Raw genomic sequence first — 44454 nt, 5'->3', positions numbered from 1 at the left:
GCCGCGCCGGATGTGTACGTTTTCAAGTTTCAACATTTCAGACGGCCTATCGTTTCGTTAATACAATCCAGAAGAAGAACGGCACGCCGACAAACGACGTAACAATCCCCACCGGAAACAGCGCGCCGGGGATAATCACCTTGGACAACACGCTGGCGACCGACAAAAACGCCGCCCCCGCCAGCATCGCGCCGGGCAGGAAGAAACGTTGGTCTTCGCCCAAAAGAATCCGCGCCACATGCGGCGCTACCAGTCCGATAAAGCCGATGACGCCGACGAAACTGATGGCCGTCGCCGTCATCACCGCCACCAACACCAGCGTTTTCAGGCGCAAAAGTTGCAGATTGATGCCCAGCCCGACGGCGCGCTCTTCGCCCAAACGCAGCGCGGTCAGCTTCCACACATCGCGCGAAAGCAGAAACACGCATACCGCTGTAACCGCCGCCGTGACGATGACCGTCTCCCAAGTCGCTTTGGTCAAACTGCCGAACAGCCAAAATAGAATCTGCTGCGAAATCTCAGGCGCGGCGATAAACTGAATCAGCGACAGAATCGACTGAAACAGAAACAACAGCGCAATTCCCACCAACACCAGCATTGCCGAGTTGAAGCGGCGCGCCGAGGCAAACAGAAACAAGATGCCCGAAGCCAGCATGGTCATCACAAACGCGCCGATGGGGACGGCGACCGTTTCAGGCAGTCCGAAACCGCCGAACGCAATCACCACCGACGCGCCCAAACCTGCCGCCGCCGCCAAGCCCAGCGTATAAGGGCTGGCCATCGGGTTATTCAAGAGCGTCTGAATCTCCGCACCGCCGACACCCAAAGCCGCACCGACCACCAGCGCCATCACCGCAATCGGCAGGCGCAAATCCATCACAATCAGGCGGTTCATTTCATCGACTTCGGGTTTGCCCAGCAAAACATTGACCACTTCGCCGACAGGCAGCGTGTCCGTCATCGCCGGGCCGGTGGCGATGTCGAATAAGAAGCTGACTGCCGCGATGATTAAAAACATCAACACAATCAACCAACGCTTGCCTTCCAACTTGCGCTGGTTTTTCACAATCTCGGCGACAACCGAATCATTCATGTTTCAAACCTTTAAAAAAGAATGTTGATAAAGGGGAGAACGGGTTTGCCTTTTTCTTCCGCAAAAATTTCAGACGGCCTTCCGATTTAAAAGGCCGTCTGAAAATCTAAACTACCTTATTGTCCTTTCGGATAGAGGTAGAACGTGCCGCTCGGTACGACGGGCAGGTTTTGGCGGTAGAAGTCCAGATAGGTCTTCTCAGGGTTGAAATCCTTAAACAACTGCGGATAAATCGCTTTGGCCATAAACTGAATTGACGCGCTGTCGGACAGCGTGCGCGAATTGGCGTGGTAGGCGGCGTAGAGGCGGTTGTTTTTAATCGCAGGCAGGTTAGCCCAGCCGGCGCGTTTGGCAAAACCGGCCAAGCGTTTTTCCGCTTCGGCTTTCGGAATGTCCCAGCCCATCACCATGGCGGCAGGGTTTTTCTTCAATTCAGTTTCGCGGCCGGTAATCACGATCACATCGGGTTTGGCAGCCAATACTTTTTCAGGGTTGATCGGGCCGTAGAATTCAACCGAAGAAGCGGCGATATTGTTGCCGCCGACCAGTGTCGCCATCGAACCCCACATGCTCTTGCCGAAGGTAACGCTGTGTTCGGCAGGGCCTTTGTTGCCGAACTCGACATAGACTTTAGGCTTGGGCAGGTTGGCCTTTTGCACGCGCGCTTGGATGGTGTCGGCAACGCGTTTGTAATCCGCCGCCAGTTTGTCGGCTTTTTGCTGCTGGCCGGTCAATGTGCCGATGAGTTTGGTCGATTGAACGTGTTTGGCCACTGTTTGCGCGTTGTAGTCCAACACGACGATGGGGATGCCGGCTTTGTTGATGCGGTCGAGATCGGAACCCAAAGCCTTGTATTGCCATTCGGCCAAAACCAGCAAATCGGGTTTCAATGCCAATACTTTCTCAATCGAGAAAGTGCCGACTTCCACTTCGCCCACGTCGGCAAGCTGGTTCAACTTAGGCACGGCTTTGCTGAATGCCGCCCAGCTCGGCGGCGCCCAGTCGGCCCAAACTGCTTTGGAAAAACCGACAACGTTGTCCAGCGCGGTTTTGCCGCCGATGGCCATGTAGTCTTGGTAGTAGAAGCCTAAAACCACACGTTTGGCTGGCAGGTCGACGGTTACCTTACGGCCGACGGTATCGGTCAGCTGAACGGGTTTGGCAAAAGCGGATACGGAGCCGACGGATAAAGCGACGGTGGCAATCAAGGCAGAAAGTTGCGTAAATCTCATGAATCATTCCTTTAGAATATGATGATAATTACTATCTTTTAGTAAATTTACAAGGTATTGGGTATTTTTTCAAGTTAAACGAAAGGATAGACATGTTTCGGAATAAAAAGTTGCATCATTAAACGAAGGAATAGTGTTGATATAAGGATTGAGTGTACTGAAGACCTAGTTAAAAGGACGAGTATGGTGTGCCTAAATCCATAGTGGGCAGTAGCTGAAATGGATAGGCAAAGGGTTTTTTATTGCAAAAATAAAAGGTATCCGGTTGAAAACAAGGCCGTCTGAAACCTTGTAATCGGGGTTCAGACGGCCTTTGGTGTGGGGATAAAAGTTTTATTTCACTTGCGCCCTATATTTTTCAGACGGCCTGTAAGCAGTGTTTGGGAAAAGTGAAAAAGGTTGGTTTTTGAAATGGCGAAATAGGGAAAGGCTTGAGGGGAATCGGGTGTCAACCCAAAATGGGGAAAAATAAAAAGGGCGTGTATCGAAACACGCCCTTTTTAGAGATTCAGACGGCCTGTGATTCCGCCTGTTCGCTTTGGTTGAGGATTTTAATCAGTTTCTCGGCTTTTTCCGGGTCTTCGCAGCGCAGGATTTTGGCGGCATCGTTTTCAAGATGGCCGGTGTGGCTGTGCAGGATGATGTTTTTAACCGAAAGCAGGTTGTTGGGGTTCATGGAGAATCGGCGCAAGCCCATGCCGAGCAATAGGCGGGTAAAGACGGTATCGCCGGCCATTTCGCCGCAGATGGAGACGCCTTTTTCCATGCGGTTGGCGGTGCGGATGATGTGTTGCAGCGTTTTGAGGACGGCAGGGTGGCCGGGTTGGTAGAGGTGGCTGACGCTGTCGTCGCCGCGGTCGACCGACAGGAGGTATTGAATCAGGTCGTTGGTGCCGATGGAAACGAAGTCGACGAGCTTGAGGATGCTGCCGACGGTCATGGCGGCGGACGGGATTTCGATCATGCAGCCGATGCTGACCGGGCCGAAGGTTTCGCCGCGTTCGGTCAACTGGCGTTGGGCTGTGTCCAGGTGGATAAGGCATTGGCGCACTTCGGAAATGGATGTAATCATCGGCCACATCATGCGCACGGGGCCGTGGGCGGCGGCGCGGAGGATGGCGCGCATTTGGGTGCGGAACATGACCGGCTCGGCGAGACACAAACGGATGCCGGTCAGTCCGAGCGCGGGGTTGAGGCTGCCGTTGGGCGTGCTGTTTTGGCCGAACCAGCGCGGATTCTTATCGACACCCAAATCGACGGTGCGGATGGTGATGTTTTTGCCTTTGAGTTTTTTGACGATGCCGGCATAGACTTCGTATTGTTCGTCTTCGGTCGGCATGTTGTCGCGGTTGAGGTAGAGGAATTCGCTGCGGAACAGGCCGACGCCGTCTGCGCCGAAGTTGTGCAGGGCTTTGATGTCTTCGGCGGATTCGATGTTGGCGAGCAACTCAATGTTGATGCCGTCGGCCGTGGTGGCAGCGGTTTTTTTGATTTTGTTGAGTTCGCGCTTGTGGCTGCGGTATTCGCGGGCGAGGCGGCGGTATTCGTTGAGGACGACTTCGTCGGGATCGATGATGAGGACGCCGTTGATGCCGTCGACGATGACGATTTCGTTTTCGGTGATGAGTTTGCGGGCGTTGTGCAGGCCGATGACGGACGGGATGTCGAGGCTGCGGCCTAAGATGGCGGTGTGGCTGGTCGGGCCGCCGGCATCGGTTACGAAGGCGGTGATGTGCTGCTCTTTGAATAGTACGGTATCGGCAGGCGAGAGGTCGTGCGCGATGAGGACGGTGTCGTCAAACAGGTTGCCGGCGAGGTTGATTTCGTTGCTTTGGCCGACAAGGTTGTTGTGGATGCGGCGGACGACTTGGAGCATGTCCTGTTTGCGTTCGCGCAGGTAGTCGTCGTCGATGCTGTCGAACTGGGCGGCGAGCTTGTCGCTTTGTTGTTTCAATGCCCATTCGGCGTTGATTTTCTGCTCGCGCAAAATGTCGATGGGTTCGCGCGAGAGGGTAACGTCGGTCAGCAGCATGAGATGCAGGGAAATGAACGCGCCCAATTCGGTCGGGGCGTTTTCGGGAATCGCGCTGCGCAATTGTTCCAATTCTTTGCGCGTGGCTTTGATGGCGTTGTCAAAACGGGCGACTTCGGCCTCGAGCTTGTCGGGATCGATGTCGTATTGGGGAACTTCCGCCGCGCCGCGCGTGATGAGGTGGGCGTGGCCGATGGCAATGCCTTTGCCCGCGGCCACACCGTGTAGGACGATGCTCATTATTCGCCCTCGCCGAAGTAGTCGTTAATGAGGTCGGTCAATGCCTGCATGGCGGCGGCTTCGTCTGCGCCGTCTGTTTCCAGCTCAATCACGGTGCCTTTGGCGGCGGCCAGCATCATCAGGCCCATGATGCTTTTGCCGTTGACGCGGTTGCCGTTTTTAGTAACCCAGACTTCGCTTTGGAATTGGGAGGCGGTTTGGGTGAATTTGCTGGAGGCGCGTGCGTGCAGGCCGAGTTTGTTGATGATTTCGATTTCTTGTTTGAGCATGGATGTCCCCTAAATGTTTGTAAAGTAAATGTTTTCGGACGGCCTTAGCCGTTTTCTTTGCACACCAGGTCTTCGGGTGCGGATGTAATGGCGAAAATGCCCCGGATGGCGGCTTCTTTGACGGTTTCGGTGAAGTCGGAGAGGTTTTCGGCTTGTGATGAGTATTGGATGGCTTTAATCATCATCGGGGCGTTGAGGCCGGTCAGGATGGCGGATTTGTTTTCGCGCACCAGCCGGCGTGCGGCGTTGCACGGGGTGGCGCCGAAGATGTCGGTCATGATCAGTACGCCGCGGTTGTCGGGAAATTCCTGCAAGGCGGCGATGGCGTTATTGATGATGTCGTTTTGGTCTTCATTGGGCTGAACGCCGAGAATACGGACGTTTTCGGGAAAGCCGTTGGGGAAGAAATGGTGGGTCAGCCCTTGGTAGGCTTCGCCTATGGTTTCGTGCGTGATGATAAGCAGGCCGATCATGATGTGTTCCTAGTGTTGGTTTGAGGCCGTCTGAAAACCTTTCAGACGGCCTTGGTTTTATTTGTTGTTTAAGGCGTAGATTTCGCCGAGGTTGCGCCAGCAGCCGGCGGCGTCCATGCCGTAGCCGAAGACGTAGCGGTTGGGCACGTCCAAACCGATATAGTCGGCTTTGGTCGGTTTTTCTTTGTCGATCAGTTTGTTGGCAAATACGGCCGCACGGCAGCTTGCCGCGCCCATTTCCAACAGTTTTTCCTGAATGGCGGCCATGGTGTGGCCTTCGTCCAAGATGTCGTCCAAAACGACGACATGACGGCCTTTGATTTGCTCGGGGTCGGGCATGCGTTTCCAGTTGAACGCGCCGCCCGCGAGTTTGTCGCCGTAGCGGGAAACGTGGACGTAGTCAAAGTCCAGAGGGAAGCGCAACAGCGGCAGCAGCTGTCCTGTAAACACCACCGCGCCACCCATGACAGGCAGCAGCAGGGGGTATTTGTCGGCCAAGTCGCGGGTAATGTCGTCGGCAACTTTTTGCAAGGCCGCGCGGCATTGTTCTTGGTCAAACAGCAAGTCGGCATTGTCCAGCATGGCTTGGGTTTCAAGGCGTTTGGTTTCTAAGTCGGTCATGATAGGTCGTGTTGGGTACGGTTAAAAACAAATTATATAGCGGATTCAATCAATTTTCGATACAGGCCGCAATGGCGCATGGGAAGGGAGGAAATTGAAACCGAACGCGTTCAGACGGCCTTTTGTCCTTCCGCTTCGTCCACCAGCAAAAATGCCGTCAAAGCCAAAGCAGTCAATACCGCCGTCAACACCATCGCCCGTCCGTAATTGTCCGCACCGGCGCGCCCGAGATAATCGTAAATCAAGGTGGTCAGCGTCTGCCATTCGGGGCGCGACAGGAACAATGTGGCTGCAAATTCGCCGATACACGTTGCCGAAGCCAAGGTCAGGCCGCGCCGCAAAGCTGGTTTTAATAAAGGTGCGGTTACATAACAGGCCGTCTGAAAACCGTTTGCGCCCATGGTGCGCGCCGCCGCAGCATAATCTTTGGGCAAACCGTCCCACGCGGCCAATACGTCTTTGGCCACAAACGGATACGCCAACAGCGCATAAGTCGCCGTCAGCAGCCACAGCGAAGCCGTCCATTGCGGATAGAGCAGCAAAACACCAAACGCGATGCACACGGGCGACACCATAAACGGCAAAAACATCAGCGCGCGCAACCACGCCATTTGCCGTGCCGCCGCCGCATACAGCACGCCCAAAACCGTCGCTGCCGCCACGGCTGCCGCAGAAAAACGGACGGTGTTCCACGCAGCCGCCCACGTTTGCGCTTCCAGCAAAACCGCCCACGAAGAGCCTGCCGCTGCCGCCTTGAGCCACACCGCCGCCAAAGGCAGCAGGCAGCACAGCACCAACATGGCCAATACCGTTGCCGTCAGCCATTTTTCCCAAGCCCGTACCGGCGCGCGCGGAGGCAAAGGCGAGACTGATTTATCCACCGCCACACGCTTGCTCCAATACGCATACAAACCGCCTGCCGCCGCCGTAGCCGCCAGCACCAACCACACCAACACCGACACACGCGCCATGTCCAACTCATACGCCACCAGCCGGTAGATTTCCACTTCTACCGTTGCAAAACGCTCGCCGCCGAGCAGCAAGGCCAGCCCGAAGCCTGAAAAACAATATAAAAACACCAGGCACGCGCCGCCGGCGACCCATGCACGCACCACCGGCCATTCGACCCAGACAAACCGCCGCCACGCGTCTGCGCCCAACGATTGCGCCGAGAGCAACCGCGCCTGCGGCACACGCACAAATCCCTGATACGCCGAGCGCACCAAAACCGGCAGGTTGAAAAACACATTGCCGTAAATCAGCAGCCACGGCGTGTCCTGCCAACCTGCCGCCAGTATGCCGTGTGCGCCAAACAAGGCCAGCACGCCCATGCCCGCCACCAAAGTCGGCATCACGAAAGGCAGCATCAGCAGACGCAAAACCATACGCCGTCCGGCAAAATCCATCCGCGCCAGCACCCATGCCGCAGGCACGCCCAAAGCTGTAACCAAGACGCAGGTCAAAACTGCCTGCGCCACCGTCCAGCCCAAGCGCAGGCGCATATAGTCGTCTGCCACCACTTCCGCCCAAGCACCCTCGCCGTCGTAAAACGCCAGCGACAGCAAAGGCGCGGCCACCATGACCGCCAAGAAACCCAAAGGCAGCAGCAACAGCGCACACCGCCGAATCCAAACCTGCATCGATGCGTACCCGAGAATAAAAACGCCTATTTTAGCCCGAGTTCGGCGCAGAAGGTGGTATTCCTGCCCTTGTTTTCAGACGGCCTGGGCAGCCTGACGGATAAAACTGATGTTTATTCAAAATTTTCAAACATTTACGAAATGTCTTCAAAAAGGCAATATAATTGGTTGGGCATTTTTGATACAATCCGCCGCTTCAAAAAATCAAATAAATCAAAAATAAGGAAACATTATGACCACTACACGCCCCCAAACCTATGATACCGTCTCGCGCGCATTGCACTGGCTGACCGTACTCGGTTTCATCGGCATCCTGACCACCATCTCCATCTGGACCATTTATGACGGCGAAGAATGGGTCGGCGCACTCTTCGGCGTACACAAATCCATCGGTTTCATCACGCTGCTGGTGATTATCGTGCGCATTGTTTGGGCCTTGCTCAATGCATCCAAACGTCCTGCCGCCGACAGCTTTGCCGCCAAAGCCGGCCACCTTGCCCTTTACGTCCTCATGCTTGCCGTTCCCGTTATCGGCATGATCCGCCAATACGGTAGCGGCCGCGGCCCGTTGAAAGTATTCGGCGTCCAAGTGATGCAGGGTTCGCCTGAAAAAATCGAATGGATGGCCAACCTCGGCAACATGGCGCACGGCAAACTCGGCTGGCTGCTCTTCGCGCTGGTCGCCGGCCACATCGCCATGGTCGTCGTCCACCGCATTCAAGGCCACGACGTTTTGTACCGCATGATCGGCCGTCGTTCTTAATTTGAAACGGTAAACAGACAAGGCCGTCTGAAAACAGTTTGACCAAGCAAAAACTGTTTTCAGACGGCCTTTTTGTATTTGTGTTAATCTGCAAAAATAGAGCAGGCATTTTGCCTGACGTTGTCTAAATACTGTAAACCATACCGAGAAACACCATGACTGCTCCCATCCTCGCCATCACTTCCGGCGAACCGGCCGGCATCGGCCCCGACATCTGCCTTGATTTGGCTTTCGCCGACCTTCCTTGCCGCCCCGTTGTTTTGTGCGATAAAAACCTGTTGGCGCAAAGGGCCGAACAGCTCGGCAAATCCGTTATCCTGCGCGATTTCCAAGCCCAAGCGGCCGATCCGTTGCCCAAGGGCGAACTCGAAGTCCTGCATATTCCTTTAGCTGCCGAATGTCGGGCGGGCGAACTCAATCCTGCCAATGCCGCGTATGTGCTCCGGCTGCTGGATACGGCGTATCAGGGCATTTCAGACGGCCTGTTTGCCGGTATGGTGACCGCGCCGCTGCATAAAGGCATCATCAACGATGCCCACGCAGGCAACGGCTTTTTCAGCGGCCATACCGAATACCTCGCCGAAAAAAGCCATACCGAACAAGTCGTCATGATGTTGACCGGCGGCGGCCTGCGTGTGGCATTGGTGACCACCCATCTGTCGCTGAAAGACATTTCCGCCGCCATCACGAAGCCTTTAATCGAGTCGGTTGTCCGCATTCTTGAACACGACCTGCGCCATAAGTTCGGCATAGCCAAACCGGTTATCCTTGTTACCGGCCTCAATCCCCACGCCGGCGAAGGCGGTCATTTGGGACACGAAGAAATCGACACCATTATTCCGGCGCTTCATGCCCTGCAGGCCGAAGGCATAGACGCGCGCGGCCCTTATCCGGCCGATACCGTGTTCCAACCCTTCCTGCTTAAAGATGCCGATGCCGTCCTCGCCATGTATCACGACCAAGGGTTGCCTGTGCTCAAATACGCCGGTTTCGGCGAAGGCGTGAACATTACCCTCGGCCTGCCCTTTATCCGCACCTCCGTCGATCATGGCACGGCCTTGAATTTGGCAGGCACGGGCAAAGCCGATTCCGGCAGCCTGATGACCGCTGTCCGCGCCGCGCTCGATATGGCGCACAATATGCAGAAACAGGCCGTCTGAAGCGTGGAGGTTTGATTGTTTGTCGGCGTAAAGTGTTCCTGTAAGAGCATCATCAGGAAATATTTGCCTGTTGGTTGATAAAGACGATGAGTGTTTGGACAATAATCAGCGTTTTATTGTAAAAACCATATATAACAAGGCCGTCTGAAACCCAGATGTTTAGGGTTTCAGACGGCCTTTGAGTTTTTTGGTTTACCAAATTTCAGACAAAGTTTCTTTGACTTTGGCCTTCACTTCCGCACCGAAGCGGCGGCTGAGCATTTTGCTGAAATCGTCTTGCGGCGTGTAGTTGACCAGCTCGGGGGCTTTGACGACATCGCGGGCAACGCTGTAAATGCTGCCGAAGTCGTCAATCAGGCCAACCTGTTTGGCTTCTTTGCCAGTATAGATGCGGCCGCTGAAAACGTCGGGATACTGTTTGTCTTTCAACCTTGCGCCGCGGCCGAGTTTGACGGCTTTGATGAATTCTTGGTGGATATCGCCCAACATGGTTTCCCAAATTTGGGTTTGTGCCGGCGTTTCAGGCGTGAAAGGGTCGCCCATGCCTTTGTTGCTGCCGGCGGTTTTCAGACGGCGTTTGACACCGGCTTTGTCCATCAGGCCGGTAAAGTCGAAACCGCCGCCGATCACACCGATGCTGCCGACGATGCTGGAAGGGTCGGCATAAATTTTGTCGGCTGCGGCGGCAATGTAATAGCAGCCGGAAGCGCACATGTCTTCGGCAACGAGGTAAACGGGGATGTCTTTGTGTTCGGCTTTGAGGCGGCGGACTTCGTTAAAGGCTATGCTGGACACGACAGGCGAACCGCCGGGGCTGTTGGCGCGGATGATGATGGCTTTGGCGTTGCCGTTTTCGTAGGCGGCTTCCATGCTGTCGCGCAGGATTTGGACTTGGTCGTCGATGTCGTTGCCGATTTCGCCGGTCAGGTCGATAACGGCGGTGTGTTCGCTGCGGGCTTGGACCGATGTGGTTTTTCCTTCTTCTTCCGCAAGGCCGAAAATCAGGCTGAGGAAGATGAGGACGGCGACGCCGCGCCAGATATTGCGCCAAATGCGGGCGCGGCGTTGTTCTTGGTAGGCGGCGAGGAGAACTTCACGCAGGGTGTTGCGCTCCCAGTTGTCGATGGGGGTGGAGGCTGAAGAGGGTGTGTTTTGGGCATCGCCTTCACGGTGGATTCGGTATTGCATGATGTGATGTGCTTTCGTGCAGGCCGTCTGAATGTTCAGACGGCCTTATCGGTTTTAGTTGATGGAATAGCCGCGCAGGTATTGCGTGCGTTCGCGGGTCATGCGGGTTTCACACTGCAGGCGCAGGTATTCTGCTTGTGCGGCGTTGTCTGCGGACGCGGCGGCTTGTTGGCAGTTGAGTTTTTTGCTTTGAATCCAGGCGCGTTGTTCGCCGAGGATTTGTTGTTTGACGTCGCTGTCCATGCCGCCCCAGAGGTCGTTGATCTCGCCGTCCGCCTGACGGTTTTGCGCGCGCGCGTTGTCAAGTTCGCTTTGGCTGAGGCCGGGCGGCTCGTTGCGTTGGGTTTCATGGTCGGGGCGCAGGACTTCGTAATCTGAATCGTCGCCGTCATCGGTCAGGCCGGCAGCCTGGCTGGCGGCGTTGTTTTCAAGGATGTCTTGCGGATTGAGGGTGGGCGGTTCTTCCGTGTTTTGGTTTTGCAGCAGTTTGATGGCCTGCTCTTTGGACACGGGTTTGCCGTCTATCATGACGATGCTTTTCACGCCGTAGGGCAGCAGGGTGGCGGAAAGGGTTTGGGCGGTGGAACTCAGGGTATTGTCTTCGAAAACCGGTTTGCCGTCTTTGTCGGGGGTGTAGAGCAGAGTGGTGCTGAACGTGTTGTTTTCAAAGGTCAGGTTGCTGCCCATCAGTTTTTGTTCGAGCATGTCGGCCAACGGGGTGCTGCCGTAAATCAGCGGGCTGTTGTCTATGGCCGTTTTGAGGATGGTGTCGGGAATACGGATTTTGAGGTTGGCGCGGCAGATGGCTTTGCCGTCGTCTTCGGTTTCTTTGGGGTCTTCAAGCAGGGTTTCTAATTCGAGGCCGGCGGCGATGATTTTGTCGGCATCGACGAATTGGCGGTTGTCATTGCGGGCGAAGGAGCGCGCTTGTTGTTTGAGGGTGTCTTCGATGGTGGTACGGATGTTTTGCAGTGTGGCCGGTTGGGCGCAATCAAGTGCGGCTTTGGGCTCTTCTTTGCTGCATGCGGCAAGCAGAATTGTGCTTAAAATCAATACGGAAGCGGTTTTTTTGTACATGTGTACTCCTGAAGGTGACGGCCTTTCAGACGGCCTGACGTGCCTATCATAGCAAAAGCACTTGCAGCAAGTAAATGCGGCAAGTGCTTTTCTATGTCGGACGTATCAGCCTTTGATGACGCTGACGAAGCCGGAGAGGATGGCGGCGTTGAGCAGGTCAACGAAGAACGCGCCCACCATAGGCACAATCAAGAAGGCTTTGTGCGAAGGGCCGAAAGTTTGGGTAATGGACTGCATGTTGGCAACGGCAGTCGGGGTAGCACCCAAACCGAAACCGCAGTGGCCGGCTGCCAAGACGGCGGAGTCGTAGTCGCGGCCCATGAAGACGTAGGTAACGAAGGTTGCGTACAGAATCATCACGACGGTTTGTACGGCCAGGATGATGGTTACCGGGCCTGCCAGACCGGTCAATTCCCACAGTTTCAGGTTCAGAAGGGCCATGGCGAGGAAGAGCGACAGGGAGGCGTTACCGAATACGTCGATGGCGCGGTCGAACATATTGACTTTGAAGGTTGCAGTCAGGACGTTGCGGATGACCACGCCGGCAAACAGACACCATACGAATTTAGGCAGGTCGAAGAAGGCTTTGTCGTAGCCGTCGACGATTTCGGCAAAAGCCAAACATGCGGCAAACATCGCGAGTGTTTCGACAGCGGAGTCAGCCGTAATCAGACGGGTACGTTGTGCTTTTTCGAAGACGTCGTCGGTTTGGTCGTTGTCAACTGGTTTTTTGTTTGTTTCCAGAGGTTTGCGACCCATTTTGTTGATCAGGCGACGGGCAACGGGACCGCCGATCAGGCCGCCGAATACCAAGCCGAAGGTGGCGGAAGCCATACCCAAGCCGGTTGCGCCGGTCAGGCCGAATTTGCTTTCAAAGTCAGGACCCCATGCGCCGGCGGTACCGTGACCACCAGTCAGGGTAATCGAACCGGTAATCAGGCCAATCAGTGGATCCAGATTCAATGCTGTTGCCAAACCGACACCGACGAAGTTTTGGACGATGATGAATGCACCCACCACGGCGGTAAAGATAACCAAAGGCAAACCGCCTGCTTTCAAACGGGAGAAGTCGGCGCTCAAACCGATGGATGTAAAGAAGATAAGCATGAACGCATCTTGCAGCGGTTTTTCAAATTTGAAGCTGACGCCGTAGGCTTCGTGCATGGCGAACAGGACGATAGCGGCAACCAGACCGCCGGCGACCGGCTCGGGAATATTGAAGTCTCGTAAGAATTTGATTTTTTGAACCAGAAATTTACCAACCAGCAACACGAGCGTGGCGGCAATCAGTGTGTAATAACTGTTGAATTCCCATTCCATGTTGTTTCACCTCCTAGAAATGTTTTTCCGAGTATCCGTTTCTTTCCGGATGTAGTGTGTTTCAACGCTTGGCGTTATCCGCCGAGTGTCATGGTATTGATGCGCGGACAAGGTGTTTCCGGAAAGAAATGAAAACGATGGCTTGTCCGTGAAAAATAACTGGCAAATATTAGGGGAATAGTTAAAGATTGTCAAAAAATGCGTGTGTAAATCTTTTCAGACGGCCTTTTCCCCGATGGCATGATGCGCTTCGCGGCGCCATTGTTCTAAGAGGGATGTTAATAACCCGGCCGAGGTATGCCCGTTGCCGATGGCGGCCTGCAGCCAGTAGCAGGCAGTCGGAACATGGCAGCTTACACCTTGCCCGTGATAGTAGAAACAGGCGAGGTGGTATTGGGCGGAAGGGTGGTTTTGTTCGGCAGCGATGGCGTACCAGTGGGCGGCTGCACGAGGGTCTTGCGCCGTACCGAGGCCGTAATGGTAGATGCGGCCTAAGGCCGCCGCCGCATTTTTATGATGGAACTCGGCCGCTTCCATGTAATTTTTGCGCGCGGCATTGTAGTCGGCAGGACGGCCGATGGCGCGGGCTTGTGCTTCCGCCAAACGGTATGCAGTCTCGGTTTGTTGCTGTTGCAGGGCGGCTGTTTTGATTTGTTCGTATTGTTGCGGATGGTACAGCGCGGCATCGCTGATGAGTTTTTGTGCGGCGGCGGCAGAACCCAGCGCGGCGGCACGGTGGTAGTAATCATGTGCGACATGGTTGTCGGCTTTGATGCCGAGGCCGTAGCGGTAGAGGTCGCCCATGATTTTCAAGGCTTCGGGATGGTTTTTCTCGGCGGCGGCTTTGGCGTAGCGTGCCGCTTGGAACGGGTCTCGTTCGGAAAGTTCGCCGGTCAGGGCGTATTGGGCCAGCTTGGCTTGAGCTTCCGCTTGTTCCTTGTCGGCGGCACGACGATACCATTCCAAGGCTTCGGGTCGGCGTTGGGCGGCAAGAAGGTCGGCCAGCAGGGTTTGTGCGGCGATGTGGCCGGCTTGCGCGGCTTGTTCGAGGTATTGTTCGGCTTGTGCGTGGTCGGGGCTGATACCTGTGCCGTAGAAGTAGATTTGACCGAGTTGCCAACAGGCGGCAGTCACGCCGAGGGCGGCCGCTTTTTCGTATTGTTCGACGGCTGTCGCAAAGTCGCCTTGGCGTTGATGATGGCGTGCCAGATGGTAATACGCGGGCGCGGCATATCGGGCGGCGGAAAGCTCCGCCCAGTAGAGTGATTGTGGATCGTTGCGTTGCGCGTGGTAACGCATGAGGATTAATTGGGCTTCTGGGTGCCCCTGCTCACCCAGCCAGGCGTATTCGTTAAGAAGCTGTCCGGTCGGGGTGCCGTTGTGTTCGCGCTGTTGCAGCAGGGAGAAGAGTGCTTTGGGATGGCGTTGGACCGCGGCGGCTTCCAACCATGAAAGTGCCTGCTCCGGTTGGCCGTTTTGCAGCAGATGGTTGCCCAATACGAAAGCAGCTTCCGCATAACCCTGCTCTGCCGCCTGTTGCAACAGGGGCAGGGCTTGGGCGGTATGGGATTGTTCCAAAAGGGCGGCGGCTTGCCGGTAGAGGATTTCAGGAGCGGCGGTCATGGTTTGCGGGTGGATAAAGTGGAAGACGGGTGCTGCGGCATATAGGCGGCAATGCCGGTCGATGGCTTTGTAAAAAAATAGGGCTCGGCACAGTTTTGCAGTTGCCTTAGCGGCCTGCCTTTAAAGATGTTTGGCTTGTTGTATTATTTTCCTGGGAAAACATCTCTATTCAGTGCGTTACAAAGCTTTCGGCTTGAGTCGGCATGCGTTCATGACAGCTCGGTCATTATACTGTTTTTGTAATTTATTGTTAATGATAAATGCGGTTTTTTATGGTTTGTTTACCATGACGGCGGCTGGGATGTTGATTGTTTCAGGCCGTCTGAAATGTTTTTCAGACGGCCTGAATTATTTTTGCTAAGTCAGGTTGTCGGAGTGGAAGAGTCGGAGGTTTTTTTGTTGGGGAAAAACACCTGACTGTAGAAGTTGCCGTTAATTTGGGTTACGTTGAGGTGGTACATACGGTAGGCATGGAACAGGTCGCTGTCAGGCGGCGTCGGATGATTCCAAAATTCTGCCAAGGTATTTTGGTCGGTTATGCCGGGAATGTCGTAATGGGCGCGGCCGAGGACTTTGACTGGCATGTTGTGGATCAAGCCGGACAGGCCGCTGGTGCTGTTGATGGTAACCATGCCGAGGCCGTGACGTAGGAAAACGGGCAGGGGGACATCATGGACGTAAGTGATACGGCCTTTGAGTTTGGGGTGTTTTTTGATAAAGCGTTTGATGTCGCGCGAGTAGTCGATAAAGCCGCGGTCCATCGGATGATGCTTGATGATGAGGTTGGTATCGGCAGGCGCGTGTGCGGCAAAGGAGGCCAAAACATGGAGCAGGAAGCTGCGGACGCTGGAAAAGTCGCAATGGATGCGGACTTGGCTGTCGTTGAATACCTGCAAGGGAACAATAAAAAACTTGCCGTATTTGCCCGCCTCCACGCGTTTGGCGATTTGGATGTCTTCAATATAGTAGTTCAAACGCTTGAGGATGGAGATTGACCACAGTTTGAGGTAATGGCCGGCATTGGATGCGCGGTGGTGGATGTAGTTCGGGTACTTGTTCGGATTGCGGAACAATTCGATATAGTAACGGACGGCATTTTTGGCCATAGGCGTAAACCCGCCGCGTACCGGTGTCGGCGCTTTGTATTCTTGCCGGGCCAGTTTGGGGAATTGTTCCAGAAAAAAGTCGGCACGGCGTGGCAACGGAGAAAATGCGTTGACGCCGTCTTTTTCTAAGGTGATGTAGTAGGGGCGGAAATAGCCTTCTTCAAACGCCCAGAAACTGGCTTGGTTTTCGTTTGCAATGCGTTTTGCGATGACGTGATAAGGGCGTGTGTCGCCAAAGCAGACAACCGCCTGGATGTGATGTTGAACGATGTATTCTTGCAAAAACTCAGGAAAGGCATCGTAGCTGTCGTTAAAAACAACGGTATGAGCTTGAGTGGGCAGATAAAAATAGTCGTCGCCTGCATTAAAGTTGAATTTATGCGCGGTTTTGCCGTTTGCGGTCAGCCAGCCGGCGAGGCGCTGAAAAAAATCGCCGACAGGGCCTTGAAGCAGCAGGATGTTTTCTGCGCTTTCAAGTAAGTTTTGCAGGTTGTTTTGGAGGACGGGCTGTTTCATGTCGCAATGTGATTTTGTTTTTTGTGTAATAGTTTTGGGTTGAATTTTTAAGCATACGCCAAGCGTATTAACGATGCAAAAGCAATGATGCCGCAATTGAAGCCGGTTTATGACGTATTGTTAATTTTGATGGCATTTATTTAAAAGATCGATATAGTTGTTTGATTTTACCTAATTTTTTGGAAAAGTACCCGCGATGTAATCCGTTGTTGTTTTTTTGCATATTTTTTTGTCGTATCAGGATTTGGGCTGCGATTTCCGCATTGATGGCCTGATGGGTTTCGGGGTGGATGTAGTCGGGATAGTGGATGAGCGTGCCTGCAATCAGCTGCCAAAGCTCAAGCCTGCGGCTGCGGCGCGGAATGGGAAGCAGATCTTGGGTAAGCCCCCAGCCTGCGTAAAAAGGCAGGCCGTAGCAGCTGACTTTTTTGCCGCGCAACAAGGCTTCAAAACCGGTCAGCGAAGTCATGGTGTGAACTTCGTCTGCGTGTTGGAGACAAGTCAGGATGTCGGCCTGTTCGGCGGTTTGGTCGGCATATCGTGCCGTATCTTCAGGGGAGATATGGCCGATACGGTTACCGCTGACTACATCGGGATGCGGTTTGTAGATGATATAGGCGTCGGGGTTTCGTTCGCGTACGGTACGGAGCAAATCCAGATTGCGGTAGATTTTGGGCGAACCGTAGCGGATAGACGCATCGTCTTCAACCTGGCCGGGAACGAGGATTACGGTTTTGTCGGTTGATGGGGCGGTAAAGTTCGAGCTGCCGACGTTGTATTTGCTGATGTGGTTTTCGGTCAGCATTTTTTGCAGCTTCAAGGCCGTCTGAAAGTCTTGATTGTCGAAGTCTTGGTTTTGCAGGATATGTTCAAGACGGGACGGGGTTTCGGCGTTGAAATAAATGCCCATATCGTCGGTAACGAGCGACAGCGGCGGGACTAAATTAGAACCGAGTCCGACCGAACGGATAAAGCCGTCTTCCATACGCAGCAGGGGGATGTGGCGTTGTTCGGCAAAACGGACGATGGCCTCTTTGCCGTTGCCCCAGGCAAGGATGCGTGCATCGTCGGACAGTTTAACCCCGGCCAGTTTTTGGGTGGAGGAAATAAATTTCAGACGGCATGAGGGTACGTTAAAGAACGGTTTGGCAACCGCGCGTTTCCACAAAGACATGCCGACGCAATACAATTCGCCACGCAATTTGTCGTTTTTGCGTTTGACCGTCGCCAGATAGTCGATGACATCAAAGAGGCTGCCTGCTTCGCCGGTATTGGGGTTGAGGTAGCGGCTGTATTGCAGATAGGCTGCGGCGAAGAGCTGTAGCAAGTTGCGGGGGGCGCGACGTTGGGTTTGAACAAGGCGGTTGATTTCAGGATGGCGGTCGTCGCTTACGCCCCATCCGGCATACCACGGCAGGCCGAAGGTGGTCAGCGGTTTGCCGCATAAAAGCGCCTCAAAACCCATTTGCGAGGTAACGCAATAAACTTTATCGACGTTTTGCAACAAAGAAATCGGATTGATGTCTTCTGCCAAAAGATGGACGCGGTGTTGCTGCACCAGTTGGGTCAGATAGCCTTGTTTTTTGCCGCACAAAACATCGGGATGGGTTTTAACCCAGATATCGGCTTGCGGGTTTTCATTCAAGGCCGTCTGAAACATCAGTTCAAACGTAGAGGCGTCTGCGCCGCCATACTGGATGGCCATATCGCCGAAGGTTTGGTCGATGATGAGGACGGTTTCAGGTTTGGATGGGGAACGTAAAGGATGATTGTCTGAAAGTTCGGGCGCGTGGTTGTATTTGGATAGGTGGTGTCGCAGGATGAAATCCATCGCCTGCCGCGCCTGAGCCAAGGTTTCAGACGGCATGGTATCGGCAGCGAGAATCAGTTGTTCCAAACGCGAAGGACGGGTGGTGTCGTAGTAGATGCCGAGGTCGTCATAGACTATGGAGTAGGGCGGATAACCGGAGACGCCCAGTCCGACTGAACGTAAAAAGCCGTCTTCAAGATTGAGCAGGGGCAATCTTAAGATATGTGCTAATTTTCTGCGTTTGGGATGTTTCTTGCCCCAAAATAATGCGGTCTTATCCGTTGAAATTTTATCTAAAAATTTGGTTAGCAAGAGACGTTGTCTAAATAGGCCGAATGTTGAAAAAATCATTTTAAATTATTATGTTATCTATCAAATATCATTAATGTAAGAATTTATTCTGCCTCTATTTCAAAGTAAGTGTCCATAAAATTTCGGAAATGTAGGGCATAGTTTTTATCCGCATTATTACTGCTTGAATCGTTAATGCAGAAGGAGTGGGGCATATGAAGGTATTTCTTCTTGAATAACAATTTCTTATATTGAGTCTGGGCGTGTGAACTGCGTATATTGAAATAGTAGCAAATTTCACGTTTCGGTGTGGCATATCCGTCAAGATACATCAACCAGGGTACCAAGAAACTGGCCATATTAAGTTCAGAATTATGGCGCACCTTGTTATTTAGAAAAGAATTTATTTCATCTTCAAATAATGACCATGCTTTTTGAAAGGATGTTTTCCGTAGTGGAACGTAAGTATGTACCAACGGTGTATTGATATTAATTGTCGGATAATGTCTTTTTAAGAGCTTTAATGCGTGTTCTGATGCGGTCAATGTTGGTGTGATTAGACCCCGTTGACGCATTTTTTGAAAACTTTTATTGGCAACAAATAGGGAAGCCAAGCCATTATTTTCAAAAAAGTGGTTAGGTGTCAGTGGTCTTGCAACGAAAACATCATCATTGAAATAAATAAAATGTTCACTTAAATCTGGAATTTTATATAAGTTTGCTTCAATGACGTGGGAATTGAACGTTGGTAAGTATTTGGCATCAATAATTTGCGAATGATTGATTAATTTAATTTTAGAATGGGTGTTTTCATCTAACCATTTAGGTTTTTGATCCGCCGTTACGATAAAAATATTGCGGACCCACGGCATAAACTTCTGTACGGCCTGTACTGAATAAAAAAGTTCATTATGGTTGGAAAAGCGGGCAGGGTCGGTCGCATACAGGCCGATATCTTTCTGATCAATGGGCTGCAGGGTACGGTAATACTGTTCTTGCCATGCTTTATCGGTATTGTCGACCCAAGTAAAAACAACATCGATGGGAAAGTTTGGCAAAACATTTTCTGTGAGTGATGCAAGATTAGCATCTGCATTGATCAGAGTAAATTCTTCAGTTTCAGGAATAGGCTGTTCTACATTATAAGGAGGAAAGCGTTTATTTAGAAAATCCCTAAAGAAAATATGGGGCTCTCTAAAAAATTTTCTAATTTTATTTAAATTCATTTGAAACTTTCTAATACTACAAAATAGAAACATTTGATTCTGTTATGTTTTGAAGTCATTCAAACGTGACGGCTTCGGCCAATACTTTGCCTGCCAAGTCTTTAGGCGACAGGTTCGGCTCGCCTTGCAGCGGCCAGTCGATGCCGACGGTCGGATCATTCCAAATCAGCGAGTGTTCGGCTTTTGGGTTGTAATAGTCTGTGCATTTATAGACGAACTCGGCTTCGTCGCTCAGTACATAGAAGCCGTGAGCGAAACCTTCGGGTACCCACAGTTGGCGTTTGTTTTCTGCGGACAAGATCTCGCCTACCCATTTGCCGAACGTGGGAGAGTCTTTACGCATATCGACGGCTACGTCGAATACTTCGCCGACAATCACGCGCACGAGTTTGCCTTGTGTGTTTTCAGTTTGATAGTGCAGGCCGCGCAATACGCCTTTGCTGGATTTGGAGTGGTTTTCCTGCACGAAGGTGCGGTCGCAGACTTGGGTTTTGAACCACTCGTCGCGGAAGGTTTCCATAAAAAAGCCGCGCGCGTCGCCGAAGATTTGGGGCTCAAGCAGTTTTACGTCAGGAATGGCAGTATCAATGATGTTCATCGTTTTATCTTTCATCTAAAGGCCGTCTGAAAAGTTTCAGACGGCCTCAAACATTATTTTTTCAACAGGCGCAGCAAATATTGGCCGTATTGGTTTTTCGCCATCAGGCGCGCCAGCTCTTCCAGTTTTTCATCAGAAAGCCAACCGTTGCGCCAAGCGATTTCTTCCAGGCAGGCGATTTGCAGGTCTTGGATGTTTTGCACGGTTTGGACGAATGAAGCGGCTTCGTGCAGGCTCTCGTGGGTGCCGGTGTCCAGCCATGCGAAACCGCGTCCCAAAAGTTGCACCGACAATGAACCGTCTTCCAAATACATTTGGTTGAGGTCGGAAATTTCCAATTCGCCGCGGGCGGACGGTTTGATTTGTTTGGCGAACTCGACGACGCGTTGATCGTAGAAGTACAAGCCGGTTACCGCCCAATCGGATTTGGGCTGTTGCGGTTTCTCTTCGATAGACAGGGCGTTGAAGTTTTCGTCAAATTCGACGACGCCGAAACGCTCGGGGTCTTTGACCTGATAACCAAATACGGTTGCGCCGTGGGTCTTGGCGGCGGCCTGTTTCAATGTTTGCGTAAACGATTGGCCGTAGAAAATATTGTCGCCCAAAACCAAGCAGACATTATCGTTACCGATAAATTCTTCACCGATGATAAATGCCTGTGCCAAACCGTCCGGACTGGGTTGTACGGCATAACTGATGGAAATGCCGAAATCGCTGCCGTCGCCGAGCAGGCGTTTGAAAGAGGCGTTGTCTTCGGGTGTGGTAATCACCAAAATATCGCGGATTCCTGCCAGCATCAATACGGACAGGGGATAGTAAATCATGGGTTTGTCGTACACGGGTAGCAGCTGTTTGGATACGCCGCGCGTGATGGGGTAGAGGCGTGTGCCGCTGCCGCCGGCAAGGATGATGCCTTTCATGGGTTTTCTCCTGAGTAGTGTGTGTTTGCGTGATTTTCAGACGGCCTAATATGGGAACAGGCCGTCTGAAAACTTATTTTCCGGTGCCTAAACGTTCCAGACGATAGCTGCCGTTCAATACGTTTTGCCACCAGGTTTTGTTGTTCAAATACCATTGTACTGTTTTGCGGATGCCGGATTCGAACGTTTCCTGCGGTTTCCAGCCCAGCTCCCTGCCGATTTTGGCGGCATCGATGGCGTAGCGCACGTCATGGCCGGGGCGGTCTTGCACGAAGGTAATTAAATCTTCATAACGCGCCACACCTGCAGGTTTTTCAGGAACAAGCTCTTCCAGCAGGGCGCAGATGGTTTTGACCACTTCAATATTGGCTTTTTCATTGTGGCCGCCGATATTGTAGGTTTCACCGACGATGCCTTCGGTAACAACCTGATACAGCGCGCGCGCGTGGTCTTCGACAAACAGCCAGTCGCGGATTTGCATCCCGTCGCCGTACACGGGCAGCGGTTTGCCGTCGAGCGCGTTCAGAATCATCAATGGAATGAGTTTTTCCGGGAAGTGGTAAGGGCCGTAGTTGTTGGAGCAGTTGGTTACGATGGTCGGCAAACCGTAGGTGCGCAGCCATGCACGGACGAGGTGGTCGCTGGACGCTTTAGAGGCAGAGTAGGGGCTGGATGGCGCGTAGGGCGTGGTTTCGGTAAACAAATCGTCCGTGCCGTGCAAATCGCCATAGACTTCATCGGTGGAAATATGGTGGAAGCGGAAGGCTTCGCGCTTTTCAGACGGCATTTGTTGCCAGTAGGCGCGGGCCGCTTCAAGCAGATTGAATGTGCCAACGATATTGGTTTGGATAAATTCGCCTGCCGAATCGATTGAGCGGTCGACATGACTTTCCGCTGCCAAGTGCATCACGGCATCCGGCTGGTGTTGTGCGAATACGCGGTCGAGTTCGGCTCGGTTGCAAATATCCACTTGCTCAAAAGCATAGCGAGGATTATCGGCTACCTCGGTCAAAGATTCCAAATTGCCGGCATAAGTCAGCTTATCGACATTGACGACAGAGTCTTGGGTGTTTTGGATAATATGACGGACAACGGCAGAACCGATAAAGCCCGCGCCGCCGGTAACAAGGATTTTTTTCATAAGTTTCAGAGGATAGTCAAAATAATATAAACGGATTATAGCAGACAGAATGTGTGTTTTTCAGATAAAAAGGCCGTCTGAAAACATCTCTTTCAGACGGCCCGTATCAGGTCAACTTAATCGTCGTAGCCATTTGGGTTGTTGCTGACCCAACGCCATGAGTCTTCCATCATCTGCGCCAAATCGCGTTTGGTTTCCCAACCGGTTTGTGCTTTGGTGTAGGCAGGATCGGCGTAGAAACAGGCCAAATCGCCATCACGACGCGGTTTGATTTGGAACGGAATGGTCAAGCCGGAGGCCGCCTCAAAGGCACGGATGATTTCCAATACCGAATAAGCACGTCCAGAACCCAAATTAAACAGGTGTACGCCCGAAACATCACTTTTTGCCTGCATCGCCGCCACATGGCCTTCCGCCAAATCCATCACATGGATATAGTCGCGCATACCCGTACCATCGGGAGTAGGGTAGTCGTTGCCGAAAACCGACAATTGCGGCAGCTTGCCTGAAGCCACTTGGCAGATATAAGGCAGCAGATTGTTTGGGATACCGTTTGGCTGCTCGCCGATCAAACCGCTTTCATGCGCACCGATAGGGTTGAAATAACGCAACAAAATCACGCTCCAACGCGGATCGGCCTTTTGGATATCCGTCAAAATGCGCTCCACCATAGACTTAGACGTGCCGTAAGGGCTGGTCGTATCCCCCGGTTGCATATCTTCCGTATAAGGCACTTTGCCCGGATCGCCGTAAACCGTAGCCGATGAGCTGAACACAATCTTAAATACACCGGCACGTGCCATTTCTTCAGCCAAAACCAAGCTGCCCGACACATTGTTGTCATAGTATTTCATTGGCTCGGCCACGCTTTCGCCGACTGCCTTCAAGCCGGCAAAATGAATGACGGCATCAATATCGTGTTCTGCAAAGATTTGACGCAACACTTCACGATCACGGATATCCCCTTGGTAAAAAGGCACAGACTTGCCGGTAATCTTTTCCAAGCGTGGGAGGATGTTGGCAGACGAATTGCACAAATTGTCCAAAATCACGGCATTAAAGCCTGATTTCAACAGGGAAACAACGGTATGAGAACCGATAAAACCGGTACCGCCGGTAATAAGAATAGTCATTGGTTTTCCTTAATTAAAATTGTGTTTGGAAGTCGTGAAACCGGTTGGCTGAAAATACAAACGCTTTCAGATGGCCTGATGTAAATGTTGCCAAAGAGGGATTGCTTTATTTGGATATTGTATATTTAGTTACCTGAAAAGTAAAAAAATATGGGATAATCACAGTGTTATGCACAGGGTGCAAAGCGTTATCATTTCAATTTTAATAAAAGGATCTTACCATGTCAGTATCTAACGAAGTTTTGGCGTTGATTTCACAAGTTGCACAAAAACAAGTGTCAGCAAATGAAGAATTGTTGTCTACAGGACTTATTGATTCCGTGAGCGCAATGGATTTGGTTATGGCCATCAAACAAAAATTTGATGTTGATTTGCCGTTTGAGCAACTGGTTGATATTTTGGCAAATTCAGCCAATATCATTCAATATGTTGAAAATAATTACAAAGGCTAAATCATGAAACAATTAAATGAATTCCAAAATCTTGATGATTTTTTGGAATACCGTTTCAACCAAACTTCGGGAAAAGCGTTAGTTAATGATACTCAGGAATGTTCTTGGGAAGAGTTGCGCGTAAAAATAGCCACATTTATCGAGGCTTACAAAAGCATAGCAGATATTACCAAAAACATTCCTTTGGTGTTGCACGGCCATAAAGAAATTGATTTTGCAGTGGCAATTTATGCCTGCTTATTAAACAAAATCCCTTTTATTCCGGTGGATAGTATTTATCCTGAAAGCCGTCTGAACAATATCTGCCAACTGTCGAAAGCACGCTTTGTGTACCGTTCGGCAACGCAAACTTTTGAAAAGCAGACTGACGAAGAAGTAGAGCTGGCTGAAAAAGATTTGGCTTACATCATGTTTACTTCAGGAACAACCGGCGCACCTAAGGGTGTGCAAATCGGTCGTGAAGCTGTATTCAACCTGATGAAATGGATGAAAGAGCAGCTTAATTTAGCCGCACCTAATGTATTCATGAATCAGGCTCCGTTTGCGTTTGATTTGTCAATGTACGAAATCTTTGGCAACTTGGCTTACGGCGGTTGTATTGTCATGAACAGTCGTGATGCTATTTCTAATCCTGCCACCTGGATTGATTTTTTGGCCAAACAACAAATTACTACTTGGGTTTCCACGCCTTCTTTTGCCATGCAGCAGCTGCTTAACCCTAAATGTAGTCAGGCTACTTTACCGAGTTTGAAAGAATTTTTGTTCTGTGGCGAAAAACTTGGCAAACCGGTAGTAAATATGATTTTTCAAAAATTTCCCGGTGTCCGTGTTATCAATACCTATGGTCCGACTGAGGCTACTGTAGCAACAACTTACGTTGATATCACACCTGATATGCTGGCGGCAGAAGAAGAGTTGCCTGTAGGCGTTGCCGTGCTTAATTCCAAATTAGAGATTGTTGACGAAGAGATTTGGATTAGCGGTAACCATGTGATGCGTGGCTATCTGAACAACGAAACTGAAAATGCCAAACGTTTGGTCGTACACAGTGCAGATAACCGTACTTATAAAACAGGTGACTACGGTTTTGAAAAAAATGGATTGTTCTATGTACAAGGCCGTAAAGACGAGCAGATTAAGCTCAATGGCTACCGTATCGAACTTTCAGAAATTGAAGAAAAAATCCTTAACCTTAAGGAATTTGCCTTTGATAATGTGGCAGTAGTGGCTTTGAAACGCAACACAGGCGCAGTATTGCGTTTGGTGTGTTTCTATACAGCCAAGCAAAGTGCAGATACTCAGGCGATCAAAGACGCATTAGTACAAAATTTACCGTCTTACATGATGCCGTCTGAATTTATTCACATTGATGAAATTCCAGTCAGCACCAACCACAAAACCGACAAAAAAGCATTGTTGGAAAAATATCAACAGGGTTTATAAAATGGATTTATATAAAATTCAGCAAAACATCTTACGAAAAGCCAAGATTGATCCTCAAAAGGTTAACGCTTGGATTTATAACAATCAAAGTATAGTGTTCGATTTTCTGTTGAACGACTATTTTGTCAGCATCAGCTATTCAACATCAGGGCAAACTTTTAACTTTATTGAGCGTAATAAGAGCAAAGTTTCTAAAATTTCTATTTTTCCAAAATTCCTGAAATATATTTCAGAAGTTTATGGAAGTTACCCACAATCGGTTAATCAAGAAAAGACAGTATTGTCTTTTAAATTTGCTGAAGCCGATTGGGCAAAAATCGAGGATAAATTTAGTGAGATTTTAGAAGTTACTTCCATTTATCTTGGCAGCGAACTGTGCTACATCTTGAATGTTGAAAAACATAAAGGCATTAACTTAGCCGAATACTTGAATAAGCCGGAAGTTGAATACATCGGTGTTAAAGGCGACAGTAATGAGTTTTTCCTAAGCTATGCTCGGAATCATGGTCTAAGTGATTATGTTTATGAGCTAAATAATAGAGGCTTTTTAGCTGTTGAACACAAAATGGGCGTAAGTGTGTTCCGTCGTGTGAATAAGCACAGTTATAAAGATCTTTTGGCTTATTTCCCAGACTCTTTCCATGAGTTGGAAAATGTACTTTATACTGTTGAAGCACCTAAATCCATTAACTCTAATAAGAAGAACCTATTAGTATTATTTTCGTATACGCATAAAAGTAATGAAAATATGCTAGATAGGTATTATAGTCATCCATTTCCATTTATTGCTAATAGTATTATGCCTAATACCTATATTATTCGTGTGGCTGATGTAGCTGATGCATTTGGTAGTCATGGTTTAAATACTAAGTTTGATGAAAATATTGAAGATAATATTCAGCGTTTTATCAAGAGCCTAATGAATATTTATGGAGTAGAAAAGGAAAATATAATAATTTCAGGGTACTCTTCAGGAGGTACTGGTGCAATCTATCATGGATTGCTTGGGGAGTATAAAACTTTTGCTATTGATCCTTTTTTAGGTAACCATAATTACTATAAAGGTAAGGATCCTTTGTATTTAAATTCAATCCGCAAACCAATTATAGAAACATTTAAAGAACTACCTACTAGAATTAATCATAATTTTGATAATCAAGTGGTTATTTCCTCTGCTAAGGTTTCGGAGTTTTATCCAGATATAAAAGAACTTAAACGATCTTTGCCGGCAATCGTATTATATGAATTTGATTTTGAGAAAATCCGGAAACATACTGATTTTCCAAGTAATGCTTCATTTTTAATACATACCATTATTAATAATTTGTTGTTAGGAATTCATATCACTGATTCAGACATTAATTTGAATTAAGATCTGAAGTAAATGGATGGTAGAATTTGATTAGTGCAGTTATCCAATAGTAAAGGCCGTCTGAAAATATCTCTTTCAGACGGCCTTTATCAGGTTAACTTACATCTGCGCCAAATTAAGAATGTTAATACCAATCAAGAAATAGAGTATTTTTTAACCAGCTTAAAATTCTGCAAGTCTATAACAGTATCATGTATAGAAAAAATGAATTAAACATTTTCAAAGCCTTGTTCTTTAAATAGTTCAAGTATTGCCAAAGATGAGTTGCTGTTAAAACTAAAGGTATCAGAGGATTTTGTTAATGTTTTTTGCGAGCTTAATGCCAGTTTTGAATAGTACTCTCCAGATTTAATTGCAATATACAGTTGATATTCTGCTTTTGGTAAGTCAGAAATATCGATGCCTTTTAAATCAAGTGTTGTGAAATAGCCTTTGTCATAGATTACAAAATCACCATCAAACAGCTCTCTAGTCAGGTGGGGACGATGCAGTTTTGCTAAACCTTTGGTGTATGTTTCTCGAGTACGAGTATTCTGAAGAATCAGTTCATACTGTACATCGCTGTAATTGGATATGTGTACCCCTCTTAATATTGCAATACCTTCTATAAATAGAATCTTGTCTTTATATTCACAGTTTCTAACATCTACATAAGGAGTTGGATTCGCTACATTCGGTTTTGGTATTGGTTGAGTGCCAAAGAAATTGACTTCGCCTTGATTAAATCGGGGAGTTGCCTCTGAAGCTAATGCATAATAAATTCCAAGCAACAATGCGGTATGATGCGATGTAACCTGATTATGCTCTCGGACAAATGCCGAATAAGTTTTTAACAAGTTGAAATTCCGATATTTGCGGAAATCATCTAAATGCGGTTGGATCTCGGTTGGAAATTGGATATCGGCTTCTGAGGTCAGTAAATAAATATTCTTGTCTAAATCTTGATCTTTTTTCAATAGGTTAATGATTAGTTTATCAAGATAATCTATTTGAGCCTTTTGATAGTTTTTTCCCATCATGTGGGTAGCAACTGATTTCCAGAAATTATCTACATAATTTCCGATATGAAGCTGAGGTACAGTAACCACAATGTTTTTAATATTCATGCTTAGAGCATGATAAAGGGCCGCACTCCCTCCTTTAGAAAATCCAGTAAAGGTGACATTTTCAGGAGATAGATTACGTTGATTTATTTGAGATTGGATGAATTCCTGTACGGCTTCTTTAACCCGAAAATCCATATCTATACACAGATAATAGGTATACATTCCTTGGAAATTATCGTTAATCCAAATAACGTCAGCAGGGCAGTCCGTCATAGCATTAATAAAGTCATAATTGCCAGGCGTTGCATTGAGAAAACCTGAAAATACGATGATTAAATGTTTAAAGTCATATTTACTGGGTTTATGTCGGTAAATAACTTCGATACCATTACTGGCAGTAAAAATTTGTTCGTTCATTTTTCTTCCTTAACGGCTGCCTTATATGAGGCAATAGTTTTGCTATCCGGGTACTTTTCTGTAAATTGTTCGAGCAATTTCTTTTCGGTTGTTGTATTACCTTGATTATGCAGTTCCTGCAGGTAGGCGGGAACCAGATCTTGCGGCATCATTAATAAATCTTGGCCAAAGGCACGGTTAATTTGAGTAAACAGTTTTTCACCGTTTTGACGCAGTTTTGCCAAACGTGCAATGGCAATTCGACATGCAATATCACCTCTTTGATGCCCTTCATAACGGACTAAATATTTATGAGCTTGTTGGAAATTGTTTAAGCGCATACAGAGATAACTTGCTAAGAGTTCCAGCTTGAAGGTCTTTTTATCTTCAACTGTAAAAAACTTAGTCAATAATGTTTCAATTAGGGCAAGAGCAACAAAATATTCTTTTTGAAGGATTTTCTCAGCTAACAATTGAATCAGGTGGTGCTTTTCTGACAGATCAGATGAAATATGTTGGTTCAGTTTTTTTGCTAGCTTAGTATTATTCTCTAAGGATGCTGCCAATATAGCAATTAATTTATCTTCTAAAGTACCAATATTGTTTTTAGAAAAATATTTAATTCCTAAAGTAGGGTTACCAATTTGGAGGCTGACTTTGGCTTTCCAGTAGTCAGCATCAGAGGTTGGATGTTTCTCTAACCAATCCAACAATTCAACAAATTTGTTACCTTTAAATAGAGCATTCAAATATCTATTAATATAGTTTGCCCTTTCTTCTGGTGTTAAATCAGAACTATTTTCCAATATAGCAGCAATTCTTGAAGCAGCAACACCCCATTCACCTAAGTTCTCAACTTGAAGAATCATTTTCTCTATATAGTTTAGATCATTTGATAATTCAGGTTTATCTAAGTCAAGGATAGCCTGATAGACACGCTCACAATTATTCGAATCCCTAAATTGGAATGTCTTATCGATGCGTGTTTGATACAAATCCGGTACTTTAGCTTGATTGTCTACCAGATCTTTTAATGCTGCCAGAAGTTCTGTTTCATTATAAGCAACTGCACCAAAACCATCTCGGTTATAGTCAAAATAACCTTTTTGATAGGTGTGATTTCCACTGGAGAATACTTCATCATAATCAAATTGATAATACAAAATAGCTTTATTCAAATAGGCTACATCAAATGCAACAGATGAATAGTCTGTAATCAAGATGCTAGTATTTTGGAAGACGGATTGGATGTTACCTTCTGAATAGCTATAGATTTTAATAAAGTCAGGCACAGTGAACTCATCCATGTATTCCTGAATACTTGGATGTGGTGCAAAGACGATTTGATAACCTTGATCATTCAGTTCTTTTAATATGGTGTGATTCATGAAACCATGCCAATGTCTGGCATAGTTAGTTTTCATGAAATCGGGGTTTCTTGTTCGTTCTGTACCTGAGATATATGTACCTACAATGGAGCTACGCCATGTTGGCATAATTAAAATCTGTTTAGATTCGGTATTGTTATTGATGAGTAAACGGTCATAACGAGGGAAACCTGTCAGTTTAACTTCTTTTTTACCAAATTTATAAGCAGTCGTATTGTCCACAATAGAATGGTATTCTGGATTTGTCGCTGTAACGAAACAAGCAATTTTTTTGGTATTTAACCAACCTGATAAATCATCTTTCGTAATGCCATGTTGTAAAAAGACGTAGTCTTTATCTAATAGGGAATTATCTTTGAAATAATGTGTGATATATCCATCAACATGACTACTGATGATTTTTTCGCAGTCTTTTAATTTACTCTCAAATGCAGATGAGCCAAATTCAAGCAAATTAAACCCATCTTGTTCGAGCCTTTTCCAATCAGAGGAGGTTTTTTTCAGGGCAAAATAAATATCTTGTTCTGGATGATTTTCACTAATATAACGATATAAGTGTTCTGCATTATCATCGGCCTGATTGTCCCTATCCATTAAAATCCAGGCATTCGATTTAACCGTGGATTTTTGTTTGAATGAAGTGAATACTGTTTCGATTGGTAGTTTGTCAAATTGTTTTCCTGAGAATGTTAATTTAGCTCTTTTACCGGCTAGAAAAAGTTCTAAATCGCCCATGTGGTGACAAGGAAGCCATGTTCGGTATTCTTTAGTGTATAAACTGCCTAGAAAGTCATAGACAACTTCTTTTTGGTATTTAGGGAATATTTCCTTACCATTGATTACCCATTGTTCAACAATTGGAAAATTTGAAAAATATTTCACCAAAATTTGTTTCTTTTTTAAATCAAAATCTTCAATATAGGCAATTTGACTTTTAGGTGCTGTATTTTTAAATAAACCGAGTAAGGCAACTTTTTGAAAAAACCATGTTCCTGCCAAGTTAAAGCGAAGGATTGTTTTTTCATCAATGTACGAAAACATTTCATGTAGCAAGGCAACGAAATGTTTTTTTTGCTCTTCATTTAGGTGTGACAATGCTGCAGGTTTGTTTACGATACGGCCAAAATACCAAATGATATGGTATAGGACAATTCTTTGAATATGTTCAGGAATGTTTCCAAATTTCTTTTTAGCTGTTTTTAAAATTTCAATACAGCCTTTTTCAATCACTCTAGAAAATAGTAATGGATTTTGCCATGCTCCATCCAAAGTGGATGAGCCATCAGAACGTTTTCGATAAAAATAACTGATTTTTGATAAAAATGCAGCATTAGTTGATAAATCAGTATTTAGAATATAATCAGTAACAAATTTCGCATCTTCAAAGCTAGGTTTCATTGCTTCATCAAAAGAAATATGTGCGTTACGGATATTATCAATTTTGAAAAAAGCGGTACTTGCAGATAATTGTAGATGATCTTTTAGATTTGATAAGGGAAGTACAACATCTCCTTTAGCAAAACGATATTTTAAGGGGTGTGTATCTTTTACCATGTCTTTATCTTCAAAGTAGAAGACTAATGGACAACCGACTATGCTGATATTGGCATTTTTACTTAAGAAAGAATCTGTTTTATAGAAGTAATCAGGAGAGACAAAATCATCTGGGTCTATGAAGGTTACCCAATCAGTTTCGACATATTGCAAGCCTAAGTTACGCGCAGAGGCCTGTCCGCCGTTTTCTTTATAGAAATAGCGAATATTTTGAGGAAACTTCTGTTGCCACTTTTGAATAATCTCAGCTGATTTATCGACTGAGCCATCATCAACTAAAATAATTTGAATATGCTTTTTAAAGTTTAGTCTTTGTTTTGTCAGGCTGGAAAAGAAGTCATCTAGATATTTTTCAACATTATATACTGCAGCAACAACGGTATATCGGTTTTTCCCGGCTCGTTTAATTGGTAGATATCTTTTTACTTGTGTAATTCGTTTTTTGTACATATCTACAAAAAAAAGTTTTGGGTCACGAAGAAGTTTTCTAAGCTTTCTATTCATTGTACGTTATCCAAATTGATAAATTAGTGAATAATATTGTTTAAATATGCGTATTAATGTCTTAATAGTTATTTAGATCAAATAGATCTTATTTGGGAAATTATTGGTGTTGAAAAGTAGAGTATTTAACCAAATTCTTCTAAAAATTTAATATGTTATACAGAGAATTTACTATAATGATAACATATTTTACAATGTGGTATAGGAGGAATAGCTGGCTTCTTGGCGTTATTTTGGTATGGAATTTGTGGGGAAGGAGTGTTTTGCTATTTTTAACGAAGCTACATACCGTTTTGAAACTGCCGGTTTTTAATAATGGAATGGCGAGTCAAGGAAGCGCATCGACAATTGTGATGAGGTATGATTTGCGAGGAGATTGCGGCCAGCAAAGAGGATGCTTGGTCCTAGAGTTATTTTGTTAAGTCGTTTCATTTTTGCAATGTGGTAAAAATCGGACGTCGTTTTTTAGACGGCCTAAATTGATTTTCAGATGTTATAATGATGGAATTGAATTCCAAGTATATTAGGATTTTATCTGTGTTTAAAGCTAAATTTTTTGCTCAGCGCGGGATGTTGCTGATGTTCAGTACAGTGTTGTCGGCATGTAGCCTTCTTCCTGCTTCCGGCCCAAGTACTGGTAAAATTGTTGCTTTGGGGCAACAGAATGAGGCAAATATTCCCGATGTGGAATTGGTAGATGTTAATGCTGATGTGGCTGCTTCTCTTTATCAAGCTCAAGTGGGCCAATCCTTGGCCCAACTGGGAGAGGGCTATGCTTCTGTCGGTGCCATTGACGTCGGTGATATGTTGGACATTACGATTTGGGAAGCTCCTCCGGCTGTGTTGTTCGGCGGGGCTTTGTCGTCTACCGGTTCGGGTAATGCGCAGCAAACGAAGCTGCCCGAACAGATGGTCAGCTCTTCAGGCACGATTTCTGTGCCGTTTATCGGCGATGTGTCTGTCCTTGGTAAAACACCGGTTCAGGTGCAAAATATTATTAAAGGCCGTCTGAAAAAAATGGCGAACCAGCCGCAGGTAATGGTGCGCATGGTGCAAAACAATGCGGCGAATGTATCGGTTATTCGTGCGGGTAACAGTGTGCGTATGCCTTTGACGGCTGCGGGTGAGCGTGTGTTGGATGCGGTGGCTGCCGTGGGTGGTTCGACTGCGAATGTACAGGATACGAACGTACAGCTGACACGCGGTAATGTTGTGAGAACGATTGCTCTGGAAGATTTGGTGGCGCATCCGCGTCAAAATATTCTGTTACGTCGCGGTGATGTAGTCACAATGATTACAAACCCAAGCACATTTACTTCTATGGGTGCTGTCGGTCGCTCACAGCAGATTGGTTTCTCTGTGAAGGGTTTGTCTTTGGCCGAGGCTGTGGGACGCATGGGCGGTCTGCAGGATTATCGTGCAGATGCGCGCGGTGTATTTGTATTCCGTTATGCGCCTTTATCCGAGCTGCCTCCTGAGAAACAATCTAAATGGGTTGAAAAGGGCTATGGCGATCGTGCGGAGATTCCTGTGGTCTACCGTTTGAATCTGGCGGATGCGAATTCTATGTTTTGGATGCAGCGTTTCCCTGTGAAGGATAAGGACGTGGTGTACGTATCGAATGCGCCGATGGCTGAAGTACGTAAGTTCTTGTCATTTGTGTTCTCGCCTGTGGTTAGCGGTGCGAACAGTATTAATAATTTAGTGAATTAATGGGGAAAATAATGTCTGAGCAAGTTTCTGCAAATGTGGATGTGAAACCGGAACAACCGGCTCCCGAAAAGAAAAAGGCCAAGAAGTCTTGGTTGCGTAAGATTAATCCGTTGCTTTGGGTAACGGTTGTCGTGCCGACTTTGTGTTCCGGTGTGTATTACGGACTATTTGCTTCTGATCAGTTCACATCCCAGTCCAGCTTTGTGGTGCGTTCTCCTAAGAGCCAGTCGTCCTTGAACGGCTTGGGTGCCATTTTGCAGGGGTCCGGTTTTTCTCGTTCTCAAGACGATATTTATACCGTGCAGGAATATATGCAATCGCGTTCGGCTTTGGACGCGTTGCGTAAGAAAATGCCCGTTCGTGATTTTTATGAAAAAGAAGGCGACATTTTCAGCCGTTTTAATGGTTTTGGCCTGCGTGGCGAGGATGAGGCGTTTTATCAATATTACCGCGATAAGGTATCCATCCATTTTGACTCTGTCTCAGGCATTTCCAATTTGAGCGTTACATCGTTCAATGCCGGTGAATCTCAAAAGATCAATGATGCTTTGCTCAAACAGGGTGAGGTATTGATCAACCAGCTGAACGAGCGTGCGCGTCAAGATACGATTCGTTATGCTCAGGAAGTGGTCAATTCTGCTGAAGAGAAAGTTAAAGAAGCTTCTGCCCAATTGACAAAATTCCGTGTGTCCAACGGTATTTTCGACTTGAAGGCGCAATCCGATGTGCAAATGGGTTTGGTGTCTAAATTGCAGGACGAGTTGATTGTCATTCAGACCCAGCTGGACCAGGTAAAAGCCGTTACGCCTGAAAACCCGCAAATTCCAGGTTTGATTGCGCGTGAGAAGAGCTTGCGTAAAGAAATCTCGCAACAAATGAAAGCGATTTCCGGCGGTGGCGAGGGTTCGTTGTCCAATCAGGCGGCAGAATATCAACGCGTGTATTTGGAAAACGAATTGGCCGAAAAACAATTGGCTGCGGCGATGACTTCTTTGGAAAGTGCAAAAGCGGAAGCAGATCGTCAGCAATTGTATTTGGAAGTGATTTCTCAACCGAACAAACCTGACTTGGCGCATGAGCCAAACCGTTTGTACAACATCGTGGCAACGTTTGTCATCGGTTTGATTGTCTATGGCATTGCCGTGTTGCTGTCTGCAAGTATCCGTGAGCATAAAAACTGATGAAAGAGCTACATAAAACATCGTTTTGGGAGTCGCTGCTTATCCAAAAAAGGGTAATCGGCGCACTCTTAATGCGTGAAATTATTACTCGCTACGGTCGTAATAACATTGGTTTTTTGTGGTTGTTTGTCGAACCTTTGCTGCTGACTTTGGTTATGGTGTTGATGTGGAAATTCTTCCGCATGAACAACGTGTCAGCTTTGAATATCGTGGCTTTCACGCTGACAGGCTATCCGATGATGATGATGTGGCGTAATGCTTCCAATCGCGCCATTGGTTCGATTGCGGCCAACACAAGCCTGCTGTATCACCGAAATGTACGCGTTTTAGATACCATTTTTGCGCGTATGTTGTTGGAGATTGCCGGTGCCACCATTGCGCAGGTCGTGATTATGTTCGCATTGGTCCTCATCGGCTGGATTGATGTACCGGCAGATATTTTCTATATGTTGTTGGCTTGGCTGCTGATGGCAATGTTTGCCGTTGGGTTGGGGCTGGTCATCTGTTCGGTGGCGTTTCATTTTGAGCCGTTTGGCAAAGTTTGGAGTACCATCAGTTTTGTGATGATGCCTTTGTCCGGCGTGTTTTTCTTCGTACACAACCTGCCTCAGCAGTTGCAACACTATGTACTGATGCTTCCGATGGTGCATGGTACAGAAATGTTCCGTGCCGGATATTTTGGTAACAGCGTCACGACTTACGAAAATCCTTGGTATATTTTGTTGTGTAATTTAGTTTTGCTGCTGCTTGGTTTGGCGATGGTGGCGAGATTCAGCAAAGGGGTTGAGCCGCAATGATTTCAGTTGAACACGTTTCCAAACGCTATCTGACCCGCCAAGGTTGGCGGACAGTCTTGCACGATATCAACTTCAAAATGGAGAAGGGCGAGAAAATCGGTATTCTCGGCCGCAATGGTGCAGGTAAATCGACGCTTATTCGTTTGATCAGTGGCGTTGAGCCGCCGACCACGGGCGAAATCAAGCGGACGATGAGTATTTCTTGGCCTTTGGCATTCTCCGGTGCGTTTCAAGGCAGTCTGACCGGTATGGACAATTTGCGTTTCATCTGCCGGATTTACAATGTCGATATCGATTATGTGAAGAACTTTACCGAAGAGTTTTCCGAGCTGGGTCAATATCTTTACGAGCCGGTTAAGCGTTATTCTTCAGGTATGAAGGCGCGTTTGGCATTTGCTTTGTCGTTGGCGGTAGAATTTGACTGCTATCTGATTGACGAAGTGATTGCGGTTGGCGATTCGCGCTTTGCCGATAAATGTAAGTACGAGTTGTTTGAAAAGCGTAAAGACCGTTCCATCATTTTGGTGTCGCACAGCCACAGCGCCATGAAGCAGTATTGCGATAATGCGATGGTGTTGGAAAAAGGACATATGTACCAGTTTGAAGACATGGACAAAGCCTACGAATATTATAATTCGCTGCCTTAAAGCGATTGTTTTTTAAATCAGGCCGTCTGAAATTTCAGACGGCCTGTCCGTTGGAATTCTATTGATGAACATTACTCAAATTCTTTCTCAAGAACTTTCGGCTACAGCCGCTCAAATTAACGCCGCTATCGAGCTTTTAGACGACGGTGCGACCGTGCCGTTTATCGCGCGTTACCGTAAAGAAGCCACAGGCGGGCTGGACGACACGCAGTTGCGCCAGCTTGCCGAGCGGCTGCAATACCTGCGCGAGTTGGAAGAGCGCAAAGCCGTTGTTTTAAAAAGCATTGAAGAGCAAGGCAAGCTTTCAGACGACCTCAGGGCGCAAATCGAAGCCGCCGACAACAAAACCGCGCTGGAAGACCTGTATCTGCCCTACAAACCCAAACGCCGCACTAAGGCGCAAATCGCGCGCGAACACGGTTTGCAGCCGCTGGCGGACGTGTTGCTTGCCGAGCAGCCGCAGGACGTGGAAGCCGCTGCGCAAGGCTACCTGAACGAAAACGTCCCCGACACCAAAGCCGCGCTGGACGGCGCGCGCGCGATTCTGATGGAGCAGTTTGCCGAAGACGCGGAACTCATCGGCACGCTGCGCGACAAACTGTGGAACGAAGCCGAAATCCACGCACAAGTCGTTGAAGGCAAAGAAACCGAAGGCGAAAAATTCAGCGATTATTTCGACCACCGCGAACCCGTCCGCGCCATGCCCAGCCACCGCGTGCTGGCGGTTTTGCGCGGCCGCAACGAAGGCGTATTGAACATCGCGCTCAAATACCAGCCCGACGACACGCCGATTACGCAGCAAAGCGAATACGAGCAAATCATCGCCCGCCGCTTCAAGGTTTCAGACGGCCACAAATGGCTGCGCGACACCGTGCGCCTGACTTGGCGCGCGAAAATCTTTTTGTCGCTGGAACTCGAAGCCTTAGGCCGTCTGAAAGAAGCCGCCGACACCGACGCAATTACCGTGTTCGCCCGCAATCTCAAAGACTTGCTGCTTGCCGCGCCCGCCGGACGGCTGACCACTTTGGGTCTCGACCCCGGCTACCGCAACGGCGTGAAATGCGCCGTGGTGGACGACACGGGCAAGCTGCTGGATACCGTCATCGTCTATTTGCATCAAGAAAACAATATGTTAGCAACACTGTCGCGCCTGATTAAGCAGCACGGCGTGAAGCTCATCGCCATCGGCAACGGCACCGCCAGCCGCGAAACCGACAAAATCGCAGGCGAACTGGTGCGCGGAATGCCGGAAATGGGGCTGCACAAAATCGTCGTGTCCGAAGCCGGCGCGTCGATTTATTCCGCATCCGAACTGGCGGCGCGCGAGTTTCCCGACTTGGACGTTTCCCTGCGCGGCGCAGTGTCCATCGCCCGCAGGCTGCAAGACCCGCTTGCCGAATTGGTCAAAATCGACCCCAAATCCATCGGCGTTGGCCAGTATCAGCACGACGTGAACCAAAGCCAGCTCGCCAAATCGCTGGACGCGGTGGTCGAAGACTGCGTGAACGCCGTCGGCGTGGACGTGAACACCGCCTCTGCCCCGCTCTTGGCGCGGATTTCCGGTTTGAATCAAACCCTTGCCCAAAACATCGTTGCCTACCGTGATGAAAACGGCGCGTTCGACAGCCGCAAAAGATTGCTGAAAGTGCCGCGTTTGGGCGAAAAAACCTTCGAGCAGGCGGCAGGCTTTTTGCGGATTAACGGCGGCAAAGAGCCGCTGGACACAAGCGCCGTCCACCCCGAAGCCTATCCCGTCGTCGCCAAAATGCTGGCGCAACAAGGTATTACCGCCGCCGAACTCATCGGCAACCGCGAGCGCGTGAAGCAAATCAAAGCGTCCGACTTCATCGACGAACGCTTCGGCCTGCCGACCATTCTGGACATCCTGTCCGAACTGGAAAAACCCGGCCGCGACCCACGCGGCGAGTTTCAGACGGCCTCCTTCGCCGAAGGCATCCACGAAATCAGCGACTTGCAAGTCGGCATGATACTCGAAGGCGTGGTCTCCAACGTCGCCAACTTCGGCGCGTTCGTAGACATCGGCGTCCATCAGGATGGCTTGGTGCACATCTCCGCTTTGTCCAATAAATTCGTCCAAGACCCGCGCGAAGTGGTGAAAGCCGGCGAAGTGGTGAAAGTGAAAGTGCTGGAAGTCGACGCCGCACGCAAACGCATCGCGCTGACTATGCGTTTGGATGACGAACCGGGCGGCTCAGCCAAAGGCAACAGGCCGTCTGAAACCCGACATCAGGAACGCCGCGACCGTAAACCCCAACGCAACGACCGCGCCCCGACCAATTCGGCGATGGCGGATGCGTTTGCGAGGTTGAAGCGGTAAGGTAGAAAACCAATTGAAGGTCGTCTGAGAAGTGATGTTCAGACGGCCTTTATCGTATGGGGCGAATTAGATAATTGGTGGAATGGATATAGTGCTGCGTCTATTGAATCTTACCGATACATTTTGTAGTAGGCACATGCAAACAAGCGTATAGTTCCAAATATTACAAACCCATCATCACAACCTTAGGAGTTCAAACCATGAAACCTGTTTTGTTTGCCGCGCTGATTTCCTGTTTCTCCGTTGCGGCTTATGCGGCTTGTACCGACAGCCAGCAGCAGTGCGTGATTTATAAAAACGGTAATGTTGCGACAGAAGGCGGCTGTACAGTCAATAAGTGTCAGAATGCTGATGCGCAAGTGTTGAAATGGAAGCTGAAAAACGGCAAAGGTGTAACCGTGGAAATCGGAAAAAACGGTAAGGTTTTGGTGAACAAGAAACCGGGTGCGAAAGCGAACAACAGCAATGCGTCAGGCATGGGTTTGACATGCTATGCCGCCGATGCGGACAAACGCGAACAGTTCTGCTCGACCAATTATTGATTGGATTGTTGCTTTGATTAAAGGCCGTCTGAAAAGTGTTTCAGATGGCCTTGATGTTTATCCTTCCGATATTTTTTCATTGAGAAAGTCGATAAAGCTGCGCACTTTCGCGCTGAGGAATGCCCTGTCGACATAAGTGGCATTCAGTTGGTCTGTCCAGATGGTGTAATCGGGCAGGAGTTGGACCAATGTGCCGTCCTTCAATTCCTGCTGGACCGCCCAAAGGGGCTGATAGCCTATGCCTGCACCTGCTTTAATCAGCTCGCGTATCATCAGCGTGTTGTCGCTGCGGATAACGGGGGAGAGGTGGAGAATGGCTTTTTCTCCGGTGTGGCGGTGGGTAATTTCCCAGTCTTGTTGACTGGTATAGGAAGGTAGAATCGCTTGATGCTGCATGACGGCTTCGGGTGTATCGGGTGTGCCGTGTTGGGCAAGGTAGTCGGGGGCGGCAAGTAGGACGAACTCAATTTTGGCCAGCGGTTTGACGATCAGCGAAGGGGAGGGGGTTTTGGAAACGCGTAAGGCGAGGTCGAAACCTTCGGCGATGAGGTCGATATGGCGGTTGTCGAGGACGAGGTCGAGCGTGACTTTGGGATAACGCTGGCGGTATTCTGCCAACCATGCGCTCATATTGCCACCTGCAAACCACAAGGGCATGGTAACGCGCAACATACCTTGCGGCGTGTCGGTGCCGCCTGCCGCTTTTTGGGCGGCGGTGTCCAAGGTATCCAGCGCGTAGCTGCATTGGCGGTAGTATTCTTCGCCTGCTTCGGTCAGGTGGAGATTACGGCTGTTGCGGTGTAAGAGCTTGGCTTGAATGGTGTTTTCCAGATGGCTGACGTGTTTGCTGGCCATGGCGGTGGAGATGTCGAGCTGATCGGCGGCACGGGTAAAACTGCCGCTTTGAACAACTTGGCGGAAAACTTTTAGGCTGAATAGGGTGTCCATGATTTCTTATTAGGAAACGTTGTATCAATAATTCGAGTATATATCTCTTACTGGGAATTATCTATATTGCACTTATTGAAATTGCTCCCTACCTCTTTCAGGTAGCCATTAAAATAAGGATTATGAAGATGTCAGCCCTCAAATCATTTCAACCTGTTGTATTGTCTGTCTTGCGCATTGTGACGGCATATCTGTTTTTGCTGCATGGCACGGCCAAGTTTTTCAGTTTTCCGATGTCCATGGGCGGCGCGCCTGAAGGCTTGATGCTGGTGGCCGGTATTTTGGAAATTGTCGGCGGTATCTTATTGATATTGGGATTGTTCACCCGTCCGGCCGCGTTTGTTTTGTCCGGTCAGATGGCAGTCGCCTACTTTATGGCGCACGCGTCTTCTGGTAATGTTTTGTTTCCATTGGCCAACCAGGGTGAATCTGCCGTTTTGTTCTGCTTCGTGTTTTTGTACCTGGCAGTAGCCGGCGGTGGAGCGTGGGCTTTGGATAACGTTTTTGGTAAAGATAAAGATTAATTTAAGGAAAAGATCATGACTTATTCTGTTTTGCAACAAGCTGCTGAAACCCGTCGTTCTATCTATGCATTGAACAACACCCTGCCTCTGCCCAATGAGGAAGTAACCAAAATCATCGAACACGCCGTTTTGCATACGCCGTCTTCTTTTAATTCGCAATCTGCCCGAGTGGTCGTATTGTTTGGCGAAGAACATACCAAAGTGTGGCATTTTGTCGAAGAAGCTTTGCGTGCGGTTGTCCCTGCTGAGCAGTTTGAAGCCACTGCACAAAAACTGAACTTGTTTAAAGCAGGCGCGGCGACAGTTTTGTTCTTTGAAGATCAAGATGTTGTCAAAGGCTTGCAAGAGCAGTTCCCATCTTATGCGGCCAATTTCCCGATCTGGGCGGATCAGGCAAATGCCATGGTTCAATATGCCGTGTGGACAACATTGGCGGCTGCCGGTATCGGCGCCAATCTGCAACACTACAATCCGCTGCCTGATGCGGCCATCGCCAAAGAATGGAACCTGCCGGAAAGCTGGTTATTGCGTGCGCAAATGGTGATTGGCGGTATCGCGGCTCCTGCCGGCGAAAAAACCTTCCAACCGATCGAAGGCCGTCTGAAAGTATTCGGCGCATAAATGAAATGATGTTTTAAATAAAGGGTGTTTTTTGAAATACCAAAATTAAAAAGGCCGTCTGAAAACAGTTTCAGACGGCCTTTTATCTATGCCATGAAATCAACCGCGGCGCCAAGTTGTACCGCCGGCATTGTCTTCCAGAATGATTTTGTGTTCGTTCAGAAGGTCGCGGATACGGTCGGATTCCGCCCAGTTTTTATCCGCGCGTGCCTGTTTGCGGCGGGCGATCAAATCGTCGATTTCCTCGTTGGACAGACCGTCTGAAACGGCACCGCCTTGCAGGAACTCGGTCGGATCGCGTTGCAGCAGGCCGATGATGCCGCCCAAAGCTTTCAGGCAGCCGGCGAGGTGTGCATCATTGGTTTTGTTCACTTCGCCTGCCAGTTCGAACAGTACGGCAACGGCTTCGACCGTACCAAAATCGTCGTTCATGGCGGCGTAGAAGCGACGGGTGTAGTCATTTGCGTTTTCGGACAATTTGAACGCGGCGGCAGGGGTGTTTTTCAGCGTGGTGTACAGGCGTGTCAGCGCGCCTTTTGCGTCGTCCAAATGCGCGTCGGAGTAATTCAGCGGGCTGCGGTAGTGGGCGCGCAGGATGAAGAAACGCACGACTTCGGGGTCGTATTGTTTCAACACTTCGCGGATGGTGAAGAAGTTGCCCAGCGATTTGGACATTTTTTCGCCGTCCACACGGATAAAGCCGTTGTGCAGCCAGTATTTGACGTGGCTGGCAATGCTTTGACCGTGGTGGGCTTGCGCGTGGTCATGGCCGCAGGTATGTCCTGTCGCGCCGACACTTTGGGCGATTTCGTTTTCGTGGTGCGGGAACTGCAAATCCGCGCCGCCACCGTGAATATCGAAAGTATCGCCGAACAGGTTTTCACTCATGGCGGAGCATTCGATGTGCCAACCCGGACGACCATTGCCCCACGGGCTTTCCCATGCCGGTTCGCCTGCTTTGGCGGCTTTCCACAACACAAAATCAAGCGGATCACGTTTGAAACCGTCCACTTCCACGCGCTCGCCTGCGCGCAGGTCGTCCAACGATTTACCCGATAATTGTCCGTAAGCGGCAAACTCGCGCACGGCGTAGTAAACGTCGCCGTTTGCAGCAGGATATGCCTTGCCATTTTGAATCAGGGTTTCAATCATGGCAATCATTTGCGGAATGTTTTCCGTCGCCTTCGGCTCGATGTCGGGACGCAACACGCCCAAAGCATCGGCATCTTCGTGCATAGCCTGAATGAAACGCGCGGTCAGTTCGCCGATGGTCTCGCCGTTTTCAGCCGCACGGGCAATGATTTTGTCGTCGATGTCGGTAATGTTACGCACATAAGTGAGCGGATAACCGCACTCGCGCAGCCAGCGGGCAATCATGTCGAATACAACCATCACTCGGGCATGGCCTAAGTGGCAGTAGTCGTAAACAGTCATGCCGCAAACGTACATACGCACGTTTTTAGGGTCGATGGGGGAGAAGGGTTCTTTTTGACGGGTAAGGGTGTTGTAGATGGTGGTCATGGTGTTTGGTATTGGATAAAAAAGTTATGCATTAGGGCATTAGAAGTATGCTTTATTGAAATGGGAAAAACAGATAATTTATTGTTTCTTTGTTGGTAATGTGATTTTTTCAGTCGGCACATTATGCTTTTGTGCATATTCGCACGCAATAGCATGTGATTTTTTTTTCAATGATAATGGTAGTTTAGATTCTGTTAGCGTAGAGTTACCTCTGAGTAAAGGTTGCTCATATTGCGTAGCTAATCCTCCTAAAGAGGTTAGCTGTGGTTGTTGGCAATCTTCGATAATCATATGGGAAGATAAAGAATGGATTTTTCCTCCCTTATTAAAATGCGTAATAACTATTCCACTTAGATAAACAACTGTTTTATTGTTTGGTAGAGTGAGTACGGATTTTTCTAGGCTTTCCGAGAGTAAATATGCAGGTAGATTGTCATGTGTATCAATCAGTATCCAGTTTTTGGGCGTTACAAAAGTATCGCCGTTGGCTTGATATGAATTTGTTTGTGAGATAGTTGAGCAAGCAGCTAATAAAGTTATCGGAATAAAAATAGAAATTTTGTTTAACATAGTTTTCCTTTGTTAAATGGCTTGGGCTGTTATACCTCATTAAGTAATCTTTTTGTATCTTACGATACGGTTGATATGTTTTCAGACGGCCTTTCTATCCAACAGGCCGTCTGAAAACATTTATTCTGCTTTAAACACGCTCATATCCGTTTTAGGTTGCTGCTCGACAATTTCGGCTTTTGCGGCTGCCTGCTCCGCTTCGGCTTTCTCCGCTTCGATGCGTTTTTTCTCGGTCAGGTATTGGTTGATTTGGTGTACCAATTCCTGCGTGCCTTGGTGGGTCAGGGCACTGATTTGGAAGAGGCGCGGGGTTTCCATGTCGAATTGGAAGCGGTCGTCTGGTTTGGGGTAATCCCAGCCGATGGCTTCGAGGAAGGCGGCGGTACGCGTTTGGGCTTCTTCTTCATCGAGCATATCGAGTTTGTTCAGCACCAGCCAGCGCGGTTTGTCGTAGAGTTCTTCGTCGTATTTGCGCAGTTCGTTGATGATGGCGAGGGCTTCTTCGGCGGGGTTGACGGTTTCGTCGAAGGGTGCCAAATCGACGACGTGCAGCAGCAGGCCGGTACGTGATAAGTGTTTGAGGAAGCGGTGGCCGAGGCCTGCGCCTTCTGCCGCGCCTTCAATCAGGCCGGGGATATCGGCCATGACGAAGCTGTGGTTTTCGTCGATGCGCACGACGCCCAAGTTTGGATGCAGGGTGGTGAAGGGGTAGTTGGCGATTTTGGGGCGTGCGGCGGATACGGCGGTAATCAGGGTGGATTTGCCGGCGTTGGGCATGCCTAACAAGCCGACATCGGCAAGGACTTTAAGCTCGAGTTGTAGGGAACGGGTTTCGCCTTCTTCGCCGGGCGTGGATTGTTTGGGCGCGCGGTTGACGGAGGATTTGAAGTGGATATTGCCCAAGCCACCTTTGCCGCCTTTGGCGAGGCAGACGCGCTGTCCGTGATAAGTCAGGTCGGCGACGATTTCGTCAGTGTCGAGGTCGCGGATGAGGGTGCCGACGGGCATTTTGAGGACGATGTCGTCCGCCCCTGCGCCGTAGCGGTCGGAGCCGTGGCCTTTTTCGCCGTTTTTGGCTTGGTAGCGTTTGACGAAGCGGTATTCGACGAGGGTGTTGGTGTTTTCGTCGGCTTCTGCCCAAACGCTGCCGCCTTTGCCGCCGTCGCCGCCGTCAGGGCCGCCGCGCGGTATGAATTTTTCGCGGCGGAAACTGGTTGCGCCATTACCGCCTTTGCCTGCGGCGACTTCGATTTTTGCTTCGTCGATGAATTTCATGATGTTCTCTTATGGGTATTCGGTTGTTTCAGACGGCCTTTGTTAATAGAGGAGCTTGGTGTCTGAACGGATAAAATGTTGCTTATTATAAAGGATATTTCGGTTTTAGGCCGTCTGAAATATGGTTTCAGACGGCCTTGGATTTATTGG

At 48.7% G+C, this 44454-nt stretch carries 37 protein-coding genes; 13 read left to right on the top strand and 24 right to left on the bottom strand.

Annotated features, from left to right (window positions below):
• Positions 1–46 precede the first annotated feature (46 nt).
• From ACTHUT_RS02175 to ACTHUT_RS02145, 7 genes are all read right to left on the bottom strand, one after another.
• A complete protein-coding gene (locus ACTHUT_RS02175; protein WP_254343220.1) occupies positions 47–1093 on the bottom strand; it encodes a FecCD family ABC transporter permease in 1047 nt (348 codons plus the stop codon).
• A 116-nt stretch (positions 1094–1209) separates the two neighbouring features.
• Positions 1210–2325 (bottom strand): ABC transporter substrate-binding protein, encoded by a 1116-nt coding sequence (locus tag ACTHUT_RS02170; RefSeq protein WP_440385919.1) that lies wholly within the window; start codon positions 2323–2325, stop codon positions 1210–1212.
• Positions 2326–2833: 508 nt separating this feature from the next.
• A complete protein-coding gene (ptsP, locus tag ACTHUT_RS02165; RefSeq protein WP_440385920.1) occupies positions 2834–4597 on the bottom strand; it encodes a phosphoenolpyruvate--protein phosphotransferase in 1764 nt (587 codons plus the stop codon).
• Complete coding sequence (locus ACTHUT_RS02160) at positions 4597–4866, bottom strand: HPr family phosphocarrier protein (RefSeq protein ID WP_003747940.1); 270 nt, start codon at positions 4864–4866, stop codon at positions 4597–4599. The genes ptsP and ACTHUT_RS02160 overlap by 1 nt, the downstream gene beginning before the upstream one ends.
• Before the next feature lie 44 nt (positions 4867–4910).
• Positions 4911–5339, bottom strand: coding sequence for a PTS sugar transporter subunit IIA (locus tag ACTHUT_RS02155; protein WP_003747942.1), 429 nt, complete (start codon positions 5337–5339; stop codon positions 4911–4913).
• 57 nt (positions 5340–5396) lie between these two features.
• A complete protein-coding gene (locus ACTHUT_RS02150) occupies positions 5397–5960 on the bottom strand; it encodes a hypoxanthine-guanine phosphoribosyltransferase (RefSeq protein ID WP_188212847.1) in 564 nt (187 codons plus the stop codon).
• A gap of 110 nt (positions 5961–6070) precedes the next feature.
• Complete coding sequence (locus ACTHUT_RS02145; protein WP_440385921.1) at positions 6071–7600, bottom strand: ABC transporter permease; 1530 nt, start codon at positions 7598–7600, stop codon at positions 6071–6073.
• A 232-nt stretch (positions 7601–7832) separates the two neighbouring features.
• Between ACTHUT_RS02145 and ACTHUT_RS02140 the strand changes: the two genes are divergently transcribed.
• Together ACTHUT_RS02140 and pdxA are read left to right on the top strand one after the other, a co-directional pair.
• Positions 7833–8363: a cytochrome b gene (locus ACTHUT_RS02140; protein ID WP_440385922.1), complete on the top strand. Its 531-nt coding sequence runs from the start codon at positions 7833–7835 to the stop codon at positions 8361–8363.
• A gap of 155 nt (positions 8364–8518) precedes the next feature.
• Positions 8519–9523, top strand: a complete 1005-nt coding sequence (gene pdxA, locus ACTHUT_RS02135) for a 4-hydroxythreonine-4-phosphate dehydrogenase PdxA (RefSeq protein ID WP_440385923.1) — start codon at positions 8519–8521, stop codon at positions 9521–9523.
• A 192-nt stretch (positions 9524–9715) separates the two neighbouring features.
• Here the strand turns inward: pdxA and ACTHUT_RS02130 are convergent, their stop codons facing one another.
• From ACTHUT_RS02130 to galE, 11 genes are all read right to left on the bottom strand, one after another.
• The gene (locus ACTHUT_RS02130) at positions 9716–10711 is read right to left on the bottom strand and encodes a S49 family peptidase (RefSeq protein ID WP_070837155.1); all 996 of its coding nucleotides are present in this window, start codon (positions 10709–10711) and stop codon (positions 9716–9718) included.
• Positions 10712–10765: 54 nt separating this feature from the next.
• Positions 10766–11788: a lysozyme inhibitor LprI family protein gene (locus tag ACTHUT_RS02125; RefSeq protein ID WP_049349307.1), complete on the bottom strand. Its 1023-nt coding sequence runs from the start codon at positions 11786–11788 to the stop codon at positions 10766–10768.
• A gap of 105 nt (positions 11789–11893) precedes the next feature.
• Positions 11894–13108, bottom strand: a complete 1215-nt coding sequence (gene gltS / locus ACTHUT_RS02120; RefSeq protein WP_315611313.1) for a sodium/glutamate symporter — start codon at positions 13106–13108, stop codon at positions 11894–11896.
• Positions 13109–13324: 216 nt separating this feature from the next.
• Positions 13325–14731, bottom strand: a complete 1407-nt coding sequence (locus ACTHUT_RS02115) for a tetratricopeptide repeat protein (protein WP_440385924.1) — start codon at positions 14729–14731, stop codon at positions 13325–13327.
• Between the two features lie 362 nt (positions 14732–15093).
• Positions 15094–16353, bottom strand: a complete 1260-nt coding sequence (locus tag ACTHUT_RS02110) for a capsule biosynthesis protein (protein ID WP_440385925.1) — start codon at positions 16351–16353, stop codon at positions 15094–15096.
• 136 nt (positions 16354–16489) lie between these two features.
• Positions 16490–18514: a capsular polysaccharide biosynthesis protein gene (locus ACTHUT_RS02105; protein ID WP_440385926.1), complete on the bottom strand. Its 2025-nt coding sequence runs from the start codon at positions 18512–18514 to the stop codon at positions 16490–16492.
• Between the two features lie 44 nt (positions 18515–18558).
• Positions 18559–19680, bottom strand: a complete 1122-nt coding sequence (locus tag ACTHUT_RS02100) for a stealth family protein (RefSeq protein ID WP_315611309.1) — start codon at positions 19678–19680, stop codon at positions 18559–18561.
• A gap of 55 nt (positions 19681–19735) precedes the next feature.
• Complete coding sequence (rfbC, locus tag ACTHUT_RS02095; RefSeq protein ID WP_440385927.1) at positions 19736–20278, bottom strand: dTDP-4-dehydrorhamnose 3,5-epimerase; 543 nt, start codon at positions 20276–20278, stop codon at positions 19736–19738.
• A 53-nt stretch (positions 20279–20331) separates the two neighbouring features.
• Complete coding sequence (gene rfbA / locus ACTHUT_RS02090) at positions 20332–21198, bottom strand: glucose-1-phosphate thymidylyltransferase RfbA (protein ID WP_440385928.1); 867 nt, start codon at positions 21196–21198, stop codon at positions 20332–20334.
• Positions 21199–21271: 73 nt separating this feature from the next.
• Positions 21272–22339, bottom strand: coding sequence for a dTDP-glucose 4,6-dehydratase (gene rffG, locus ACTHUT_RS02085; protein WP_440385929.1), 1068 nt, complete (start codon positions 22337–22339; stop codon positions 21272–21274).
• 116 nt (positions 22340–22455) lie between these two features.
• A complete protein-coding gene (gene galE / locus ACTHUT_RS02080; protein ID WP_440385930.1) occupies positions 22456–23472 on the bottom strand; it encodes a UDP-glucose 4-epimerase GalE in 1017 nt (338 codons plus the stop codon).
• Positions 23473–23693: 221 nt separating this feature from the next.
• On the opposite strand from galE, the gene ACTHUT_RS02075 reads away from it, so the two are divergent.
• Genes ACTHUT_RS02075 through ACTHUT_RS02065 form a run of 3 tightly spaced genes read left to right on the top strand, consistent with a single transcriptional unit; the run spans position 23694 to position 26739 of the window.
• Positions 23694–23924: an acyl carrier protein gene (locus tag ACTHUT_RS02075; RefSeq protein ID WP_003747973.1), complete on the top strand. Its 231-nt coding sequence runs from the start codon at positions 23694–23696 to the stop codon at positions 23922–23924.
• Between the two features lie 3 nt (positions 23925–23927).
• Entirely contained in the window at positions 23928–25367 is a 1440-nt protein-coding gene (locus ACTHUT_RS02070) for an AMP-binding protein (protein ID WP_049349323.1), read from the top strand.
• 1 nt (position 25368) lies between these two features.
• Positions 25369–26739 (top strand): XcbB/CpsF family capsular polysaccharide biosynthesis protein, encoded by a 1371-nt coding sequence (locus ACTHUT_RS02065; RefSeq protein ID WP_440385931.1) that lies wholly within the window; start codon positions 25369–25371, stop codon positions 26737–26739.
• A gap of 209 nt (positions 26740–26948) precedes the next feature.
• Here the strand turns inward: ACTHUT_RS02065 and ACTHUT_RS02060 are convergent, their stop codons facing one another.
• Both ACTHUT_RS02060 and ACTHUT_RS02055 read right to left on the bottom strand, forming a co-directional pair.
• The gene (locus ACTHUT_RS02060; RefSeq protein ID WP_440385932.1) at positions 26949–28202 is read right to left on the bottom strand and encodes a hypothetical protein; all 1254 of its coding nucleotides are present in this window, start codon (positions 28200–28202) and stop codon (positions 26949–26951) included.
• On the bottom strand, positions 28199–31627 hold the full coding sequence (locus ACTHUT_RS02055; RefSeq protein WP_440385933.1) for a CDP-glycerol:glycerophosphate glycerophosphotransferase: 3429 nt from the start codon (positions 31625–31627) through the stop codon (positions 28199–28201). Before ACTHUT_RS02055 ends, ACTHUT_RS02060 begins: the two co-directional genes overlap by 4 nt.
• A 537-nt stretch (positions 31628–32164) precedes the next feature.
• On the opposite strand from ACTHUT_RS02055, the gene ACTHUT_RS02050 reads away from it, so the two are divergent.
• From ACTHUT_RS02050 to ACTHUT_RS02025, 6 genes are all read left to right on the top strand, one after another.
• Complete coding sequence (locus ACTHUT_RS02050) at positions 32165–33340, top strand: polysaccharide biosynthesis/export family protein (protein ID WP_440385934.1); 1176 nt, start codon at positions 32165–32167, stop codon at positions 33338–33340.
• 11 nt (positions 33341–33351) lie between these two features.
• Positions 33352–34521: a capsule biosynthesis protein gene (locus tag ACTHUT_RS02045; RefSeq protein ID WP_440385935.1), complete on the top strand. Its 1170-nt coding sequence runs from the start codon at positions 33352–33354 to the stop codon at positions 34519–34521.
• The gene (locus ACTHUT_RS02040; protein ID WP_049349336.1) at positions 34521–35318 is read left to right on the top strand and encodes an ABC transporter permease; all 798 of its coding nucleotides are present in this window, start codon (positions 34521–34523) and stop codon (positions 35316–35318) included. Before ACTHUT_RS02045 ends, ACTHUT_RS02040 begins: the two co-directional genes overlap by 1 nt.
• On the top strand, positions 35315–35965 hold the full coding sequence (locus ACTHUT_RS02035; protein WP_003747991.1) for an ABC transporter ATP-binding protein: 651 nt from the start codon (positions 35315–35317) through the stop codon (positions 35963–35965). The genes ACTHUT_RS02040 and ACTHUT_RS02035 overlap by 4 nt, the downstream gene beginning before the upstream one ends.
• A 64-nt stretch (positions 35966–36029) precedes the next feature.
• Positions 36030–38303, top strand: coding sequence for a Tex family protein (locus ACTHUT_RS02030; protein ID WP_440385936.1), 2274 nt, complete (start codon positions 36030–36032; stop codon positions 38301–38303).
• A gap of 200 nt (positions 38304–38503) precedes the next feature.
• A complete protein-coding gene (locus tag ACTHUT_RS02025; protein ID WP_049329464.1) occupies positions 38504–38845 on the top strand; it encodes a hypothetical protein in 342 nt (113 codons plus the stop codon).
• 57 nt (positions 38846–38902) lie between these two features.
• Here ACTHUT_RS02025 and ACTHUT_RS02020 read toward each other — a convergent pair whose 3' ends face one another.
• Complete coding sequence (locus ACTHUT_RS02020; protein WP_440385937.1) at positions 38903–39793, bottom strand: LysR family transcriptional regulator; 891 nt, start codon at positions 39791–39793, stop codon at positions 38903–38905.
• 128 nt (positions 39794–39921) lie between these two features.
• Between ACTHUT_RS02020 and ACTHUT_RS02015 the strand changes: the two genes are divergently transcribed.
• Together ACTHUT_RS02015 and ACTHUT_RS02010 are read left to right on the top strand one after the other, a co-directional pair.
• Positions 39922–40317, top strand: a complete 396-nt coding sequence (locus ACTHUT_RS02015) for a DoxX family protein (RefSeq protein ID WP_036492177.1) — start codon at positions 39922–39924, stop codon at positions 40315–40317.
• A gap of 15 nt (positions 40318–40332) precedes the next feature.
• Entirely contained in the window at positions 40333–40938 is a 606-nt protein-coding gene (locus ACTHUT_RS02010; protein ID WP_440385938.1) for a nitroreductase family protein, read from the top strand.
• 99 nt (positions 40939–41037) lie between these two features.
• Here ACTHUT_RS02010 and cysS read toward each other — a convergent pair whose 3' ends face one another.
• The 3 genes from cysS to obgE form a co-directional block, all read right to left on the bottom strand.
• Complete coding sequence (gene cysS, locus ACTHUT_RS02005; RefSeq protein WP_440385939.1) at positions 41038–42459, bottom strand: cysteine--tRNA ligase; 1422 nt, start codon at positions 42457–42459, stop codon at positions 41038–41040.
• A gap of 78 nt (positions 42460–42537) precedes the next feature.
• Positions 42538–43029, bottom strand: a complete 492-nt coding sequence (locus ACTHUT_RS02000; protein ID WP_440385940.1) for a hypothetical protein — start codon at positions 43027–43029, stop codon at positions 42538–42540.
• A 120-nt stretch (positions 43030–43149) separates the two neighbouring features.
• The gene (obgE, locus tag ACTHUT_RS01995) at positions 43150–44304 is read right to left on the bottom strand and encodes a GTPase ObgE (protein WP_440385941.1); all 1155 of its coding nucleotides are present in this window, start codon (positions 44302–44304) and stop codon (positions 43150–43152) included.
• Positions 44305–44454 lie beyond the last annotated feature (150 nt).

It is taken from the genome of Neisseria sp. P0022.S010, from assembly GCF_051956635.1.
Note: the sequence above shows the minus strand (reverse complement) of the source record. Positions and strands in the feature narration are given on the sequence as shown.

Bases quoted from the DNA above. Each gene is read 5' to 3' on its own strand.
- ACTHUT_RS02000 (WP_440385940.1), bottom strand. From the start codon at position 43,029: ATGTTAAACAAAATTTCTATTTTTATTCCGATAACTTTATTAGCTGCT.
- ACTHUT_RS02015 (WP_036492177.1), top strand. From the start codon at position 39,922: ATGTCAGCCCTCAAATCATTTCAACCTGTTGTATTGTCTGTCTTGCGC.
- ACTHUT_RS02035 (WP_003747991.1), top strand. From the start codon at position 35,315: ATGATTTCAGTTGAACACGTTTCCAAACGCTATCTGACCCGCCAAGGT.
- ACTHUT_RS02145 (WP_440385921.1), bottom strand. From the start codon at position 7,600: ATGCAGGTTTGGATTCGGCGGTGTGCGCTGTTGCTGCTGCCTTTGGGT.
- ACTHUT_RS02175 (WP_254343220.1), bottom strand. From the start codon at position 1,093: ATGAATGATTCGGTTGTCGCCGAGATTGTGAAAAACCAGCGCAAGTTG.
- cysS (WP_440385939.1), bottom strand. From the start codon at position 42,459: ATGACCACCATCTACAACACCCTTACCCGTCAAAAAGAACCCTTCTCC.
- ACTHUT_RS02055 (WP_440385933.1), bottom strand. From the start codon at position 31,627: ATGAATAGAAAGCTTAGAAAACTTCTTCGTGACCCAAAACTTTTTTTT.
- galE (WP_440385930.1), bottom strand. From the start codon at position 23,472: ATGACTATTCTTATTACCGGCGGTACCGGTTTTATCGGTTCTCATACC.
- ACTHUT_RS02110 (WP_440385925.1), bottom strand. From the start codon at position 16,353: ATGAAACAGCCCGTCCTCCAAAACAACCTGCAAAACTTACTTGAAAGC.
- ACTHUT_RS02140 (WP_440385922.1), top strand. From the start codon at position 7,833: ATGACCACTACACGCCCCCAAACCTATGATACCGTCTCGCGCGCATTG.
- ACTHUT_RS02150 (WP_188212847.1), bottom strand. From the start codon at position 5,960: ATGACCGACTTAGAAACCAAACGCCTTGAAACCCAAGCCATGCTGGAC.
- ACTHUT_RS02125 (WP_049349307.1), bottom strand. From the start codon at position 11,788: ATGTACAAAAAAACCGCTTCCGTATTGATTTTAAGCACAATTCTGCTT.
- ACTHUT_RS02155 (WP_003747942.1), bottom strand. From the start codon at position 5,339: ATGATCGGCCTGCTTATCATCACGCACGAAACCATAGGCGAAGCCTAC.
- ACTHUT_RS02100 (WP_315611309.1), bottom strand. From the start codon at position 19,680: ATGAATTTAAATAAAATTAGAAAATTTTTTAGAGAGCCCCATATTTTC.
- ACTHUT_RS02075 (WP_003747973.1), top strand. From the start codon at position 23,694: ATGTCAGTATCTAACGAAGTTTTGGCGTTGATTTCACAAGTTGCACAA.
- pdxA (WP_440385923.1), top strand. From the start codon at position 8,519: ATGACTGCTCCCATCCTCGCCATCACTTCCGGCGAACCGGCCGGCATC.
- ACTHUT_RS02130 (WP_070837155.1), bottom strand. From the start codon at position 10,711: ATGCAATACCGAATCCACCGTGAAGGCGATGCCCAAAACACACCCTCT.
- ACTHUT_RS02070 (WP_049349323.1), top strand. From the start codon at position 23,928: ATGAAACAATTAAATGAATTCCAAAATCTTGATGATTTTTTGGAATAC.
- ACTHUT_RS02170 (WP_440385919.1), bottom strand. From the start codon at position 2,325: ATGAGATTTACGCAACTTTCTGCCTTGATTGCCACCGTCGCTTTATCC.
- gltS (WP_315611313.1), bottom strand. From the start codon at position 13,108: ATGGAATGGGAATTCAACAGTTATTACACACTGATTGCCGCCACGCTC.
- ACTHUT_RS02025 (WP_049329464.1), top strand. From the start codon at position 38,504: ATGAAACCTGTTTTGTTTGCCGCGCTGATTTCCTGTTTCTCCGTTGCG.
- ACTHUT_RS02160 (WP_003747940.1), bottom strand. From the start codon at position 4,866: ATGCTCAAACAAGAAATCGAAATCATCAACAAACTCGGCCTGCACGCA.
- ACTHUT_RS02010 (WP_440385938.1), top strand. From the start codon at position 40,333: ATGACTTATTCTGTTTTGCAACAAGCTGCTGAAACCCGTCGTTCTATC.
- ACTHUT_RS02105 (WP_440385926.1), bottom strand. From the start codon at position 18,514: ATGATTTTTTCAACATTCGGCCTATTTAGACAACGTCTCTTGCTAACC.
- ACTHUT_RS02065 (WP_440385931.1), top strand. From the start codon at position 25,369: ATGGATTTATATAAAATTCAGCAAAACATCTTACGAAAAGCCAAGATT.
- rfbA (WP_440385928.1), bottom strand. From the start codon at position 21,198: ATGAAAGGCATCATCCTTGCCGGCGGCAGCGGCACACGCCTCTACCCC.
- ACTHUT_RS02020 (WP_440385937.1), bottom strand. From the start codon at position 39,793: ATGGACACCCTATTCAGCCTAAAAGTTTTCCGCCAAGTTGTTCAAAGC.
- ACTHUT_RS02045 (WP_440385935.1), top strand. From the start codon at position 33,352: ATGTCTGAGCAAGTTTCTGCAAATGTGGATGTGAAACCGGAACAACCG.
- ptsP (WP_440385920.1), bottom strand. From the start codon at position 4,597: ATGAGCATCGTCCTACACGGTGTGGCCGCGGGCAAAGGCATTGCCATC.
- ACTHUT_RS02040 (WP_049349336.1), top strand. From the start codon at position 34,521: ATGAAAGAGCTACATAAAACATCGTTTTGGGAGTCGCTGCTTATCCAA.
- rfbC (WP_440385927.1), bottom strand. From the start codon at position 20,278: ATGAACATCATTGATACTGCCATTCCTGACGTAAAACTGCTTGAGCCC.
- ACTHUT_RS02060 (WP_440385932.1), bottom strand. From the start codon at position 28,202: ATGAACGAACAAATTTTTACTGCCAGTAATGGTATCGAAGTTATTTAC.
- ACTHUT_RS02030 (WP_440385936.1), top strand. From the start codon at position 36,030: ATGAACATTACTCAAATTCTTTCTCAAGAACTTTCGGCTACAGCCGCT.
- ACTHUT_RS02115 (WP_440385924.1), bottom strand. From the start codon at position 14,731: ATGACCGCCGCTCCTGAAATCCTCTACCGGCAAGCCGCCGCCCTTTTG.
- obgE (WP_440385941.1), bottom strand. From the start codon at position 44,304: ATGAAATTCATCGACGAAGCAAAAATCGAAGTCGCCGCAGGCAAAGGC.
- rffG (WP_440385929.1), bottom strand. From the start codon at position 22,339: ATGAAAAAAATCCTTGTTACCGGCGGCGCGGGCTTTATCGGTTCTGCC.